This window comes from Microbulbifer variabilis (genome assembly GCF_020524905.1).
In the GTDB taxonomy this organism is placed as follows: Bacteria; Pseudomonadota; Gammaproteobacteria; order Pseudomonadales; family Cellvibrionaceae; genus Microbulbifer; species Microbulbifer variabilis_A.
This window is the reverse complement of sequence record NZ_JAIVKI010000002.1, coordinates 1-57671: the sequence shown is the minus strand read 5'-3', so window position 1 is coordinate 57671 and position 57671 is coordinate 1. Positions and strand designations below refer to the sequence as shown.

At 50.9% G+C, this 57671-nt stretch carries 42 protein-coding genes (1 of these 42 running past the window's edge); 34 read left to right on the top strand and 8 right to left on the bottom strand.

What is annotated here, in order from left to right; all coding sequences use genetic code 11:
- The 13 genes from LC073_RS03215 to LC073_RS03155 all read left to right on the top strand — a co-directional run.
- Positions 1–942 carry the 3' portion of an NAD(P)H-hydrate dehydratase gene (locus tag LC073_RS03215; RefSeq protein ID WP_226643422.1) on the top strand. 540 nt of this gene lie to the left of the window's left edge, so the window shows 942 of its 1482 coding nt (coding positions 541–1482); its start codon lies beyond the left edge, outside the window; it ends in the stop codon at positions 940–942.
- A gap of 2 nt (positions 943–944) precedes the next feature.
- Positions 945–1433, top strand: coding sequence for a tRNA (adenosine(37)-N6)-threonylcarbamoyltransferase complex ATPase subunit type 1 TsaE (tsaE, locus tag LC073_RS03210; RefSeq protein WP_226643420.1), 489 nt, complete (start codon positions 945–947; stop codon positions 1431–1433).
- A 57-nt stretch (positions 1434–1490) separates the two neighbouring features.
- Positions 1491–2801 (top strand): N-acetylmuramoyl-L-alanine amidase, encoded by a 1311-nt coding sequence (locus LC073_RS03205; protein WP_226643411.1) that lies wholly within the window; start codon positions 1491–1493, stop codon positions 2799–2801.
- Positions 2802–2856: 55 nt separating this feature from the next.
- Entirely contained in the window at positions 2857–4746 is a 1890-nt protein-coding gene (gene mutL, locus LC073_RS03200) for a DNA mismatch repair endonuclease MutL (RefSeq protein ID WP_226643410.1), read from the top strand.
- Between the two features lie 70 nt (positions 4747–4816).
- A complete protein-coding gene (miaA, locus tag LC073_RS03195) occupies positions 4817–5740 on the top strand; it encodes a tRNA (adenosine(37)-N6)-dimethylallyltransferase MiaA (protein ID WP_226644375.1) in 924 nt (307 codons plus the stop codon).
- A gap of 190 nt (positions 5741–5930) precedes the next feature.
- The gene (hfq, locus tag LC073_RS03190; RefSeq protein ID WP_020413623.1) at positions 5931–6215 is read left to right on the top strand and encodes an RNA chaperone Hfq; all 285 of its coding nucleotides are present in this window, start codon (positions 5931–5933) and stop codon (positions 6213–6215) included.
- Positions 6216–6351: 136 nt separating this feature from the next.
- Positions 6352–7677: a ribosome rescue GTPase HflX gene (hflX, locus tag LC073_RS03185; RefSeq protein WP_226643408.1), complete on the top strand. Its 1326-nt coding sequence runs from the start codon at positions 6352–6354 to the stop codon at positions 7675–7677.
- A 162-nt stretch (positions 7678–7839) separates the two neighbouring features.
- On the top strand, positions 7840–8982 hold the full coding sequence (gene hflK / locus LC073_RS03180; protein WP_226643406.1) for an FtsH protease activity modulator HflK: 1143 nt from the start codon (positions 7840–7842) through the stop codon (positions 8980–8982).
- An 11-nt stretch (positions 8983–8993) separates the two neighbouring features.
- Positions 8994–9866 carry a protease modulator HflC gene (gene hflC, locus LC073_RS03175; protein WP_226643404.1) on the top strand — a complete coding sequence of 291 codons (873 nt, stop codon included), beginning with the start codon at positions 8994–8996 and terminating at the stop codon, positions 9864–9866.
- 188 nt (positions 9867–10054) lie between these two features.
- On the top strand, positions 10055–11248 hold the full coding sequence (locus tag LC073_RS03170; RefSeq protein WP_226643401.1) for an ATP phosphoribosyltransferase regulatory subunit: 1194 nt from the start codon (positions 10055–10057) through the stop codon (positions 11246–11248).
- Between the two features lie 127 nt (positions 11249–11375).
- Entirely contained in the window at positions 11376–12698 is a 1323-nt protein-coding gene (locus LC073_RS03165; RefSeq protein WP_226643398.1) for an adenylosuccinate synthase, read from the top strand.
- A 143-nt stretch (positions 12699–12841) separates the two neighbouring features.
- Positions 12842–13495, top strand: coding sequence for a PAQR family membrane homeostasis protein TrhA (trhA, locus tag LC073_RS03160; RefSeq protein ID WP_226643396.1), 654 nt, complete (start codon positions 12842–12844; stop codon positions 13493–13495).
- Between the two features lie 170 nt (positions 13496–13665).
- Positions 13666–14886 carry a lytic murein transglycosylase gene (locus LC073_RS03155; RefSeq protein ID WP_226643394.1) on the top strand — a complete coding sequence of 407 codons (1221 nt, stop codon included), beginning with the start codon at positions 13666–13668 and terminating at the stop codon, positions 14884–14886.
- Between the two features lie 7 nt (positions 14887–14893).
- Here LC073_RS03155 and LC073_RS03150 read toward each other — a convergent pair whose 3' ends face one another.
- The 3 genes from LC073_RS03150 to LC073_RS03140 all read right to left on the bottom strand — a co-directional run bounded on the left by LC073_RS03150 (position 14894) and on the right by LC073_RS03140 (position 19966).
- Entirely contained in the window at positions 14894–15916 is a 1023-nt protein-coding gene (locus tag LC073_RS03150; RefSeq protein ID WP_226643392.1) for a succinylglutamate desuccinylase/aspartoacylase family protein, read from the bottom strand.
- A gap of 82 nt (positions 15917–15998) precedes the next feature.
- Complete coding sequence (locus LC073_RS03145) at positions 15999–19079, bottom strand: DUF6531 domain-containing protein (protein WP_226643390.1); 3081 nt, start codon at positions 19077–19079, stop codon at positions 15999–16001.
- Positions 19080–19102: 23 nt separating this feature from the next.
- Positions 19103–19966, bottom strand: a complete 864-nt coding sequence (locus tag LC073_RS03140; RefSeq protein ID WP_226643388.1) for a Stp1/IreP family PP2C-type Ser/Thr phosphatase — start codon at positions 19964–19966, stop codon at positions 19103–19105.
- A gap of 190 nt (positions 19967–20156) precedes the next feature.
- Here LC073_RS03140 and LC073_RS03135 point away from each other — a divergent pair, with 190 nt between their 5' ends.
- From LC073_RS03135 to tssH, 18 genes are all read left to right on the top strand, one after another.
- Entirely contained in the window at positions 20157–20876 is a 720-nt protein-coding gene (locus tag LC073_RS03135; protein ID WP_226643386.1) for a transposase, read from the top strand.
- Between the two features lie 70 nt (positions 20877–20946).
- Entirely contained in the window at positions 20947–22446 is a 1500-nt protein-coding gene (locus LC073_RS03130) for a type VI secretion system contractile sheath domain-containing protein (protein WP_226643384.1), read from the top strand.
- A gap of 149 nt (positions 22447–22595) precedes the next feature.
- Positions 22596–24374 (top strand): type VI secretion system-associated FHA domain protein TagH, encoded by a 1779-nt coding sequence (tagH, locus tag LC073_RS03125; protein WP_226643382.1) that lies wholly within the window; start codon positions 22596–22598, stop codon positions 24372–24374.
- Positions 24375–24397: 23 nt separating this feature from the next.
- Positions 24398–25015 carry a type VI secretion system lipoprotein TssJ gene (gene tssJ / locus LC073_RS03120; protein ID WP_226643380.1) on the top strand — a complete coding sequence of 206 codons (618 nt, stop codon included), beginning with the start codon at positions 24398–24400 and terminating at the stop codon, positions 25013–25015.
- A gap of 66 nt (positions 25016–25081) precedes the next feature.
- Positions 25082–26419, top strand: coding sequence for a type VI secretion system baseplate subunit TssK (gene tssK / locus LC073_RS03115; protein ID WP_226643378.1), 1338 nt, complete (start codon positions 25082–25084; stop codon positions 26417–26419).
- Between the two features lies 1 nt (position 26420).
- Positions 26421–27287 carry a type IVB secretion system protein IcmH/DotU gene (gene icmH / locus LC073_RS03110; RefSeq protein WP_226643376.1) on the top strand — a complete coding sequence of 289 codons (867 nt, stop codon included), beginning with the start codon at positions 26421–26423 and terminating at the stop codon, positions 27285–27287.
- A 53-nt stretch (positions 27288–27340) separates the two neighbouring features.
- A complete protein-coding gene (gene tssM, locus LC073_RS03105; protein WP_226643375.1) occupies positions 27341–30880 on the top strand; it encodes a type VI secretion system membrane subunit TssM in 3540 nt (1179 codons plus the stop codon).
- A gap of 15 nt (positions 30881–30895) precedes the next feature.
- Positions 30896–31567, top strand: a complete 672-nt coding sequence (gene tagF / locus LC073_RS03100; protein ID WP_226643373.1) for a type VI secretion system-associated protein TagF — start codon at positions 30896–30898, stop codon at positions 31565–31567.
- Between the two features lie 24 nt (positions 31568–31591).
- On the top strand, positions 31592–32317 hold the full coding sequence (locus tag LC073_RS03095) for a SapC family protein (protein ID WP_226643371.1): 726 nt from the start codon (positions 31592–31594) through the stop codon (positions 32315–32317).
- 570 nt (positions 32318–32887) lie between these two features.
- Positions 32888–33313 (top strand): hypothetical protein, encoded by a 426-nt coding sequence (locus tag LC073_RS03090; protein ID WP_226643369.1) that lies wholly within the window; start codon positions 32888–32890, stop codon positions 33311–33313.
- Positions 33314–33500: 187 nt separating this feature from the next.
- Positions 33501–34793, top strand: a complete 1293-nt coding sequence (tssA, locus tag LC073_RS03085) for a type VI secretion system protein TssA (RefSeq protein WP_226643367.1) — start codon at positions 33501–33503, stop codon at positions 34791–34793.
- Between the two features lie 44 nt (positions 34794–34837).
- Complete coding sequence (gene tssB, locus LC073_RS03080) at positions 34838–35359, top strand: type VI secretion system contractile sheath small subunit (RefSeq protein WP_226643364.1); 522 nt, start codon at positions 34838–34840, stop codon at positions 35357–35359.
- The gene (gene tssC, locus LC073_RS03075) at positions 35356–36843 is read left to right on the top strand and encodes a type VI secretion system contractile sheath large subunit (protein ID WP_226643362.1); all 1488 of its coding nucleotides are present in this window, start codon (positions 35356–35358) and stop codon (positions 36841–36843) included. The genes tssB and tssC (LC073_RS03075) overlap by 4 nt, the downstream gene beginning before the upstream one ends.
- Positions 36844–36951: 108 nt before the next feature.
- The gene (gene tssC, locus LC073_RS03070) at positions 36952–38466 is read left to right on the top strand and encodes a type VI secretion system contractile sheath large subunit (protein WP_226643360.1); all 1515 of its coding nucleotides are present in this window, start codon (positions 36952–36954) and stop codon (positions 38464–38466) included.
- A gap of 4 nt (positions 38467–38470) precedes the next feature.
- Entirely contained in the window at positions 38471–38944 is a 474-nt protein-coding gene (gene tssE / locus LC073_RS03065; protein ID WP_226643358.1) for a type VI secretion system baseplate subunit TssE, read from the top strand.
- Positions 38944–40773 (top strand): type VI secretion system baseplate subunit TssF, encoded by a 1830-nt coding sequence (tssF, locus tag LC073_RS03060; protein ID WP_226643356.1) that lies wholly within the window; start codon positions 38944–38946, stop codon positions 40771–40773. Before tssE ends, tssF begins: the two co-directional genes overlap by 1 nt.
- Complete coding sequence (tssG, locus tag LC073_RS03055; protein WP_226643354.1) at positions 40737–41867, top strand: type VI secretion system baseplate subunit TssG; 1131 nt, start codon at positions 40737–40739, stop codon at positions 41865–41867. Before tssF ends, tssG begins: the two co-directional genes overlap by 37 nt.
- A 39-nt stretch (positions 41868–41906) precedes the next feature.
- Positions 41907–44570 (top strand): type VI secretion system ATPase TssH, encoded by a 2664-nt coding sequence (gene tssH, locus LC073_RS03050; RefSeq protein ID WP_226643352.1) that lies wholly within the window; start codon positions 41907–41909, stop codon positions 44568–44570.
- Between the two features lie 150 nt (positions 44571–44720).
- On the opposite strand, the gene LC073_RS03045 is transcribed toward tssH, so the two are convergent.
- The 5 genes from LC073_RS03045 to LC073_RS03025 form a co-directional block, all read right to left on the bottom strand.
- The gene (locus LC073_RS03045; protein ID WP_226643350.1) at positions 44721–45602 is read right to left on the bottom strand and encodes a M91 family zinc metallopeptidase; all 882 of its coding nucleotides are present in this window, start codon (positions 45600–45602) and stop codon (positions 44721–44723) included.
- A gap of 398 nt (positions 45603–46000) precedes the next feature.
- The gene (locus tag LC073_RS03040) at positions 46001–46294 is read right to left on the bottom strand and encodes a PAAR domain-containing protein (RefSeq protein WP_152450772.1); all 294 of its coding nucleotides are present in this window, start codon (positions 46292–46294) and stop codon (positions 46001–46003) included.
- A gap of 3 nt (positions 46295–46297) precedes the next feature.
- On the bottom strand, positions 46298–46876 hold the full coding sequence (locus LC073_RS03035; protein ID WP_226643348.1) for a DUF6931 family protein: 579 nt from the start codon (positions 46874–46876) through the stop codon (positions 46298–46300).
- 16 nt (positions 46877–46892) lie between these two features.
- On the bottom strand, positions 46893–48800 hold the full coding sequence (locus LC073_RS03030) for a type VI secretion system Vgr family protein (RefSeq protein WP_226643346.1): 1908 nt from the start codon (positions 48798–48800) through the stop codon (positions 46893–46895).
- A gap of 158 nt (positions 48801–48958) precedes the next feature.
- On the bottom strand, positions 48959–49447 hold the full coding sequence (locus LC073_RS03025) for an Hcp family type VI secretion system effector (RefSeq protein WP_226643344.1): 489 nt from the start codon (positions 49445–49447) through the stop codon (positions 48959–48961).
- Positions 49448–50036: 589 nt separating this feature from the next.
- On the opposite strand from LC073_RS03025, the gene LC073_RS03020 reads away from it, so the two are divergent.
- The 3 genes from LC073_RS03020 to LC073_RS03010 form a co-directional block, all read left to right on the top strand.
- On the top strand, positions 50037–52655 hold the full coding sequence (locus tag LC073_RS03020) for a bifunctional serine/threonine-protein kinase/formylglycine-generating enzyme family protein (RefSeq protein ID WP_226643342.1): 2619 nt from the start codon (positions 50037–50039) through the stop codon (positions 52653–52655).
- Between the two features lie 70 nt (positions 52656–52725).
- On the top strand, positions 52726–54696 hold the full coding sequence (locus LC073_RS03015) for a ShlB/FhaC/HecB family hemolysin secretion/activation protein (RefSeq protein ID WP_226643339.1): 1971 nt from the start codon (positions 52726–52728) through the stop codon (positions 54694–54696).
- A gap of 55 nt (positions 54697–54751) precedes the next feature.
- Positions 54752–57671 (top strand): filamentous hemagglutinin N-terminal domain-containing protein (locus LC073_RS03010; protein ID WP_226643337.1); only part of this gene is annotated, 2920 nt, incomplete at its 3' end.

Genomic DNA, 57671 nt, shown 5'->3' with positions numbered 1-57671 from the left:
ACCGTGACGTTTATCGGACGCAAGCTGGGTCTTTACTGTGGGCGTGGTCCGGCACTTTGTGGCGAGGTGATCTTTGCCGATCTCGGCGCCCCCGCACAGGCGTACCAGGCGGTTCATCCTCTGGCGCAACGGTTTGAAGGCTCCAGCTTAAAGCGCCTGCCTGCGCGCGCCGCGGATAGCTTCAAGAATATGTTCGGCCATATTCTGGTGGTTGGTGGCGATAGCGGCTTCGGCGGTGCAGCGCTGATGGCGGCGCAGTCCTCTGCGCGCAGTGGTGCAGGCTTAATCTCCCTGGCAACCCGCCCCGAGCACCTCACCGCCGCTTTGACCCGTTGCCCAGAGGTCATGGCTCATCCGGTTATTTCTGGCCAGGAACTGGAACCACTTTTAGAGGGACCCGATGTCATCGCCGTAGGCCCGGGTCTTGGTCGCTCTCCCTGGAGCGAACAGCTGCTGGCCCGCGCCGGCCGCGCTCAGGTGCCGCTGGTGGTGGATGCGGATGCACTGAATATCCTCGCCGCCGGGCGGGTACTCGCAGGTGTAAAACGCCATGATTGGGTGCTGACTCCCCATGTCGGCGAGGCTGCGCGCCTGCTCGGCTGCGATACCGCCGAGGTACTTGCGGACCCGCGCGCGGCGGCGGTGGCAGTTCAGCAGAAATTCAGTGGTGTGGTGATACTAAAAGGCGCCGGCACTTTAATCGCCCATGAGGGCGGTGTCGATCTGATCAACAGCGGCAATCCGGGTATGGCCTCCGGTGGCATGGGAGATCTGCTCACCGGGATAGTGGCGGCCTTGATCGGTCAGCACCTGCCTTTGGTGGAGGCGGCGCGCCTGGCAGTTTGGCTACATGGAGAAGCCGGTAACCGTGCCGCGGAGGATGGTCAGCGCGGCTTACTGGCCACAGATTTATTGCCCTGGATTCGACGGTTGGTGGATTGATAGTGAGTGAACTGAAATTGCATTTAGCGGACGAAGAGGCAACGGTGGCCTGCGGTGAAGCGCTGGGCCGCGCCTGCTTGGCTAGTGGCCTACAGCAGGGGATTACCTTGTACTTGAATGGCCAGCTGGGCGCCGGCAAGACCACTTTTTGTCGCGGAGTATTGAGAGCCTTTGGGCATCATGGAGCGGTGAAGAGCCCCACCTACACCCTGGTCGAGCCCTACGAACTCGGCCCCCAGCGGGTATATCACTTCGATCTCTACCGCCTGGGAGAGGCCGAAGAATTGGAGTTTATGGGGGTGCGGGACTATTTCGCCCCGCACAGCCTGAGTCTGGTGGAATGGCCGGAACGCGGCGTGGGCATTTTGCCCGAACCAGATTTGGAGCTGACCCTGCAAGTTCCGGACAGCGGCCGCCAGATGTTGTTGACCGCGCACTCCAGACAGGGCGACGCAGTACTCGATACTCTGGCAAAGATGCTACATAAATAGGAATTGGCCTGAATTCCGGGATGTGTATAAAACAATAAGTGAAAGGGTTGAGAAGTAATGAGTAGGATGTGGCGCTCGCTGGTGGCCCTGAGTATCGGGCTGACAATCTCACTGCCGCTGACGGCGGCAGAAGTCGAAGGTGTGCGCCTGTGGCGAGCGCCGGACCACACGCGCCTGGTCTTTGACTTGAGTGGGCCGGCAGAACATAAGCTGTTTACCCTGAGCGGGCCACACCGGGTGGTGGTAGATATTGCCGATACGGAGTTACAGGCGCAGCTGGAAGCACTGGACCTGACCGATACCCCTATCGAGCAGGTACGCTATGCCCGTCAAAACAAAAAAGACTTGCGTGTGGTCTTCGACCTAAAACAGCAAATCAATCCGCGCAGTTTTGCCCTGCGTCGCCACGAGCAGTTGCCGGATCGCCTCGTGATCGATCTTTATGATCAGGTCAAAAGCGAGGTGAAGACCCTGCAGGAGGTTGGAGGTGAGCGGGATATTGTGATTGCCATCGACGCCGGACACGGTGGTGAGGACCCCGGTGCCCTGGGGCCGGGCAGACTGCGGGAAAAAGATGTGGTGCTGGCTATTGCCAAGCAGCTCAGTGAGCAGATCAACCTTAAATCGGGTTTTAGCGCCAAGCTGGTGCGCTCCGGGGATTATTACGTTGCGCACCGTGACCGGGTGAATTTTGGCCGCAAGATACGCGCAGATCTCTTTGTCTCAATCCATGCCGACGCTTTTACTCGTAAAGATGCCCGCGGTGCCGGTGTCTATGCGGTATCAACTCGCGGAGCTACCAGTGAAACCGCCCGTTTCCTGGCCCAGCGGGAAAACGAATCAGATCTGATCGGCGGCGCCGGTAGCCTCAATCTCGGCGATAAGGACGACACCCTCGCCGGTGTCTTGCTGGATCTATCCATGACCGCCACTATGAATGCCAGCCTGGATATCGGTGCCAGTGTGCTGTCCCAGCTGGGAACAGTGACACACCTGCACAAAAAGCGCGTGGAGCAGGCCAACTTCGCCGTGTTGCGCTCCCCGGATGTTCCCTCAATTTTGGTGGAGACTGGTTTTATTACCAACCCTCAAGAGTCAAAGCGTTTGCGTGACCCAAAATTCCAACGCAGGCTGGCACAAAAACTCAGTGAAGGTATAGTGGCCCACTTCGAGAACCGCCCCCCGGCGGGCACTTGGGTTGCCGCCAGCCGCAGTGCTGAAGCACGCCGCCATGTGATCGCCCGCGGCGAGACACTGTCTGGAATCGCCGCGCGCTATCGGATTTCCGTGGCGTCCCTGAAGAAAGCTAACGGTATTAACAGCTCGGTGATCCGTGTCGGCCAGACACTGAGTATCCCTTCCGGTTAATCAATTCTCACGAGTCAGCGCCCCGCGGCCGCAGCAGCAATAACAGGCCAGAGTTATGCACGAACGTATCCAGCAACTATCTCCGCGTCTCGCTAACCAGATCGCTGCCGGTGAGGTGGTGGAACGTCCCGCCTCCGTAATTAAGGAGCTGCTGGAAAACAGCTTAGATGCCGGCGCCACTCGGTTGGAAGTGGATATCGACAACGGCGGTATCAAGCGTATGAAAGTGCGCGATAACGGCAAGGGCATAGAGCGAGAAGATTTGCCTATGGCGCTGGAGCGTCATGCCACGTCAAAAATTTACGTGTTGGAAGACCTGGAAGCTGTGGCCACCTTGGGATTTCGCGGCGAGGCGCTCGCCAGTATTTCCTCGGTGGCGCGCCTGAACTTGACCAGTAGTCGCGATGAGAGTGGCAAGGGCTGGCAGGTGAGTGCCGAGGGCCGAGATATGCAGGCTCAACTGGCACCTGCGGCCCACCCTCGCGGCACCACCGTGGATGTGCGCGACCTGTTTTTCAATACGCCGGCAAGACGCAAATTCCTGCGCACCGAGAAGACTGAATTTAACCGTATCGACGACACCATCAAGCGCCTGGCGCTGTCACGCTTCGATGTGTCTATCAGTCTGCGCCACAATGGTAAGGGCGTGCATAACCTTCGCGCCGGCAGCGGCCGTGTGGAGATGGAGCGCCGTGTGGCCCAGGTGTGTGGTCCGGCGTTTATGCAAAATGCCCTGCATATCGATGTGGAACGCAGTGGTCTGCGCCTATGGGGTTGGGTGGCAGAGCCGGCTTTTTCCCGCTCTCAGGCCGATCTGCAATTCTTCTACGTCAATGGCCGTGCTATTCGCGATAAGGTGGTGAGCCACGCGGTACGCCGCGCCTTTGCCGATGTGCTCTATCACGGCCGCCACCCAGCGTTTGTGCTCTATCTGGAACTGGACCCGGCATCGGTGGATGTGAATGTGCACCCCACCAAGCACGAAGTGCGCTTTCGCGATGGTCGTCTGGTGCACGACTTCCTGTTTGGCAGTTTGCACAGAGCCCTGGCCGATGTGCGGCCGGGGCAGCGGGATGATCATGCCGAAGAGGCTGAGGTGCAAGAGAGTGGGGTTGTTGAAAAAGTCAGTGGTATTCAAGCGGGAGAATTCTCCGGCCAGCAAAAAATGCCGCTTTCCAATCGTCCCTCACCGTCGAGTTTGCAGCAGCAAATGAATGCCTATGGCGCCCTGCATGAACCTTACCGGGAGCCTGCGGGTGTTGCCGAGTCCGCAACCTCGGCCGCGTTCCAGCCTAGTGTTGCAGTTGCGCCTATGGCTGTGCAGATGCCAACGGCCGACGACAATGCCAGTGGGGAAGAGATCCCGCCCTTGGGCTTTGCCATTGCTCAGCTGCACGGCATTTATATTCTCGCGCAGAACGAACAGGGCATGATCGTGGTGGACATGCACGCTGCTCACGAGCGTATTGTCTACGAACAGATGAAACTGGCTCACGCCGCCGGCGGCATTCAGGCGCAGCCATTGCTGGTACCGGTGAGTCTGGCAGTGAGTCAGCGCGAAGCGGATTGCTTTGAGGAGCGCAGCGAGGTTTTCACTTCTCTCGGCTTTGTGCTGCAGCGCGCGGGACCGGAAACCTTGCTAGTACGCCAGGTGCCCACCATGTTGCACGGCGCCCAAGTGGAGCAATTGGTGCGCGATGTACTGTCGGATTTACTCGGGCAGGGCGACAGTGAGCGTATTGGCGAGCGAATTAACGAAGTGCTCGCAACTATGGCCTGCCATGGCTCTGTGCGTGCCAACCGCCGCCTGACGGTGCCGGAAATGAATGCGTTGTTGCGGGATATGGAGCGCACCGAGCGCAGCGGCCAGTGCAATCACGGCCGCCCGACCTGGACCCAGGTTAAACTGGCGGATATGGATAAGTGGTTTATGCGCGGCCAATAACCGCGTTTGGGAAGTAGGTGTTGATTTGAGCGAGCGCACTTTGGGCGACAAACCCCGCGCAATTTTCCTGATGGGCCCCACCGCATCGGGCAAGACGGATTTGGCTATGGCCCTGGCCGATCACCTGCCGGTGGAATTAATTAGCGTGGATTCGGCCCTGGTTTATCGGGGGCTAGATCTTGGCTCGGCCAAACCCAGTGCAGAGGAGTTGGCCCGCTATCCCCATCGCTTGATCGATATCTGCGACCCCAGCGAGTCCTATTCCGCCGGTCGTTTTCGCAAAGATGCTCTCGAAGCTATGGACGAAATCAGCACAGCCGGTAAGATCCCTTTACTGGTTGGCGGAACTATGTTGTATTTCCGTGCTCTCCTAGAGGGAATGGCAAAATTGCCAGAGGCCGACCCGCAACTGCGTGCCGAAATTGAAGCGCGTGCCGAGCGCGAGGGCTGGCCCGCTTTACACGCGGAGCTGGCTCAAGTCGATCCTCAGTTGGCGGCGGAATTGCACCCCAATCACTCGGTGCGTATCGAGCGGGGACTGGAGGTTTATCGGTTGACCGGTGTGCCTCTGTCCCAGTTGCGTCGCGAGCAGGCTGGAGGCGGTGTGCAGGAACGCTACCGGTTGAGTCAATTGGCGATAATGCCACGCGACAGGTCGCTGCTTCATCAGCGTATCGAACTGCGTTTTCGGCGGATGCTTGAAGCCGGATTTGTGCGGGAGGTGCGCGGTTTGTATGAGCGCGGTGACCTGCACGAGGATCTTCCGGCGATTCGAGCAGTGGGCTATCGTCAAGTGTGGCAGTACCTGGATGGGCGCTGCGATTACGATGAGATGGTTGCTGCGGGAATTGCCGCTACCCGCCAGTTGGCCAAGCGTCAGCTGACCTGGTTGCGACGCTGGCCTGAGCTGGAAACTTTGTCCACTCAGGACAGTGAGGGCGGGGTGCGTGAGAATGATGAAATATTGGCCGAAGCCTTGAAATTTCTCGCTTAAGCATCCATAACGTGGTTGGGCTATAAAACGACAAGCTCAGTCAGTCAGTTTTCACGGGGCCGGCCTTTTCCGGCTCGCTACTACACTACTTATACGCGTATTCAACCTCAGTCGTTTTTTGATCCGCGCACTTCGCGGATGCGATTGCGGCCTGCATACCGCATTCAGCTTTTTGACAAGGAGAAAAAAGATGTCAAAAGGGCACAGCTTACAAGACCCTTACCTCAACGTACTGCGCAAAGAGCGTATACCGGTTTCTATCTATCTGGTGAACGGCATCAAGCTCCAAGGGCAAATTGAATCTTTCGACCAGTTTGTGGTGTTGCTGAAAAACACTGTCAGCCAAATGGTTTACAAGCACGCTATTTCCACTGTCGTACCGTCCCGCGCTGTGCGCGTTCCGCTGTTGAATCCAGCCGCACAACACGGCGGAGAGGGCAATGGTGAAGGCGGTGAGCGCGAATCTTTCAGCTGATTGCGTTGCGCGTTATCGAGACTCGCGCCCCGTTGCCGGGGCGCTAGCAGCCGAGTGAATCTGAAATTGGATTTTCGGCTGCCACTTCAATCTGGGAGCCGGGTAGGCGCCCACTTCCTCATACAGAGATTTCCCATTGTTTTTCGATCGACCGGAATCCGGTGAACTGGCAGTACTGGTACACCTCGAACTCTCCGCTATAGACAGCCCAGATGACCCTCGAGAATTTGAGGAGCTTGCCCTCTCCGCCGGAGCAGACCCGGTCAGTTTTATCTTTGGACAGCGGGCCACTCCAGACCCTAAGACTTTTGTCGGACGGGGCAAGCTGGAAGAAATTCGTCAGGTGGTGAAAGAGCAGGGCGCTGAATTGGTGATCTTTGATCACACTCTCTCCCCCAGCCAGGAGCGCAATGTCGAGCGCGAACTCAAGTGCCGGGTGTTGGATCGCACTGGCCTGATTTTGGATATTTTCGCACAACGTGCACGCACCCACGAAGGTAAATTACAGGTGGAATTGGCGCAGTTGCGCCATATGTCCACCCGCCTAGTGCGTGGCTGGACCCACTTGGAACGGCAGAAAGGTGGTATTGGCTTGCGTGGCCCGGGTGAGACCCAGCTGGAAACCGACCGTCGCCTATTGCGCGCGCGAATCGATTCTATTGAGAAGCGCCTTGAGAAAGTCCGACGCCAGCGGGAGCAGGGCCGACGCGCACGTTCCCGCGCCGAGGTGGCCACGGTTTCCCTTGTGGGTTACACCAACGCCGGTAAGTCGACTTTGTTCAATCGGCTTACCGATGCCGATGTGTATGTTCGCGATCAATTATTCGCGACTCTCGACCCGACCATGCGCCGGGTTGAATTACCCAATGTTGGCGCCATGATCCTTGCAGATACTGTAGGTTTTGTTTCGCACCTGCCTCACAAATTGGTTGAGGCATTTCGCGCGACTCTGGAAGAGGCCGCGCAGGCAACACTGCTACTGCACGTAGTGGATGCCGCTGCAGACGATCGACTGCACCTGATGGAAGAGGTACAGACCGTACTTGAGGAAATCGGTGCATCGGATCTTCCACAGCTACTGGTGTACAACAAAATCGATCTGATCGCCGACAGTGAGCCCCGCATTGATCGCGATGAACAGGGTGTGCCGCGCGCAGTTTGGCTGTCCGCAGTGACTGGCGCAGGCTGTGATCTTTTGGTCGAGGCAATTGCGGAGCGCCTGGGTGAGCAAATGGTGCAGGGCCTGTTGGTAGTGAGACCCCAACAATCCCGCTTGCGTGCCCAGCTCTATCAGATCAATGCGGTGCAGAGCGAGCAATACCGGGATAATGGCGACTGCGAATTGCAGTTACTGTTGCCGCGCAGTGATTTTCAGCGTTTGTTGGCCCCATTTTTAAATGCCGGTGAAGAGCCGGAGTGGTTGCCGCAAGGAGATATTAGTGGCGATATCGAAGCGCAGTAGCCTTAGCGTCAGCTTCTTGTGAGTGAGTCGTTATGTGGGCGAGGCGGCCTCGATTGCGACTAAATTGCCTATAGCTGAGGTTTGGCGGCAATATTTTGCCGGCGGGGAATGCTAGAATCCGCCGGAGTAAAAGCTTAAATGATCAGAGTTGGAGTAATTTAGATGGCCTGGAATGAACCGGGTGGTAACAACGGCAAAGACCCTTGGGGTGGTGGCGGTGGTAACCGCAATAACGATGGCCCACCGGATCTCGACGAGCTGTTCCGCAAAGTCCAGCAGAAACTCGGTGGATTGTTTGGCGGTAGCCCAAGCACCGGAACGGGTAATTTTCCGTGGATGCTGGTGATTGTTGTTGCGGTATTGATTTATGCAGGGCTTGGCATTTACCAGGTCAACGCCAACGAACAGGCGGTAGTACTGCGCCTGGGTAAATACCACTCGACCGAATCCGCCGGTCTGCACTGGAATCCACCGCTGATCGATCATGTCACCAAGGTCAATATGACTGAGGTGCGCACCGAGCGTACCACCGGACAGATGTTGACCGAAGATGCCAACATCGTTGAAGTGGTATTGACTGTGCAGTGGCAGGTGAGTGATGCGGAATCCTATGTGTTGCGTGTGCGTGAGCCGGTGAAGAGTCTGCAGGAAGCCACCGACAGTGCCCTGCGCCATGTGGTGGGCTCTCTAACCCTGAATGGTGTGATCTCGCAGAACCGGACCCAAGTTTCCACCGACACTCAGCAGCGCCTGCAGGAATATCTGGACCTTTACCAGACGGGTATTCGCGTCGATGTAGTGAACCTGACGGATGCCAAGGCGCCTCGCGAAGTGCAAGATGCATTTGACGATGTGACCAAGGCCCGCGAGGACGAAGTACGTCTGCAAAATGAGGCCCAGGCCTACGCCAACCAGGTGATCCCGGTGGCCCGCGGTCAAGCCCAGCGCATTATCGAAGAAGCGGAGGGTTACAAGGCCCGTGTGGTAGAGAGTGCCCGCGGTGAGGCGGTGCGCTTCGAGAAGCTGCTAACAGAGTACGAGCGTGCGCCGGAAGTGACCCGCGAGCGCCTGTATCTGGATGCGGTGCAGGATGTCATGTCCAACACCTCCAAGGTGATGGTGGATGTTAAGGGTGGCAACAATATGATGTACCTGCCGCTGGATAAGCTGACGCAGGAGAGCACAATTCAGGCAGCCCAGCGCAAAGACTCTTCGCCGATCATGGTCGAGGAAATCTATCAGCGTATTGTCGAGCGCCTACGTCAGGATGCTGCCAGCAGCCGCCGCAGCCAGACTGTTCGCTAGGAGGTGATGGAATGAACAACAAAACTCTGGGAATTATCGTCGTACTATTACTCGGTATCCTGTTGGTTTCCTCCAGCGCCTTTGTGGTGAAGGAAACCGAAAAGGCCGTATTGTTGCGTTTCGGTGAGCTGGTGCGCACCTATACCGAGCCGGGCCTCTACTTCAAGGTCCCGTTTGCGGAAAAGCTGCGCAAGTTTGACGCACGAATCCAAACTGTGGATTCCAGCCCGGTGCGTATGCTTAACAGCGAAAACAAGTTCATGATGGTGGACTCCTACGCTAAGTATCGTATCTCCGATGTGAGCAAGTTCTATATCGCCACCCGCGGTGACGAGCGCAATGCGGTGCGCCTGCTATCGGAGCAGATCAACGACCGTCTGCGTAACCAGTTTGGTGTACGCGATCTGCACGAGGTGGTCAGTGGTGAGCGCGACGAGCTAATGTCTGAAATCACTAAGAATTTGAACCAGATAGCGCAAAAGAACCTCGGTATGGAAGTAATTGATGTGCGCGTCAAGCGTATCGACCTGCCGCCGGAAGTCTCCGAGTCCGTGTTCCAGCGTATGCGCGCAGGTCGTGAGCTGGAAGCGCGGGATCACCGTGCCAAGGGCCAGGAAGCCAGTGAGCGTATCAAGGCCAATGCCGATCGTCAGAAGGTGGTGATCGAGTCCGAGGCTTACCGTCAGGCCGAAGAACTGCGTGGTGCCGGCGATGCGGAGGCGGCAGCTATTTACGCCACTGCGTATACCAAGAACCCCGAGTTCTACCGCTTTACCCGCAGCTTGCAGGCCTACAGGGAATCTTTCCGCAGCAAATCCGATATGATGCTAGTGGACCCGGATAGTGAGTTTTTCCGCTATTTGAAGGATCCTAAAGGGCAATAAACCAGCCCGCCGGGCAAATGGCAGCGGATTATCCCTAGCCGCCAGCCGTTTACCCGAGGTCGTGGCTGTCCTTGCGACAGCCCTACCTTCCTGCCGGCAGTTGGTGCTAAAATCACGCAAACCGGGCCTCGCCCGGTTTTTTTGTGGAAGCCGACGTGCCTCATTAACTCTGAAAAGCCCGTTTCACCATGACTCAAGCCGATCGTTGGATGCTGCCGGATGGCATCGCGGAGATTTTGCCCGCGGGTGCTGTTCAAGTTGAAACCCTGCGCCGCCGACTGTTGGACCTCTACCATTGCTGGGGGTATGAGTTGGTGATACCGCCAATGCTGGAATTCACTGAATCGCTGCTGATTGGTATGGGACGTGATCTCGATTTGAGTACCTTTAAGGTCACAGATCAGATCTCTGGGCGCACACTGGGTATCCGCGCTGATATTACCCCGCAGACCGCGCGCATCGATGCGCACAGTTTCCCGCGCGCGGGGGCCAACCGCTTATGTTACGCGGGCCAGGTCCTCCACACCCGGCCGCGTACCGCGATGGGCTCGCGCGCGCCCATCCAGATAGGCGCGGAACTGTTTGGTGTGGACAGCCTCGGTGGGGATATCGAGGTAATCTCCCTGATGCTGGAGAGTCTGCAGATTGCCGGGGTGGAAGATATTTATTTGGACCTCGGTCATGTCGCCATCTACCGAAGCCTCGCCGAGGCAGCCGGGCTCGGCGACAGTGAGCGCGAAGAGTTGTCGGCTCTACTGCAGAATAAGGCCAGTACCGATGTTCACAGCTGGGTGTCAGAGAATATTAGCAACTCACAGGTAGCGGCCTGGTTGCAGGCTCTACCCGGTCTCGCCGGTGGCCTCGATTGCCTGGAGCGGGCCGCCACGCAGCTGACGGGGGCACCGCAGCCGCTGCTGGATGCATTGTCTGACCTGCAGCAGGTCGCCGAGGCTCTGGGGCAGCGCTACCCGGCGGTGACACTCTTTTTCGATTTGAGTGAAGTGCGCGGCTACGACTATGAGACCGGCTTGGTATTCGCCGCTTATACGCCGGGCCACGGGCAGGCGCTCGCCAACGGGGGCCGCTACAACGGCATAGGCGCAGTGTTTGGTCGGGATCGCCCGGCAACGGGATTTAGTAGTGATTTAGTGGCTCTCAATACCCTGGGTATAAGCGCAACACCCAGAGAAGGAGCCATACTCGCGCCGGAAGTGAGTGGCCAGCAAGGCGCCGAGCTCTGGCGCACGGTTGACGAGCTGCGCAAGCGAGGCGAGGTGGTGATCGCCACCCTTTCCGATAGCGCAGAGAGTGATGTTTATTCGCGCTGTGATCGCGAACTGGTATTGGAAGGCAATTCCTGGGTGGTGAAGCCCCGGGATTGAGCACAGGCGGGCGCAGTGGATGTGCCGATAATGTGCCTATATTGGTGCGGTGAACTCCGCAAGATCCATTGATGTAGGGGCCTCTAGGCCTCCCGCAGAACGAAACCTGAGTTAGAGATTGATACAGATGGGCAAGAATGTAGTAGTGCTGGGTACCCAGTGGGGCGATGAAGGCAAGGGTAAGATTGTCGATTTGCTGACAGAGCAGGTCTCCCTGGTGGTGCGCTTTCAGGGCGGACACAACGCCGGCCACACCCTGGTGATCGACGGTGAAAAAACCGTACTGCACCTGATCCCCTCCGGTATCCTGCGCCCCAGCGTAACCTGCCTGATCGGCAATGGTGTTGTGTTGTCACCGGAAGCACTGCTTAAGGAGATGGCGGAGCTGGAAGAGCGCGGCGTCCCCGTGCGTGAACGCCTGCGCCTGTCACCGGCCTGCCCGCTGATTCTGCCGGTGCATGTGGCTTTGGACCAGGCTCGTGAAAAAGCCCGCGGCGTCAATGCTATCGGTACCACCGGCCGCGGTATCGGTCCTGCCTATGAAGACAAGGTTGCCCGTCGCGGCCTGCGCCTCGGTGATCTGTGCAATTGGGACAACTTCTGCAATCAGCTCAAGGAGCTGATCGACTATCACAACTTCGCCCTGACCCAATACTACAAAGTCGATCCGGTAAGCTACGAGGATACCCTGGAGCAGGCCAAAGTCTGGCGCGAACAGCTGGTACCGATGATCATTGATGTGGCCGACCAGCTGCACAAGGCTCGCGAGCAGGGCGAGCACATCCTGTTCGAGGGTGCCCAGGGTTCCCTGTTGGATATCGACCACGGCACCTATCCGTTTGTAACCTCCTCCAATACCACTGCTGGCGGCACTGCTACCGGTTCCGGTTTTGGTCCCCTGTACCTGGATTACGTGCTGGGTATCACCAAGGCCTACACCACCCGCGTTGGCAGTGGCCCATTCCCCACCGAGCTCGATTGTGAAGTAGGGCGTCATCTGGGGGAAAAAGGGCATGAATTCGGTGCCACCACCGGACGCAAGCGTCGCACTGGCTGGTTCGATGCGGTTGCTGTTCGTCACGCGATTCGCATCAACAGTATCTCCGGACTGTGTCTGACTAAGTTGGATGTGCTCGATGGCCTCGAAGAAGTGAAGATCTGTGTGGGCTACCGCAACAGCGCCGGTGAAGAAGTGCCGGTACCTTTTGACGCCGCCGGTTGGGAGGGTGTAGAGCCCGTTTACGAGAGTATGCCTGGTTGGACAGAGAATACTTTTGGTGTGCGCCGCGAGGCGGACCTACCCGCCAATGCCAAGGCCTATATCGCTCGCATTGAGGAACTGGTGGGCGCACCGGTAGACATTATTTCTACAGGACCCGATCGTAACGAAACAATCGTTCGCGCCTCTTCCGCTCTGTGCGAAATGGGAATCCACAACGCTAGCGTATAAGTCCTAGTGGCCCGGTTGTGAATCGCCGGTCTGATCCTGGCCTTGCTATTTTTAGTGAGGCCTTTGATCATTAGACCTGATTCCAGTGATCGGTCGAGTGGTTATTGGAGCCACTCAGTACCAGAATTCAATCGGGCCAATCTATGACCTCATCCGTTTCCGTTGCCAGCCGCTATAGCTTTGCTGAAGAAATTGCCAATAGCGTAACTCACGGTGTCGGAGCCGTGCTGGCTATCGCCGGTCTCGGTGTTCTCATTGGTTTTGCCGCGTTGCGCGGGGATGCCTGGCACATCGTCAGTTCCAGCGTCTATGCCTCTACCCTGATTCTCTGTTTCCTCGCCTCTACCCTGTATCACGCTGTAAGCCATATAGGCGCCAAGTCGATTCTACGTACCCTCGACCACACTTCGATATTTCTCCTGATTGCAGGTACCTATACCCCGTTTACCCTGGTAACTCTGCGCGGGCCATGGGGCTGGTGGTTGTTTGGCATTATCTGGGGGTTGGCCCTGTTGGGACTGATTATCCAATTTACCCCATTAAAAAAGATCCGCGCCCTGTCGATCACTCTCAGCGCTTTGATGGGGTGGGTGGTTATCGCCGCAATCAAGCCTCTCGCGAATAGCCTTGAAACCGGTGGCCTGTGGTTGTTGGTACTGGGTGGTCTCTGCTACACCGGTGGTATCGCCTTTTATTTATGGCGCAGCCTGCGTTTTCATCACGCGATTTGGCATTTGTTTGTGCTGGCTGGCGGTATCTTGCACTTCTTCGCCGTACTCTTTTACGTGATTCCCTGATTTTGTGGCCCTGGTCACAGGGCCTGGCAATCCTCAGAACTTCCCTTTGACTCCACTGTCCCCATTAATGACTGATCAGGCGGGTGACACCATTGGAGAAATCCGCCTTTCGGAAGAGAGAGGCTCGTTCTAACCTTGTGCGAGCGAAATGTCGTGTCAAAGGTACTCCCATGCCCAGATTGCACCGGTTCCCCGCGCTGTTCTATGTTTTCACCCTTTGTTTAACTTTTTTGACTCAGAGCGTCCAGGCTGCAGATAAGCCGGACCCGGCATTCGAAAAGTGGGTTAAGGAGTTCCGCCAAACCGCCATTAAAAATGGGATTTCCCCCCAGGTTTACGACCAGGCCTTTAAGGGCATTACCTCTCCGGACCAATGGGTGCTTGATAGAGCCAGCTACCAACCGGAGTTCAAGGCGCCGGTATGGCAGTACTTCGACAATCGGGTGCAAAAGCGCGCTATTGAGCGGGGCAAGCGTGAGAAAGAGAAGATGAAGCCCTGGCTCAGCAAGATTGAGAAGCGCTTTGGTGTGGACCCCAATATCCTCCTGGCGATCTGGTCGGTGGAGTCGAGCTTTGGCGGCATCCTTGGCAACGAGACGGTGATGCGTAGTGTAATCCGCTCCCTCGCTACCTTGGCTTACGCAGACCCCCAGCGCAAGAAATTCGGGCGGCAACAACTGTTGGCAGCGCTGAAAATTCTACAGGCCGGTGATATTGAAGGAGAGCACCTGCTGGGTTCCTGGGCTGGGGCTATGGGGCATACGCAGTTTATTCCCACCAGTTACCAGGCCTACGCGGTGGATATTGATGGCGATGGCAAGCGCGATATTTGGAACTCAGTGCCGGATGCCTTGGCCACCGCTGCTAATCTGCTGTCCAGCAATGGCTGGCAGCGCGGCAAGCCATGGGGTTATGAGGTCTCCATTCCCGCAAACAAAATGCCAGGCGGCAAGCTGACCGTGGCGGAGTGGGAAAAGCTCGGGGTCAAGCGTGCCAATGGCGAGTCCTTCCCGAGCGAGAAGGCAGTAGCGGAACTGAAGTTGCCGGATGGGCGTAACGGCCCGGCTTTTCTGGTGTTTAAGAATTTCTTCGTGATCAAGCGTTACAACAACTCCGATCGCTATGCCACCGCTATCGGCCTACTGGCGGATCGCATCGGCGGAGGCCCTCCTCTGGTGAAGGACTGGAACCGACCCTTTACCCCTCTCGACAGCAGCCAGGTTGAGCAACTACAGAAATTACTGAAACAGAAGGGCTTTTATGACGGTGAGATTGATGGCAAAGCCGGTGCGGGAACCCGCAAAGCCATCAAAGCATTCGAGAAGAGCGCCGGCGTAGAGGAGAAAGGCTTCCCCAGCAATGAGGTGCTGGAGTTACTCCAAAAACAATAGGGCGCCCTTAGAAGTTTTCATCCGGCAGCAGGCTGTCCTGCAGCAATTCTAAGTTCTCAACCACCTCCTGGGGTTCGTGGAAATAGGCGATGTGGTACATCGCCTCGCCCTCCTGCACCAGGGGGATATTCTGCTTGCCGATTATGATCCCCTCGCCATTACTGCGCACCTGGTCGAGTTCGTTGCCGTAAGGGTCGGCAATCGTGGCGAGTAGATCCCCCTCATAGACTTGATCTCCCAGCGCCTTCAGATGGGTGGCAATACCGCTGTCGCCGGCGCGCAACCAGCCGCTGCTGCGGGCGATAAACGGTTCTATCAGACTGCGCCTGCGCCTTGCCGGCAGCATGCCCAGATGCCTGAGGACGTTGGTTACCCCCTTCAGGCCAGCGCGGATGCACAGCTCATCGAAGCGCAGAGCCTCACCGGCCTCATACAGTAGGATTCTCACACCTCGATCTGCGGCGGCCTGACGTAGGGAGCCATCGCGAATCGATGCATTGAGCAGTACCGGTACACCGAAAGCCTTGGCCATGGCGCGGGTTATGTCATCGTCGAGATTGGCACGCACCTGGGGCAGGTTGCTGCGGTGGGCGGCTCCAGTATGCAGGTCGATGCCGTAATCGCATTTGGCTACTATTTCACGCAGAAAAACATGGGCCATACGCGCTGCCAGGGAGCCTTTGGGAGAACCGGGAAAGCTGCGGTTGAGATCGCGGCGATCGGGTAAGTAGCGGGTATGCTGGAGTACCCCGTAGACATTGACCATGGGTACGGCGATCAGCGTGCCGCGCAGAGACTTTAAGCTGCGGCTTTGAATCAGGCGACTGATGATTTCGATGCCATTCAGCTCATCACCGTGTACTGCTGCACAGACAAATATGGTGGGGCCCTCCCGCTTACCGCGCTGTACATAGACGGGTATTGCCATCTCAGTGTTGGTGTAGAGGCTGACCACGGGCAGGTCGATATGGCGGGATTCCCCCTTGGCCACTGCGATTCCGCCGATTTCAAAATCCGGGGATGCTTGCATAATTTTTCTACGCAATTGATTGATACGGTGTAGGGATAGGTACAGGCCCGGAGGGCCCCGGTTCGGGGCGCCGATGAGGGGTTCAGAGCCTGGTCAGTGGAACATCGGGCGTGATGTGAGTAAAAATCCTCGGGCCATTTAGCCACATGTGTAGGGCAGGATTCCAATACCTGGAAGGTGTGTACCAAAGACCGGTCTCGATATCGGCAATTAAGTTAATCCCACGCCAGGGACCGGGAGTCTGCCCGAAACCTCTGCCATCAACTTCTTCAGTATCCTTTCCCTGAGACCATTGCACTGTACCCTGAGCATCGAATATGGCCAGGGGTTTTCCCTGTGGGTCTGCATGGTAGTGCTTACAGTGGCCGGAACTCCAGTGACATAGTACGGACCCGTGCAAAGGATGTGTAATCCAGTGGCCGATGCCCCGTGATTTCCCATCGACCTGATGTGCCTCTGCCCAGATGCCCAGGCCGCTCCAGCTGGTGGTGACCCGGCGTTGGCGTGACGATTTGCGGTGAGTACAGGTTTTACTCAGCCGGCGCCCAAATGGATCATAGCGGAAATAAGTTTTGAAATCGCCACACTCCGCTGTGCTCATCAACCCCCAACCATCATACTGGTATTGGTAATCCCTGCGCCCGGGAATTTGCCGCTCGGCGATCACATTGCCGCGCTTGTCCCTGTCGATCTGCGCCTGGGTAAATCCTGACTGGCGCATTGGGGTTGTGAGCTGTAACGGAGGCTGTTTATCAAATTGCCAGGCGAGGGCGAGGCTACTTTCCAGGCTTACGGGGCGACCAAACAGGTGTTTGAAAGTGCTGCGCACTTCTCCCTGTACATGGATTGAATTCTGCCCCTTGAGCTCGGTGCGCAACACCGGTTCGCCATTGGCGTCTACACCGTATAACGCGCCACAAGGTGTGAGGGTATAGGCCAGATCGAGGTTGTCTGAGCTGGCGCTTTTCAGCCAGCCGCGCGAGTCATATTGGTATCTCAGGCTGAAATCACGCACGTCATTGCTATCGTGATTCTCGGCGATCACCCGGCCGTGCCGGTTGTATTTGAAGCGGACTGAGGAATGTAAATTATTGGCCTGGATCAGGCGCATATGTTCGTCGTAGTGGAACTCGCTGATTTGGCCGCTGTTATTGCGTATGCTGGCGAGGCTGCCATCGTCGTTATAGTGGAGGTACCAGCGGCAATCGTTATCGCTGTATTCACTGAGGCTGCCGTCAATGTTGTAGTTCCAGTTGAGATAGCGTTTGTCCGGGGTGTGATGATTGGTTAACTGGCCGAGCCCATCGTATTGCCACAGATAATCACCGGTTGGAGTTTGCAGCTGGGTCAATTGTCCCTGGCCATTACTGTGCAGTGCCCACTGGTTACCATCGGCAAAATATATCTGGCAAATACGACCGCAATGATCGTAATCCCATTGAAGACTCTGGCTGTTGCTGGCATGGATGGCGTGGGGTTGGCCGCGTTCGCAGTAATCGATGCCGTATTGATAACTACCAATGTGGGACTCACGCAATTCGCCGGCGGGGCCATAGCGCCATTCGCGCCAGGTTTCCCCGTTTACGACCAAGGTGGTTAAACGCTGCCAGTGGTCGTATTCGAAACCCCACAGTTTTTCTCCGCGGCGAACGGTTTGTAATTGCCCCTGGCTATCCCAGGAAAATTCTACATAGCCGCCCTCTGGGTCGGTGATTTGAGAGAGAAGCCCGCGTTCGTTGTAACGGAATTTCCACTCCTGTTGTTCCGGGTCGATAATGGCCTGCGGCCGTCCCTTATCGTTAAAGCGGAAGATCCACGACAAATCTTCGTTGAGTAGAACTGCCTGGGGATAACCATTCTCACCGAATAGATAACGTTTGCTGTTGGCCCCCTTGGTACTGCGCCGCAGGCGTCCGAACTCATCGTAGCGGAAAAAGGTGCGCCGCCCATCACCGTTAATGTGTTGGCACAAGTTTCCGTAGCAATCATAAAGCCAACTTTCTTCTCGTTGACCCTGCCGTTCTTTGGTGAGCTGGCCGAATTGATTGAAGTGCAGCTGTTGTGGGGTTAGATCCGTATCTTCCACCTGACAATTTCCACGGCTGTGCTGCCAGGTTAGCAAGGTCTCGGATTCCTCCTGTATCAGCCTGTGGCAATGTCCCTGCAGATCGTATTCAAATTGACGCTTGCCAGTTACTCCGCTGTGCGCTTGCACAAGGAACAAATCGTGATATTGGTAGCGTTCCCGATCGTGGTTGCTGTTAACTTCAGTCAGTATTCCGCCCTGATACTCATAGAAGCACAGTGTGCGCTGATCATCTGGGGCGTGGCTGTTGAGTAGTTTTACTATGCGGCCGCCGTGGGTTTCGAAGTCCAGTACCCGTCCCCAGGAGCTGACGATTTTCCTGGGCAGCCCCTCGCTATAGTCAATGGTCAGTGCGTTGCCGAATTGGTCGCGAATTTCGGTGAGTGGAAGGGCGCTGTTAACACCGTCTGCACGAAAAATTTTATCGGGCTCGTTAACAGACGAGAGCCGGTAGCTGTGCAGGCTCTGCCGAAATAGCAGTAAGCGCTCGAAACGGTTGTAGCAGCTGTGACCAATCGCGGGTAATTGGAACTGCACTTTGCGCCCTTCGGCGGTATACAACTCAATCTGGTTATCTTGCACCACTAGTTGTTCGCTCAGTGAGTGGCGCCAGCCCGCCCCAATTCCACAATCCTCACTAATACTAGAGCGATAGTAACGCTTCCAAACAAATGGCAGGGGTCCCGGGATTGTGAGGTCTGCTCGCTCGAAGTTCAGCTCACCAGTTGCGGCGATTACCAGCTCCCTTACCAAGTGACAGTGTTTAAGTGACGGAACCTGGGTGCCCTGCGGATTGGTCCCCGGGACATTCACAAATTGAACTGGGCCCTCTCCGATTCCGGGCAACAGCTCGATTTCCGGCGCAGAGGCGATTGAGTAGGTATTGACCTCGACTGCTGGTGGCTCTGGCCAAAGAGGCAGGCTGTGGTCGCATGGAACCTGGGCCTCAGGTAACTGTTCAATAGCCTCCAGCCAGCGGCACGCCGCCGCAGGGTCTCCCTGGACGAAGGAAGCTGTGGAGGGGCTGAGGATCTTGAGCAGGTTGGGGACCAGCTGGGTGAGACGTTCCGGTGTCATTCTTCAGCTTCCGGCAAACGGGTTTAACGTTGCGCTTTTCGGATGGTTACATCGGGTGATTTTGGTCTTTGGGTTGCGCTTTGTTCTTGCGCGAGTAATTGCGCTGCGGGTTGGGAGGAGTATTCGAGAATCCCCGCGCTGATATTGTCGCGCCCCCCCATTCTGTTGGCATCGTCGATAAAGCGGTAGACACACTCCAGGGCGGGGCGGTGGGTGGCCAGTACACGCTCGATCGCGTAATCATCCAGATATTCGGTCAGGCCATCTGTGCAGAGTAATAACAGGGCGTTTTCTGTTAATTTCCAACTGTTAATTTCTGCTTCTACGCTATTGGAAACACCCAATGCGCGAGTAATATGATTTCGCACACTGGAGTGTTGCGCCTGTTCCTCAGTTATTTGGCCGCTGTCTATCATTTCCTGTACAACGCTGTGATCCCGCGTAAGGCGCTGTAATCCGAAGTTATTCCAAAGATAAGCACGTGAATCACCGATATGAGCAACGATCAGAAAATCGTGCCACATGACTGCAACAACAATCGTAGTTCCCATTTTTGCGAAGTGGGGATTGGTATTTTTGGTGTTCAGGAGGGCGTTGTTGGCACTGTTGATAGCGTCGATTAGAGTCGCGCGTAAAATTAATTGTTGCTGCTCTGGGGTGCAGGAGAGAAAGGTGTGTTTTAAGAGGTCTTCTAGGTGGAATTGAACTGTTTCTGCCGCTATTTTGCTAGCTGTGGCACCACCTGTGTATCCCCCCATACCATCCGCTATTACGATATAAGCGAAAGGTTGGTCGGCGCTGGCATACCAGCGAATACTATCCTCGTTTTCCTCGCGAACTTGACCAATGTCAGTGCGTCCGTTGACCGCCAGACTTATCTGATCCATGTCTGGTGCAACTCCCCTTTATTTAAATAGCAACAAAATGCAGCGTAACATGATTACAACCACTAACCAGGGTTCATGTTAACTTGGCATCAGATGAAGTTTGAAATTTTTTTCCCTGATTTGCGATAATAAAACCTTTAATCATCACTAGAAAGGCATCGCGCCTTATAAATAAGGATTTGCTGGCAAAATGCCTCGTCTGCCCAGGCTCAATCTAATAGATATCCCCCAGCATATTGTGCAGGTCGGTCACAACAATTTGCCGTGCTTCTTTGATGAAGAGGATTATCAATATTATTTGATTAGCTTGCGAAATGCTGCTGATCAGTACCGTGTGGATGTACATGCATACGTGTTATTGCCCAATATGATTCAAATCATTGCCACTCCGAGAGTTCCGGATGGCATTCCTTCAATGATGCAATCTTTGGGTCGCCGCTATGTCCAATTTGTCAATCACCGCTACAAGCGTTCAGGCACAATTTGGCGCGGGCGCTACAAATCCAGCCTGATCGACTCTGATGCTTACCTGTTGACCTGTTACCGCTATGTGGAGCTGCGCCCGCTCTATCTGGGGCTTGCGGACTCTCTGGGTAATTACCGTTGGTCAAGTTTCAATCATCATGTGAACACTGAGCATGATCACTTGATTAAGGATCATCGCCTATATACCGGCTTGGGTGAGAATGCGGCTCAGCGCGCTCAGGCTTATCGAAAGCTCTTTCGCTATAGCTTCGATAGCCGTCTGCTCGATTACATCGCTGAAACCATCAAGCTGGGACATGTTCTCGGCGGTGACGCCTTTAAAGATAAGATCGAACAAATCGCCAATCAAAGGGTCCGTCCGCTCAAAAGAGGACGTCCGAGAAAGTCAAAAAAAATCGAAAAACAATTGGTGGAAACCAATTAGATAAAAACGCATGATGAGTACAGGTGGTTTCGCCGTGCTGCGTATTTTTTTTACCTGTGGATAATTGACCGTGAGTAGAGCCACTATAACTGCCGGATTTCAAATCCACGGCGATAACAATAAGAAGGAAGAGAGCATGGACCTTGGCAGTGATAGCCTGAAAGTCGCAATTCTTGGTGATTTTAGTGGCCGCTCCAGCCGTCGCCAGTGTGAGCCGGAGACCATCGCCCAGCGCCGGGTGTATGTACTGAATCGCGATACCTTTGAAGGAGTATTCAGCGACTTGGGGGTGAGCCTGCAGTTGCCGGTGATGGATGAGCTCCTGCAATTACCCTATTTCGACGATTTACATCCAGATTATCTCTACAGTCGCCTGCCACTTTTTAAACAATTTATAGCGCTCGGCCAACGCTTGCGTGATCCTGGGCAATTCCAGCAAGCCGCCGAGGAAATTCGCCAGTGGAAACCGGAGCTGGCTGAAACCGCGCGAGAAACTTCGGGTTATTCTGCTGAGCAGTCCCTTCTCGATGAAATCCTCGCAGCGGGGCGCGAGCGCCTTGCCAGGGAGAGCGGTAGTGCTTTCCAAGTGGATCAGCTGATCAGGGATATCGTAGCGCCCTATGTGCAAAAAAGTGCGGACCCCATGCAGGGGGAGTATTTAAATGCTCTGGTCGAGGCGACCTCGGACACTATGCGCAAGGTGATGCACCACAGTGATTTCCGGCAACTGGAGGCGAGTTGGCTCAGTCTGCACTTTTTAATGAGACGGCTAGAAGAGCACCCCAATTTGCAGCTGCACTTGATTGATGTCAGCAAGGAGGAGTTGCTTGCCGACTTCGCCAGTGCCGAGAGCGACCTGGAAAAGTCACAGGTTTTTAAATTACTGGTTGAGCGTGAAACAGTTGCCGGTGATCGCCCCTATAACCTTGTTCTGGGCGATTTTTTTATCACCGATGAGGAGCGGGATCTGCATCTATTGATTGATCTCTCCACAATTGCAGAAGCGGCTGGTAGTGCACTGCTTCTCGGTGGTGATACAAAGCTGGCCGGTTGCCCCAACTTAGCCGGTTCGGTCGATCCGGATGACTGGTATTACCCCTTGAGCGAGCGCTTTGCCGAGAGTTGGCAGGCGGTGCGGGATTACTCCGCGAGTGAATATGTTGCTCTGGCCGCGCCCCGCTTTATGCTACGTCTGCCGTTTGGTCGCGAGACTTCCACCACTGAACATTTTGAATTTGAAGAGCTGACACCTGAACAGGGACATCAGTATTACCAGTGGGGTAACAGCGCCTATCTGCTTGCCTTAGCAATCTGTCAGGGTTTTTCCACGACCGGCAGGCTCCAAGTTCCCGCCTCGGCGACTTATGAAAGTTTACCTCTGCATCTGCGCAAACTGCCCCAGGGGCAGTGGATTACACCCTGTGCTGAAGCGCTTCTCACTGACCGGGCAGCCGCAGAGTTTGATCGAGCCGGTCTCAGCACCATGCGCTCGGTACAGGGCCGTGATCAAATTGTTCTGCCCAGTTTGAGATCTCTTGCTGGTGGAGCTTTAAAGGGGCCCTGGAGCTGAAAAAAGTATTATCCGGCACATCAGTCTCTGCTTGCCGGGTTTGAATTTGTTTTGTGAAAGGCCTGTGTGCCCGGATCATTTCGTACTGATCTCTGTAATTTGCATCCGGCGAAAGTGCGAAGTACATCAACTGTGTGAGTCAGGAAGACATGGATCTAATTCTCTCAGTGTTGGCCGATCCCGCAGGGGCCAATATGCTCAAGCACACCAAACTGTTCACTAAAGAGGGGGGCAGCCTGGGTCGCTCCGCCGATAACTATTGGGTGCTGCCCGATCCCGAGCGCGTTGTCTCATCTCAACACGCGCAAATTTCTTTCAGTGATGGACAGTTTTTCCTGACTGATACCAGCACTAACGGTACCTATCACAACGATGGGGATAATCCGCTGGGCAAAGGGAATAAACTCCCATTGAATGAGGGGGATATCATTAATGTGGGGGATTATCGCCTCAAGGTGACATTGCGCCAACCGCAGACCGACGGCGACCTGCCGAAAGGGCTGGGCAGTGCCGACTTCCTCGATACTTCCGACCGCACTACCTTCAATGCCAGCGCTATGGCCAAGATGCAGAGTCAGGCGGAGGCTAAGCAGCTGGATAATTGGCTGGAGCCAGGTGGTAGCAGCGATATTTCCCAGTCCGGCGAATGGGGGTATATCCCCCAGAGTAACCAGAACTCTCCCGCTCAGGATAATTTACTGGGCGCAGACTCGGGCCCCCTGGACCCTATGTCGGCCTTTGAACAGCCCCAATCTTTCGGTGTCTCGGATGCGCAGGGTTTCGGTTCTTTTGGCACTGGGTCACAAGGACAGGCCGCTCCAGGGCAATGGTCTGATGATGAGTGGTGGAAAGATGGCAGTGACCAGGATCATGTACCTGCAGATCAACACGCTGTGTATATTTCACCGCAGGCTCCAGTACAGCAGTCGACTGAGCCTCCTTCCAGCGTACCGACTCAGGCACCTCAAGCTCAATCTTTCCAGGCGCCTCCCCCGCAGCCCCAGGTAGTTCCGCAACCACCGGTTGCTCCCCCTCAGCAGCAAGTTGCCCCGCAGCAACCCGCGTTTGCTCCATCTCAAGCTCCAGTAACACCGCCGCCGGCTCAATTACAGCCACAAGCACTGGTCCCACAGAGCCAGCAGGATAACCCTTTTGCGGGTTCTTTTGCGGCGATGCAGGGGCAACAAGTGGCCGGCGCGCCGGGCTTTGATACCGGACAGGCGGCCCCTGTCAGTCCCATGGATTTTGCCGCTCAAGGGCAGAGTTTTTCCCAATTGCAACAGCCGTCTCCTGTCCAGCAGACCCCGGCCCCAGAAGCACCGATACCGCCGGTGCAGGCTCCCCCGGCTCCCCCTGTATCCAGTGTGCTGGCGGCGACGCTGAGCCTGAATATGAATCTCGCTCAGCAACAAATAGCGGATCAACAGGCTGCGGAGATCGTTCGCGAAACCGTCGCTCGCCTCATTGACCTCCTGCGTGCGCGCAGCAGTATCAAAAATGAGCTGCGGGTACAGCGCACCATGATCCAGACAGAGGCGAATAATCCGCTGAAATTTAGCGCCACGGAGAGGGATGCACTGGAGGCGATGTTTGCCGGCAACGGTGCTTTTTTACAGCCTAAAGAGGCGGTGCGAGACAGCTTTGATGATCTCTCCGATCATCAGGTCGCCGTACTGGCGGGAATGCGCGCTGGCTACAGCGCGATGTTGAAGTATTTCAGTCCGGATAATATCGAGCGTCGCCTGGGCAACACCTCCGGTGTGTTCGGCAATAAGAATGCAAAAAAATGGGAGGGCTTCAGCGCGATGTACAGAGAATTAGTGGGTGATCCAGATGCCTGTTACCGCAAGCTCTTCGGTGATGAATTTGCAGTGACTTATGAAAACCAGTTGTCTGAGCTGAAGAATGCCAGACAGCTGAAAAATTAATAAATCGAAAGAGGGAATTGGTCGTGACGATATCAAAGCTACTGAAATTCACCCTACTCGGAGTACTGGTGGTTAGTTTGGCGGCCTGCCAGACTACCAGACGCACCCTGAACCTGGACACCAGTGTCGAGCTGTCGGTGGATATCCGCAAGGACGTTAACCCGGATGATGACGGTCGTGCATCGCCGGTTGTGGTGCGTGTGTTTATGCTGGCAGACGATCGCCAGTTTGCCCGCGAAGACTTTCTCAACCTGTATGAAAATGCGGAATCCCGTCTCGGTAATGATCTTCTCGATACCGTTATCTTGAAAGAATTCGCCCCCGGTGAGCAGCGTGTGGAAGAGCTGCCTTTGACACCGGAAGTGAAATATATCGGTCTGCTGGCGGAATTTGTCCAGTATCAAAAAGCAGATGCCTTGATGGTGCTGCCGATTACCGACCATAAGAAAAATGCTTATCAGGTCGCTCTAGCGGATACCCGCATCGGCACACCGGAGAATATTGCCAAGCGGCGTCGGAGTATCGTTTCGCCTCTGTCGCGCAATGATGATAGCGGGAAGAAAGACGATAAGGTAACACTCTCCAGTGAAGATTATGAATTGATGAAAAAGCGCCTTCAGGAAGCGGAGCAATCCAAGTAGAGCGTCGTTCAGGCCAGTTTTAATTAAGCTCAATTTAAATTGGATTGGGCTTTGCAAGGAAGACATATGTCGGTTAACAACAAGGTGATCTGGAGCGAGGGCATGTTCTTGCGTCCTCAGCACTTCCAGCAACAGGATCGCTATCTCGAGCAGTTGGTCGAAGCGCGCACCGCTTCGCTGGGACCCTACACCTGGGGCGTGCTGGAGCTGGCGATTGATAGTGAACCGCTCTCTATGGGCAAAATATCACTATCCCGCGTGAGAGCGATATTTCCCGACGGTACGCCTATCTTGGCTCCGGAAAATGAAATTCTGCCGGATGTCCTGGATGTACCGGTTAACACCCGCGATGAGATCGTCTACCTGTGTGTACCGATGAAGCGCCCCGGCAGCCAGGAATCGATCCGCGATCAGGAAGATTTCCCCCAGGCGCGCTACCAGACGGCAAACTTCGATGCGCGTAATAGTGCTGCAGCCTCTGGTGAATCCGCCCGTATCCAGGTGGGTAAACTGCGCGTTTGTCTCAAACTGGAGAGCGACGACCTCAGCGGTTATGCGGCTATTGGCATCGCCAGAATACGGGAACGCCAGCCTGAAAAGCCGGTTGAACTGGATTCGGACTATATTCCACCGCTTTTGAATGCCGAAACTTCGGCGGTAATCAAAGCCTATATTGAAGAAGTTAAGGGGTTGTTGGATCACCGCGGCTCCGCTCTGGGGCATCGCTTGAGTGACAGTGGCCGCAGTGGCTCCGCAGAAATTGCCGATTACCTGCTATTGCAGGTTATTAACCGTTTTGAACCTTTGTTGAAACAGATTACTGCCCAGCCACGCCTGCACCCACACAGTTTATTCGTGGAGCTGCTGCAACTGGCTGGTGAATTGTCGACATTTACCTCATCGACCAAGCGCCCGCCGCAAATTCCCAATTACTCGCACGAAAACCTGCAACTCAGTTTCTCCGGGTTGTTTTCCGCCTTGCGTCAGTCCCTCTCCACGGTTTTGGAGCAAACCGCTATTGCCATGGAGTTGGTGCAGAGAAAATTTGGTATCTATGTGGCTCCGGTTTCCGACCCGTCGCTGCTCAAGACAGCGAGTTTCGTGATGGCCGCCAAAGCGGATATGCCCGGAGACCTGTTGCGCAGCCGCTTCCCTACGCAAGCCAAGGTGGCTCCGGTGGAGGCTATCCGCGAGTTGATCTCCGCCCAGTTGCCTGGGTTGTCATTGCGCCCCTTGCCTGTGGCACCGAGACAAATTCCCTATCACGCAGGCTTTACCTATTTCGAAATGGAGCGCAGCGGTGAGTTGTGGCAGGCCATGCAGAGATCTGGTGGTTTTGCTGTGCACCTCGGAGCGGAATTTCCAGGGCTGACCATGGAGCTCTGGGCCATAAGGAATAACTGATATGAGCAATGACAGCTTCAGCCCCCCGCCGGCACCTAACGCGGGTGACAGGACAGTAATGATTCCTACTCCAGGCGCCGCAGCGCCGGCCCAACCCGGTTCGGCTGCGCCGCAGCAGTTCTTCGCCAATCCCGGCAGTTCTGCGGATATGCAGATTCGCAACAGTTTGAACCCGCTGGTCTCCGCTGCCTCCAAACTGTTGGGGGTGGTTATCAAGCTGCGCACCACCATGAACCACTCCAATGTCCCGGACCTACACAAACGCCTGACCAAGGAAATCCAGGCATTTGAGCGGGAGTCCAAACAGTTGGGCTTGGCCCCGGAAACGGTGCTTACGGCCCGCTACCTGCTCTGTACCGTAGTGGATGAAGTCGTGTTAACCACCCCTTGGGGAACGGCGAGCGGCTGGAGTCAACACTCTCTGCTCAGCCTGTTTCACAAAGAGACATTTGGTGGTGAGAAATGCTTTGCCATTCTGCAGCGCATGCTGGAGACCCCGGCTTCACACCTCGAGCTGTTAGAACTCTTCTACCTCTGTCTCAGCCTCGGCTTCCAGGGTAAATATCGCCTGGTACAGCGGGGCCACGAGCAGATTGAACAGATTCGGGATGAGCTGTACCGCACTATTGAGCAACATAAAGCGGCGATGGACCGGGACCTCTCCCCTCACTGGCAAGGCTGTGTCGAGCGTAAGTCCGGCCTGATTCACTATGTGCCTCTATGGGTGATTGTGAGTGTCGCGCTGGGATTGTTGGTTGCCACTTATAGTGGCTATCGCTGGTGGCTTTACGAAACAACCACGCCTGTTGCTGACCGTGTGGTGGAACTTACTGGCAGTGACAGCGAGCCCCCGCAAGGGGAAGAGTGACACTCGGACCGAATTGATCCGGTGCTGCTTGAGCCCGGGAGATGGAGCTATTCATGAAACGCTTGCGCGACTTTTTTACCAACAAATGGGTGCTTGGCATTATCGGCCTCGCAGCCCTGTCGGTTCTTATCTGGTTTGGGGCGGACTACATTAAGTTTGGCAGTGACAACGCCACACTCTCCCACACGGTTCGCATTACCATCATTGTATTTATTTTTGCCATCTGGTTGGTGTGGAACCTGAGCCAGTGGCTGGTGGAGCGGCGCCAAAACCAGGCACTAATCAAGGGCATTGAAGAGTCCCAGGAGGATGCGCAGGACCCGGATGAAGAGCACTCCCGTGAAGAGCTCGAGGCCCTGTCGGGACGATTCCGTGAGGCCATGGATGTATTGCGCAATGCCCGCTTTAAATCGGAGAAGGGCAAGGTTTCCCTGTACCAGCTGCCCTGGTACGTCATTATCGGTCCGCCTGGCTGTGGTAAAACCACTGCGTTGGTCAATTCAGGACTGGAATTTCCCCTGGCGCAAAGCCACGGTAAAGAGGCTCTCGGAGGTGTTGGCGGTACACGCAATTGCGATTGGTGGTTTACCAATGACGCTGTGCTGATCGATACAGCCGGCCGCTATACCACCCAGGATAGCCACCGTGTTTACGACAACAGCGCCTGGCGAGCATTCCTCGGGCTGCTTAAACGCTATCGCCGTCGCCGGCCGATTAATGGTGCACTGGTTGCAATCAGCTTGCAGGACCTGATGGTACAGACAGATGAGCAGCGCCAGCATCAAGCCAAGACAATCCGCCAGCGGGTAAATGAACTCCAGCAGGAGCTGGGAATTCGTTTCCCAATCTATCTCACCTTTACCAAGTGTGACTTGGTAGCGGGCTTTAGCGAATTTTTCGATAACCTGTCGCAGGCTGAACGCGAACAGGTTTGGGGTATGAGTTTCCCTCGCGAAGCGAACGCAACTGTTGGTGCACCACTGGATAATTTCAGGGCCGAATTCAATCAGCTGATTGAACGCTTGAATCAGAGAGTGTTATGGCGGGTGCATCAGGAGCGCAATGTCGAGAAGCGTGCTTTGCTGCAGGGCTTTCCCGCCCGCATGGAGAGCCTATCGGAGATTTTGGCCGACTTTGTCAAGCAAACTTTCGAGCCAAACCGTTATGAAACCGTCCCTATGGTCCGCGGTATTTACTTTACCAGTGGCACTCAGGAGGGCAGTCCGGTAGACCGCATGATGGCCTCGGTAACGGCAGATTTTGGACTCGAACGCAGTGTCGGGCCCAAGTTCCAAGGCGTGGGAAAGAGTTTCTTTCTGCACCGTCTGCTTAAAGATGTGGTATTCCCCGAGGCTGAGCTGGTCGGGGTCAATCGCAGGGTAGAAAGTGCTAATCTGTGGCTGCGCAGAGGGGTATATGCCACCTTAGCTGCGGCATTTGTGGGGTCGATCTTTCTTTGGAGTGGCAGCCTCGCTTCTAACAAACTGTCCATGGGCGAGGTCGATGACAATCTGGCGGCTTATCAACAGGCCGAGGAAAAGCTCAAGGGTAAGCGGCCCACACCCGCTGATGTTTTGCAAATGCTTGAACCACTGCGGCAGGCCACTTCGGTATATGACCGCGAGGAACACCCGTGGATTTCCAACCTGGGATTGTATGACACCCGTATAGACCAGGCATTGGATAACCTCTATCAGCAAAAGCTCGAGGCAGTTTTCCTACCTGCGCTACTGCGGGATATTGAGAGTAACCTCAGTCGCTTGGGCAGCGATGATCCGGCACTGGTGAGTACTCTCAAAACCTATCTGATGTTCTTCAACCCGGATAAATTGGATATTGCCACTGTTGAGAGTTATTACAGCGGCCGCTGGGAGCGTCAGTTACCAGGCGAGGCCCAAGAGCAGGATAAACTGCGTTTTCACCTGGGCCAGGTGTTAGCCCGCCCAATCCCCGCCAGTATTCAGCAAAATGAGCGTGTAGTGGCCCGCGCCCGTCAACAATTGCGACGCATCCCTGTGCCGCAAAGGCTCTTTGCGCAATTGCAAGGTAGCGATCTGGGGCAGACCACCGTGGATCTGTATCAGGAGATCGGCGGTGATACTCAACAGGTATTTGGCGTGAGCGCCGATGATTCGCGTTTCAATATTCCCTTCCTGTACACCAAGGCAGGCTATAAGGAGATGGACTTTGGTGCCGACTCCCAACTGATGACCAACATGGCGGAAGAGCGCTGGATCTACGGTGGTGACCTCAGTGGCGAGGACTTTACCGAGGCTGACCGCGAGAAGCTGGGTGAGGATGTAAAGCGTATTTATCTGGGGGAATACCTACAACAGTGGCAATCCTTCCTCGGTGGTTTCAGTATTCGCAGATTCAACAGCACCTCCCAGGCGCTTGAGGTTCTCTCGACCCTGTCAGACCCTATTTATTCACCACTATTAGCGATCACAGAAATCACCTCGGATAACACGCGCCTGACACCACGGCCGGAGCTGTCTGTGGATGCCAAAGGTGTACCGTTACCGGTGTCCAGCACAACGCGTCGCTTGGGTGGTGCGGCATTGGATAGCGCTGCAGGGGCCCTCAAGGATCATTACAAACCCAATATTGTCGATGTGCGCTTCGAGGAGATACAACGAATCACTCAAAGTGAGAAGGGAAGGCCCGCAAGGGTTCAGGAGTATCTCCTGACCATCAATAAGATTCAGGAGTATTTGACTGAAATTGACAGCGCCCCGGATTCCAATGAGGCTGCATTCGCCAGCGCTAAAGCACGTTTTGCCGGAAGCGGTGATGCGATTAAACAACTGAGAGTTAAAGCGGCCAATGCGCCGGCACCTTTTGACCAGTGGCTGACAGATATTGCCGATAGCACTTGGGCGCTAGTGATGACTAAGGCTAAGAGTCATCTCAACCGAGTGTGGCGCGAGCAGGTTTATCAAAGCTATGCCAATAGTCTGGCCAACCGTTACCCACTGCGCAGTGATCGTGACCAGGAGATTCCGGTTATTGAATTCAATCAATACTTTAAGCCCGGCGGAATCGAGCAAAAATTTGTCAACGAGTACTTGAGACCCTTTGTGGATACAAGAACCTGGCAAGTGAAGTATGTCGAAGGGCAGGGTATGAGCCTTTCCAAAGAGTCGTTATCGCAGTTGCGTAGGGCAGAGAAAATCCGCAAGACTTTCTTTAAGTCGGGTGAAAGTGCCTCTTATTCTTTCCGCATTGAGCCAACCAAGCTGGATTCCAGTGTGCGCCTGTTTGAACTTGAGCTGGGAGATCAGCGTGTCCCCTATTCACATGGGCCCAAGACCAGCAAAAAACTTACCTGGCGCGGTGGTGAGAGCAATAGAGTGCGGATAATTTTTGAAGACCTCAATGAAACCGTACACCGCAAGCACTTTGAAGGTGACTGGGCATGGTATCGACTGCTCGCAAGTTCAGACCTTGAAATAGGCCAAAGCAATGCGGAGCGCCTGGTAACCTTCTCGGAAGAGGGGCGCAAAGCGCAGTTCAAGTTGGTTGCCTCGAATGTTAACAACCCATTCGATCGCAGCTTGCTGCGTGGTTACCAATGTCCAGAAACTCTGTAGTAGGGAGTGAGTGAGTTGCAAAGCACTATTGGTATCTTTGGTAAGCTCCCTGGACATGGGGATTTCATCCAGCGCCAGCTTCCCGCTAGCTTTGTTAGAGTTTGGGACGAATGGTTGCAGCGGGCAGTGCATGGATCCCGTGAAATAATGGGGGACAGCTGGCTCGACTATTACTTGACCAGTCCAGTTTGGCGTTTTGCCCACAGCAAAGGGGTCATTGATGAAAACCCCTGGGTTGGGGTTCTAGTCCCGAGTGTGGATAGCGTTGGGCGCTATTTCCCACTGACAATAGCCTCACCGTTGCCAACTTCGGTAGACATTATCTCTTTTATGTCTGAGGCCGGTGGTTGGTATAGGGAGCTTACAGAGCTGGCTGTTAGTGCATTACAAAATATGTTGCATGCTGATCAGCTGTTTGAGGCCTTCGGTGATGTACCTGTAGAGCTGGGGCGACAGTTGAGCGCGCCAACACAGAATGACTTCTTTGTAGCCAGTAATGATGTTACAGGTAATGAAAAACGTTATGCGGGATTACTCGGACAGGTATGCCGCAAGCAATTTGCCAGTTTTAGTCTCTGGTCTTGTGAAGGGTCACAACACCTGGCTCCAACCAGTGTGCTTTGCCCCACATTACCCGGCCCTGAGTTCTACTGCTCGATGCTCGGTGCCAGTCAGCAGAGACAGTGAAAAAATAGGCAAAGGATAGCTTGTGTGAATCAAATAGTTGCATTAGATAGAAATAAACATCGCAAATATAACGTATTGACTGGTGATATTTCGCACAGTGAAACCCGGCATGTTTGTCAGATATATCTATCAGAGTTCTCGGCGTTAGCTGGGGAATGTCCGATTGTATTTTTGAAATCTAAGGACGAGGATTCCCTGGATAGTTGCGCACTACTGGGTATTAAACCGGGACAGAATCTCTTTTGGCAGCAGGGAAAGTGGCAGGGGAACTATATCCCAGCAAACATGAGGGCTTACCCTTTTTACTTACTCTATAAAGATATGGCTACCACAGGTCCTGTTGTCTGTGTTGATTCCTCCTCGCTTTCCTTAGGTAATTTTGATGGTGATGGAAAGAGGCTATTCGACGACGAAGGCGAAGCGACCAAAGCCCTGTCGGAAGTCAAAAACCTACTGAGTGGAATTCATCAGCAGAAAATAAAAAGCAAGGAATTTATCCACTGCTTAACCGAGATGGGGCTTGTTCAAGAGCAGGTGGTGGTGGTCGATCTACCGGGTAATACTAAGCATCGTTTAACAGGTGTTTTCTGTGTGACCGTCGAGCGGTTAAATGCATTGAGTGACAGCGACTTTCTAAGGTTAAAAGAGCGTGGCTACTTAGCGGCTATATACGCTCATATAATTTCTTTACAGCAGTCGGCGAACTTGAGCCGATTATTTAAAAGATATCATGCGAAGTTACTTCACTAGAGATTATGTATAAAGAGATAGTTCAAGTTCGGCTATAGCTCTGTACCTGCGCTGTGAAGTATCGGCAGATACACTTGCCTGTTCAGTACCTCACAGTTAGTAAAGTAATTAAATAAAGAGACATCTAAGGTAAAAACCGCCTATTGGCAGGGCGCTCAGGTTGCTCCCAATGGAGCAAACCTATCAATCACTGCAGGAAGCAAGGGTTAGGGTATGTCGTATATAGTGGTATTTACGGGAGAAATCCGCACACATTTTGAGCGACGCAAGGCAATAGCCGCGCTGGGAAATGAGTTTGGGTTTAGTTTTACTCAAATAAAGGCACTTCTGGCCAGTAGCCGCTCCCAGCTCAAAAAAACCGTTGATAGAACCGAAGCCTGTCGGTTCATACAAAAATTATGGGGCGCAGGTTGGCACTCCAGGTTGTACCTGGATTCTGAGCTTATACATTGCACCAAGGAGTCGGTAGAGGATGGTGGCTCCCCATTACCCCTGGTCATGGGGAAACTTCACTGTGGAGACCCCCAGCTTTTATTGTACGCGCCAAGTAACTGGGTACCCTGTGATCATTTGAACCCCAATGCTGAAATTCAGGCCGGTAACACTGAATTAAATCGCTATTTGATCGTTTTGGGGCAGAAGCGATCTGAGCTCCCTGTAACGCTTAGTTTGACGGATTATGCCCATGCTCAGATGCAACAGTGTTTGGCTAAGGTATCCGATGGGCGGCTAGTAAGTGGGCCTCAAGCCTTGGAACGTGATTGGCAAACGGGCATATTGTATGAAATGTGTGCGAATATAGGTAACGATTCAGTTCAATATATGGTTGCTTTTTTCCAAGGGAAAATGAGTTTCTATACCTTGTTCCTGTGGACGTCTTTGCAAAGCTTTGCACAAGCAAAAACAGAATTTATTCAAATAGTGGCGGCTTTTCAGGCCCAGGATGAAGATGTTACTACTACAGAAAATAAGGCCTCAGCTGTAATTGCGGTGTAATAGGCCCATTAGGATCAAGAAAATATAAAAAAACAACAAAAGTTATTCGTTTAATATTGTGAAGTTTGCACTTTTTTTTGGCTATTGCGGATACATTGTGTCATTTGCCTTGATTAGATCTTTACAACGTGTACTCTTCTCGGAATTCTTATTGAAGGAATTGATTGGGTAGAAGGGACTTTTTTTCATGGCATTCCCAAATACAATAAATATCGAAGAACTCACAGCTCCTGTTTCCGCAGAGAGCCCTGTCGGTGAGGATATTCGAGAGGATCGATCACCGACTTCTGATTACTACTCCATCAAAGATGCGCGAAACAGTGCTAGGGCCGCAGAACGTTCGGCCATGTTTGATGATACGGATTCTGATTTGCTCGCGCCCTGGCGCGATGTGGCAAAGGCTGCAGAAAAGATTCTCAGTAAGAAGAGTAAAGATCTGGAAGTTGCCAGCTGGTACACAGAGGCTCTTATTCGTCTTCAGGGATTTAGTGGCTTAAGAGATGGTTTTCTCTTAATAGAACAGCTGGTTACCAATTTTTGGGATGATCTCTATCCACTCCCTGATGAGGATGGTATTGAGACAAAAGTTGCACCTCTGACAGGTCTCAATGGTGATGGCGGTGATGGCACCTTAATGATGCCGATCCGTAGCGCGCCAATAACCCCGGAAGGGGATTATGGAGATTTTTCATTTTTTCAGCACCAGCAAGCCAGAGATGCAGATCGCATCGCTGATGAAGATGCTAAAGCTGCTCGCATTGAAACATTGGGTTATAGCCTAGAGGATGTGAATCAATGCGTGAACGGTGCAAGTAATGATTGGGCCAATAATCTCATTGAGACGATAGAAGCTACTATCAGTAGTTATAGAAATATCAATGATGCCTTGCGCTCTAGTTGTGGTCACGATGCCCCGCCATCAACAAATATTTCCTCACTGCTTGATGAAGTTTTGCGTACGGCAAGGTTTATCTATAAGAGCCAATTGGATGCGATAGCCCAGAGTGAGGCCCCTGTAGCCCCCGCAGAGGAGCAGGGTGCATCTGCTACAGACGAATCTGTGCCTAATGTGGCAGCAACAATCCTTGCTAATGCCATTGCTGCACCCACCGGACCGGTGAGTTCTCGAGAAGATGCTCTTAAACTGCTAGAACAAGCCGCTAAATATTTCCGAACTTACGAGCCTCATACTCCCCTGGCACCAGGGTTGGAGAGACTGATTGGTTGGGGCCGCATGACAGTCTCTGAGTTGATGACCGAGTTACTGCCTGATGAGCAATCCCGTGCACTTTACTCCCAGCTTACTGGTGTCCGACTCGATGGTACAGATACCCAGCGCTATGTTGCACCGCCAGCTATGAGTAACACCCCCTCACCAGCTCCAGCTGTATCTGAGCCACCTTCAAGCCCCACTGAATCTGCGCCTGTAGCTGAGGATGCCTGGGGTGGTCAAGCACAAGAAGACGGCACGGGTTGGTAATTAATTAAGAATAGCAGTCCCTAAATCTAGGAAGGAGACCAGAGATGTCTGAGAGTATTCACAATAAACTTAAGCGTGTGCGCAAACCACGTGTACATATTACCTACGATGTTGAAACCAATGGCGCGGAAGTTAAAAAAGAACTTCCCTTTGTTGCTGGTGTTATGGGTGACTATTCAGGGGATAACGCTGAGAACCGCAAAGCACTGAAAGATCGTAAGTTTGTACAGATCGATCGCGACAACTTCAATGACGTAATGGCAAAGGTAAATCCAAAGCTGAACTTGCAAGTGGAAAATACCTTGTCCGGTGATGGCAGTAAGATTGGTATTGATCTTGATTTCAAACACATGGACGACTTCTCACCGGAAAAAATTGTCGATCAGGTTGAGCCACTGAAACAACTCCTGGAAGCTCGTAGCAAATTACGCGATCTTCTCAGTAAGGCTGACCGCTCTGAAGAGCTGGAAAAAGTATTAGAAGATATCCTGAAGAGCACGGAAAACGTCGGTGCTATTTCCGAGCAACTGGGGTTGAACAAGGATAAAGGAGAGGACTCAGAATGAGCACAGAAGTAGAAAATGTTGCGGAAGGTGAAGCTGAGGAACAATCGGTTAATCTTCTGGAGCAGGCAATTGCCGCAACCAAGCAGACAGAACCGCAGGAAGCGCAGGACCTGATTGCAAACCTGACCGAGCAGGTTTTAAAAGGCACAGTTTCCTGGGACCGCAACCTCACCCAGACGATCAAGAAAGCGGTTAGTGCCATTGACCAGGCTATGTCCAAACAAATGGCCGCTATAATGCACGATGAGAAATTCCAGAAGCTTGAAGGCTCCTGGCGTGGTCTTAATCACCTGGTGATGAATTCTGAAACCGGTGCAACCATGAAAATTCGTATGCTCAATTTGAGTAAGCGCGAGTTGTTCCGTGACCTGGACAAGGCTGTTGAATTTGACCAGAGCCAGACCTTCAAGAAAATTTATGAAGAAGAGTTTGGTATTGCTGGTGGCGAACCTTACGGCTGCATGATTGGCGATTTTGAGTTCACCAGCCACCCTGAAGATATAGAGTTGCTGAGCAAAATGTCCAATGTTGCCGCAGCGGGCTTCTGTCCGTTTATTGCAGCGGCTGGTGCAGGCATGTTTGGTTTTGATGACTTTACTGAGCTATCAAAACCTCGCGACCTCGGCGGAATTTTTGAATCTGCGGAATATATTAAATGGCGTAGCTTCCGTGATAGCGAAGATTCTCGTTTCGTTACCTTGGTTATGCCGCGTACGCTGGCCAGAACGCCTTATGGAGCAAACACTAAACCGATCGAAGCTTTTGACTTTGAGGAGTTTGAAGTTGATGAGTCCGGAGCATCGCGTCCTGCCGATCACGATCAATACTGCTGGATGAATGCTTCTTATGTAATGGGTACAACCATGACCAGAGCATTCGCTGAGAACTCTTGGTGTACTGCCATTCGCGGTGCCGAGGGTGGTGGTAAAGTGGAAGGTCTGCCCTCACATGTGTTCAAGAGTGATGACGGTGATATGGACCAGAAGTGTCCGACTGAGATCGGCATTACTGATCGCCGTGAAGCCGAATTGAGCGCTCAGGGTTTCCTACCGCTGTGTCACTATAAAAATACCGATTACTCGGTATTTTTTGGTTCTCAAAGTGCACAGAAACCAAAGGCTTATGATGACCCGGATGCAACCGCCAATGCGGCTATTTCCGCGCGTCTGCCCTATTTGATGGCCACCTCCAGAATTGCTCATTACCTAAAAGTAATGGCACGGGACAAAGTGGGCTCTTTTATGGAGGCGAGTGACTGTGAGCGCTGGTTGAATAAGTGGATTACCCAGTACACTAACTCTAACCCGGATGCTAGCCCTGAAATGAAAGCAAAATATCCGCTTTCTGAGGCCCGTGTTGAAGTTAAGGAAATTCCGGGCCAACCTGGCTGCTACAGTGCTGTTGCCTACCTGAAACCATGGTTACAAATGGAAGAATTGACCACTTCTATGCGTATGGTTGCCAATATCCCATCTGCTGGATAATACCTGATGCCCGCCTCGTATTAGAGGCGGGCGACTTTTTTTGAAAGGTCTTATTCAAGACCTGATTATGATTCAATTTCTCAAGAAAATGCTAATGGGAGTTTTCCGGTGCCCGGCGCAATAAAAAATGAATTTACGGAAGATTATTTAGATATTTTGCCGGAAAAATTAGCGAGCGAAAATCAAGTTGAACTACAAAGGTTCTTACGCGAACCAGATGAACTATTTTCTTTTGAGTACTGGCTGACTGAAATATGTCCATGTCCTAAAAAAGAAAATTTTTCTGTTCGACAATACTTAAGTCGCATTATTGTTGAGCTTGATGAACTCATTTGCGATCAGGTTAACCGAATTCTCCATAACCCCCGCTTTCAACGTCTAGAAGCAAGTTGGCGTGGACTTGCTATGCTTGTTTTTGATACACCACACTCGGAAAATATCAAGATAAAACTGCTGGACGCCAACTGGAAAGATTTAAGTAAAGATATTGAAAGAGCTCCAGACTTCGACCAATCTGGACTTTTTCATTTAGTTTATAACGAAGAATTTGGCACCGCGGGTGGAGAGCCTTTTGGTTTATTAATGGGGGATTACTATATCTCCCATAGACCCCTTCCAGACCATCCCTATGATGATATTTTTACATTACAGGGTATAGCCCATACCGCGGCAGCTGCATTCGCACCATTTGTTTGTGCCGCAACTCCTCAGCTATTCGGTGTCGATCATTTTGATGACTTAGCCAAACCAATTCGGTTTTCGGAGGTTTTTCGTCAGAAGGAATATATACGTTGGAACAGTTTACGGGATTTAGAAGATAGTCGTTTCCTGGCCATAACTTTGCCCCAAGTACTGATGCGTGAGCCCTACAATCTAAGTTTTTCAGAATATCAAGGGCTGAGATTTTCAGAGCAGGTTACGGGATCTCATAACCGGCGTTATCTTTGGGGTAATGCTTGTTTTGCAATGGGTGCTGTGCTTTTACGTGAATTTAGTGAAGTTGGTTGGTTTTCCCATATCCGTGGTGTTGCTCGTGATCACTTTGGTGGCGGATTGGTTACGCAATTGCCAGTTTTGCCCTATAGGCCGGACAGCCGCCCAGGTATGGTAAAAATGTCTACTTCTATTCTGGTTACAGATTTTGTGGAACGGGATCTTTCCGAGTTGGGGTTTGCCTGTCTGAGTCACTGTTACGATACGCCATATAGTGCTTTTAACAGCGTGCCTTCTTTACAAAAAGCAAAACAATATAGTTCCAAAGCGGCTACAGCGAATGCCCGTATTAGCTCAATGTTACAGCAAATTCTTTGTGCATCGCGTTTCGCACATTATATCAAGGTGATGATCAGGGATAAGGTGGGCGCCTACATGAACGCTGCAGATTGTGAACGTCAGCTGCAACATTGGTTGGACCAATATACAACTGGTCGAGATGACCTGTCTTGGGAAATGCTGGCACGTTATCCTCTGCGTGAAGCGCGTGTACGAGTGGCCGATGAGCCGGGTAAAGTTGGCAGTTATCAAAGTGTCATTCATCTAAAAAGCCACTATACAGTAGATCATTTAGTATCTGAACTCAAACTCACTACTGCATTGGCAACGATTGGTGTTGGGGCTTCATAGAATTATGGCAAGAGAAAAAAGGCTGTTGGCTCCAGTGCTAGATCGATTACTAGAATCATCTAGCAAAATAAATGTGCACCAGTCCCATCAGATTTTGCGCCAGTTACGCGAAGGGGTACGGCGCGATCTAGAGTATTTGTTTAATACTCGCTATCGATGTATTTCTCCACCTGCTGCTTTGAGACATCTTGAAGAGTCGAATATTAATTATGGTCTGCCGGATTTATCTACTATCAATTTATCCTCGTTAGAAAGTAGAAAACAATTTTGCAGGGATATTGAAAAGACAATTCTTCATTTTGAACCACGGATTCGCTCCGTAAAAGTTACCACTCAGGATAAAGTAGATGTGGAGGATCCCAGTATACGATTCCGTGTAGAGGCGGTGCTGCATGTAAACCCTGCGGCAGAAGTCATAGTTTTTGACTCTGCTTTGAACCCGGTAACGCAAATGGTAGACGTTTCTGAGATTATGTAATGAGCGAAAAATTAATAGATCTCTATGAGCGTGAACTCGCTTTTATTCAGCAAACTTCTGCTGAGTTTGCACGTATGCATCCTGCAGCTGCATCACGTTTACAGTTGGATGCAGATACTGTAGATGACCCACTTGTGGGCCGTTTGTTGTCTGGTTTTGCTTATATGAATGCCAGAGTTCAACAAAAACTTAGCGATGACTTTCCTGAGTTGACAGATGCAATGCTGGAAACATTGTATCCACATTATTTACGCCCAATTCCCTCTTGTGCGATTGTGCAATTCGAGCCGGACTCAGACCTGGATGCAATCACTCCGGTTGAAGCTAAGACATTATTAGAAAGTGATAGCTTTCAGGGTCAAACTTGTAGGTTTACCACCTGTTATCCAGTGGAAATTAATCCCTTTCAACCTGTCAGCGCTAGCTTGATGCCACGTCCGTTTATTGCACCCGGCTGTAATGAGGTTCAAGGAGCAAACGCCGTTCTCAAACTGTCTCTTAAGGCATTAAGCCCTGATCTTAGTTTTGCAGAAATGAAGCCAGAAAAAGTTCGCTTTTTTTTGCGAGGTCAGGCAACTCATGTTTATAGCCTGTATGATTTGCTCTTAACTAAGTGTGTAAAATTGGTTGTAGCAAATGGAGAGAGTGACCCCAAACCTACATTCCTGTCACCAGAAGATATTCGTCAAGTGGGGATGGAGGCAGAGGAAGGTTTGCTGCCATACCCTGACACGGCTTTTATAGGCTATAGGTTACTTACTGAATATTTTGCTTTTCCTGAAAAATTCCTATTTTTGGATATTGTCAATTTACAGGAAGCTTTGAATGATAGTTTTTCTGATACATTAAATCTGTATTTTTATCTTTCCGAGACTCACGAGGAGCTGGAAAAACAACTTGTGCCAAGTATGTTTGCCCTTGGTTGTACGCCAGCTATCAATTTATTCAAACAGAGTGCGGATCCTATTCCACTGACGCATACTCAATACGAATATCATATTGTTGCCGATGCGCGTCGCAGTGATGGTCTAGAAATCTATTCTATTGATGAAGTTGCCGCAACAGATGGCGATGGTGAGACAACCAAATATAGGCCTTTCTATGGCATTAAACATAGTCAACATCATGCAGAACAATCTGCGTTCTGGTTCAGTCGACGCCGTGAAGTTATTGAAGGTGAGCACCGCAATGAGCAGGCTTCTGAAGTTGATATAAGTCTTGTGGATTTAGATTTTAATCCGCATAGAATTAATGATCAGACACTCGATATCAAATTGACTTGCTGTAATCGGAATCTGCCAAAAAAATTGCCCAGTGGTAATTCCCAACCCTATCTCGAAGTCGTTGATGGTGATGTTCCGGCGTGCCGTATCAGTTGTGTTGTTGCGCCAACGGCAACTTTAAGGCCCCCGAGAAGAGAGAGGGGATATTGGAAATTAATTTCTCACCTTAACTTGAATCATCTCTCTCTGTCTGGAAGTCAAGGGTGTGACGCTCTCAAGGAAATATTCAGGCTTTATGATTTTAGGGATTCTGCGAGCACTCGAAATTTGATCGAGTCTTTATTAAAACTGAACACCAAACCTGTTACGGCACCTATTCAGATTGACCAAAGTGTTGTTCTTTGTCGAGGAACCGAAGTAGAAATTGAACTTGACTCAATGATGCTTACTGGAACCAGTCCACTACTGTTTGCCAGTATTATTGAGCGATTTCTCGGTCTATATTGTTCTATTAATTCATTTACTAAGTTAATTGCTACCATGAGTGGTAGAGATGGAGAGCTGAAAAGATGGCCACCTCGCGCCGGCGAAAAAGCTTTACTGTAATAGAGCGGCTGCGTCGAGAGCCCTATCACTTCGATTTCTATCAGGCCGTTCGCATCTTGGAGCGGGCTGTATCTATGGCTGATGGCGAATTTTGTGAAGAGCCTATAGCCAGTGCGGCCCCTCCGGCTAAAGAAATGGTTCGTTTTAGTGCCCAGTCTGGATTGTCCTTTATTGGATCCGATGTTTTACGCTTAGAAAAAAAATTAAGTAACAATACCGAAATCCAAGATAAAGAAATTAGCCAGTGGCATATGGAGGTCGGTTTTACTGGTCTAATCGGCAGTCAGGGCGTTATGCCCTACTATCTGACAGAGTTAGTTCAAAAAGAATTGAAAGAGAATAATACTGCTTTGCGGGATTTTCTCGACATGTTCAATCATCGTCATACTTCTCTACTTTATAAAGCCTGGCATAAATACCAGTTGCCTGTAAATTATGAGCGCCAGCGCTTGCGCAATGAAAGAGTCCCTGACATTTTCACCCAGGCAATTGCATCTCTAGCAGGGCTAGGCACTAGTGAGATGCGCTATCGAATGCCTATTCCCGATGAGGCACTTCTGGGGATGGCGGGGCACTTGGGACAGGGGCGCTGCTCAGCAGCGGCACTGACCAGTATGATTCAACATTTCTTTGGCTTGACTGTTTCCATTGAGCAGTTTCAGGGACAATGGGATGAATTACCGGAAGATATTCTCTGTCGTTTGCCTTGTGAGGAAGCTCCTAGTGGGGTTAATAACTGCCTCGGAACTAGTACAATTTTAGGGACACATTGTTTTCAGGCTCAGAACAAATTTCGGATAGTTATCGAGCCAATGGCTTATGAACAATTCATGACTATTGCTCCGGGAACACAGAAATTAGAGTCCCTGAAAGCATTCATCAAACTTAGTGCAGGAATTGAACTGGATTTTGAGTTGTCAGTCTCGTTACCTGCCCAGCAAGTTTCTCCTGTGCAATTAAACCGCAAGTCTGATCACGACCCTCTGTTAGGGTGGAATACCCACATGGCCAGTGAGCAGGAGCCTGCAGAGCTCATACAAATTACATTAAGTGCTGACAATATGTCGCCAGATGAAGCGTTACCAGCAGCATAATTATTCGTTAACAATAATTTTTAAAAGGATCTTTACACTGTGATAAATATCGATTTGAAGCGGCTTGTAGATACCATGACACCGCATATGCGTGATTCCCTTGAGGGCGCTGCCGGCCTCTGTCTATCACAAAATCAATATAACGTTGAGCTTGAGCACTGGCTGCTGAAGTTATTGGACCAATCGGATACCGATCTCTATCATCTGCTTGAAAAGCATGATTGTAATCCTGCAAACTTTGCAAAACAGCTTGCATCCGCTATTGCTGGATTCCGCTCAGGTAGCAGTCGTCCACCAGCGTTATCTCCGACCATTGTAGAAGCAGCTAAGAATTCCTGGATGTTGGCTTCTATTGACTATGGTCACCGTGCTATCAGCTCTGGGCATTTTCTCGCAGCTTTGTTATTAGAAGAAACGTCACGCCGCCAAATTCTGGAGTCTTGCCCAGAGCTCAAAAATATAGCTCCGGAATCCATTCGTGAAACAGCTAGAGCTATGTTCGGTCAAAGTGCCGAGTCTAGCCATATTGGAGCCGCAAGTACTACGGATGATGGGGCCGCTGCAGTAGCCGCTGCTGCTAGCAAGGCTCCAGCTCTTGATAAGTACACGGTCAACCTCACTGAAAGAGCTAAGAAAGGGGAAATTGATCCTGTTCTTGGGCGAGATGAAGAGATCCGGCAGTGTATTGATATTCTGACCCGACGCAGACAAAACAACCCGATTCTTACTGGCGAGGCGGGAGTAGGTAAGACTGCAGTGGTTGAGGGCTTTGCTTTACGTATTGCCAGTGGCGATGTGCCTGAACCCTTGCGTGGTGTTGCCGTGAGGACTCTGGACCTGGGCTTACTCCAGGCGGGTGCCAGTGTAAAAGGGGAGTTCGAAAATCGTCTCAAATCTGTCATTGAAGAGGTTAAATCCTCGCCAACACCTATCATTTTATTCATTGATGAGGCCCACACCATGATTGGTGCTGGGGGTAAAGAAGGCCAGGGCGATGCAGCTAACTTGCTCAAGCCAGCGTTAGCACGGGGTGAGTTAAGGACCCTGGCTGCAACAACCTGGGCTGAGTATAAAAAGTACTTTGAACGTGATCCCGCCCTTACCCGACGTTTCCAGGTTGTAAAGGTCGAAGAGCCCTCTGAGACAGATGCAATAGATATGATGCGCGGTATTGCTGCTACTCTTGAGGAGCACCACAAAGTGCGAATTCTGGACGAAGCAGTTATTGCCTCAGTAAAGCTATCTCATCGCTATATCCCTGGTCGCCAGTTACCCGATAAGTCTGTGAGTCTGTTGGATACAGCTTGTGCACGTGTAGCACTTAGCCAATCGGCTACCCCTGGAGCAATTGAAGATGCTCGAATCAATATTGATCGAACGAATACTACACTGGCCAAGCTGGAGCGTGAAAACGCAGCTATGGGTGAGCATGAAGAGCAGCTAACTGAATTGAGGGCGTTCAAGCTAGCCGAAGAACAGCGTTTAGCTACTTTGGAACAACAGCTTGTTAAAGAAAATGAGTTAATTGAGCAGATTCAAAAAATTCGCGATCAAATTGACTCTGAATTCATGAAAGGAAAGGGCGATCAACAGGAGCCTGATCCCGCTTTATTAGCTGACTATCAACAGCAGTTAAAAAGTCTCTCTGTAGAACTTGAGTCCATACAGGGTGACACTCCATTAATGCAACCGGCCGTTGACGAACAGGCTATTGCTGCAGTGGTCGCCAACTGGACGGGCATACCTGTTGGAAAAATGGTAAGCGATGAAATCATTGCGGTTAAAACACTGGCAGAGCGACTCAATAAGCGCGTGATTGGGCAACCTCATGCAATTGAGGCTGTTGCCCAAGCAATTCGCACCTCGCGTGCTGGTCTAACCGACCCGCGTAAGCCCGTAGGTGTATTTATGTTCTGCGGAACCAGTGGTGTAGGTAAAACTGAAACGGCTTTGGCATTAGCCGATGAATTATTCGGTGGCGAACAAAATATCACCACGATCAATATGGCCGAATTTAAAGAAGAGCACAAAGTATCTATGTTGTTGGGATCGCCTCCCGGATATGTTGGCTACGGGGAGGGAGGAGTTCTTACAGAGGCTGCAAGGCGTAAACCTTATTCTGTGATTCTGTTGGACGAAATGGAGAAAGCCCATCCCGGTGTTCAGGATATTTTCTATAACCTATTTGATAAGGGCTCCATTAAAGATGGTGAAGGGCGTGATATCGACTTCAAGAATACCGTTATCATTATGACCTCCAATGCCGGTGAGGATGCTATTAGAGCTATATTCAGCCAGGTAGAAGAAAAACCAGAGCCGGATGTACTTCTCGATAATATTCGTCCCCATCTGTTACAGAAATTCAAGCCGGCATTCCTTGGTCGTGCCAATGTGGTTGCTTACTATCCCCTGGATGATGAGAATCTGGTGGAAATCTGTAAGATCAATATGCGTAAGATTGAGAAGCGTGTACGAGAGCACTATGGTGCTTCCTTCTCATATGATGAAGACGTACTCATCAATATTGTGGCACGTTGTCACGAAGCCGATACTGGGGCTCGCAATATTGAGGTGATCTTAAATAAGACTCTATTGCCAGAATTGGCTAGTGAATGCTTGGATAAAATGGCGAAGGGTGAAGAGGTTAAAGCAATTAAAGTATCTGCGACTGAAGAGGGTGATTTTGCCTATATTTTAGAATAGATAGAAAAATAGCCCAGCAGTGATTGACTCCTGGGCTATTCATGATATATCCAATGCCTTAATTAAAAACCTCCAAGTAAAGTTCCTTTAGCATGTTTTTCTCTATGCTTAGAGGGGCGCCTAAAACTATTTGTTTCACTGACCGATAAATTAATTAATTTGCCCGATTCTGCCATACTTTCTACGTCTAGCTATACCATGTTCAACACGGATAGTATTTTCTGAAATTGTTAGGGGGTCATTAGGGAGGACATTGTTGTCATCGCTTAGGCCTCCTACGTTAGCTAGCTCTTCAAGTAGAATTCTTTCAGTCGTTACCCAAATCCAGCCTTGGGTTCTCGTAGTAATAACATTGTTTGGATTGTTGATGGTTCTATTTAGGTCTGGAATTATAATGTTTGCCCCGCCAGCATTTACACGAGCCCTAAAGAAACGTGTTGGTTGAGTTACTTGAACATTATGTAACATATTTTGACGTTCATCTACTAAGCAAGTAATTTCAGTTCCACCACTTAAATATGCTCCACGATTAATTCGATCGGCATGACCGAGTTCGTGCGCCAACGTGATAAAATTAGGGCAAGCACCGCCATCAGTCACTGTGCCATTTTGATTTAGATTTGTGGTAGTCTGAACAGCGTTATTCCAGTGGACACAGGCGCTAGCTCCTGTGCTCATTACTTTTCCCATGAAACCTTGATCGTGTTTAACAAGTGGGACGTAATACTTAAAATTACTCCATACCCTATCTTTTAACCACTTATCTGGAACTGCAGCTAAGCCTGTACTTTCAGTTATTCTTGTGTCATGTGGGCTGGCAATGATCCGAGAAACAAGAGTTGCACTTTGGGGTAGCTGTAAGAGTGCATTGGTCATGCCGACACCCCGTGTAATTCGGATAATCGTACGAGCACCGGTATGATATTTTTCTGAGGAATATGTTAGAGCGTTTGCCTGCCCAAGAAGTGTAGTTAAAGCGTTTCTAACTTGATTGATAAATGCTAGATTAGTTGAATCAATACATAGTCCCATAAAGTCCTCCTTTTATGGTTGTTGTCTTTTATATGGCCATGACTCTTATTTACATCAAGAAGAAAATTTATTGGCTGTTTTTAAATTTCTATTTTTGGGCATGAATGTATTTATTTACAATTAATGATACAGTCCTTTAAGAAGTAAAAGTATTGGGGATCTGAAAAAATCAACTGATATATTTATGGGTTTTAATTTTTGGATGGGTTGGGCGCAAAAGGCCTCATTCAAAATTTGGGTATGTTAAAATTTTGAATTTTCGTTATTTTTGTTAAGTATTTTTTATATTTATATTGATAAATAATTATTGTTTGAGGTCAGAGTTAATGGATAAATCTACTGCCCTAAAAGGTCTTTCTCCTGCTCACAATTAAGCTAAATAGAGACCACTGTAACGGTTAACCACCAATCAATACTGTGGGGCATCCAATAACAATCTTGCCCCCATGGCCAGTTGTATCTCCCATTCGGGCAGCAGGCTTTTTTTGCAGCATGACCGTTGTACTACCCATAGCGACTGTATCGGGAGGTCCTACACAAGTGCAAGTGCTACCGACAGTGGCGGATGGCATACCACCGATAATTACTGTCGGAGCACCAGGGCTGAGAATCGGGCCTCCGACATGAGGTACTGTGCCAGTCACCATTGGACAGACATGCATATCGGTGATACGAGAAGCTGGCTTGCCCATGATTTATTCCTTTACTTTTCCATTGCCGCCGCGGGCCAAATCAAGCCCCTGCTTCATATAGCGGTCAAAGCGTTTCGCTGGGTCTACCGGGTCAGATAAGACAGCAGCTAATGTGATACTGCCGGCTACTGCGTGTGCATAAAGATGCTCGGGTGGTTCTACGACCGGCTCGCCCTCGGCAGCTAAACTGCCATGACACCAACTGGCTGCGGTAGCCGCCCAGCTTGCTGGAGTCTTGTGTTTGGTTTTATCGCCCAGAGCTTTACACTTTAAGCGTGACTCTTCGCTGGGTTTTTTAGCCCAGGTCTCTGCTGCGATCAGTGCACTGACATTGTCTTCGTCAGTTTCAGGACTTTGTATATCACGTGCTGCGAGGCAGGCCCACCATACTGCTTCACGCTTAGGCAGACCATGGGCCAGTAATTTTATGGCATCCGGGTAGAGGCCAGCTTCCACAAGCTGATTAATACTCACCTCAGGCGCTGTATCAGGCACCAGGTGTTCTTCTGCTTCCTCGCTGACCTCAAAATTCTTTAGAAGATCAGCTGCAGTTAGCGCTTGGACTTTGATCAGATCGGTCATCTATTGTTAAACCCCATCAATTGATCATGGTAACGCCACCTTTCAAGGTGAGCATACCACCGCCTTTAACTTCCGCAGTTGCGTCCCCTTTACAGGAAAGCATTGTTCCCTTGATGGTGATACCTGCTGGTGTTAGCTTGATGCTACTGCCACCAACCTTCAACTCGATAGAAGCTTTAGAGGTTATCTTAATTGCCCCCATGGCATCGGTTGTCTGGGTGCCTTTACTGACCTTAAGGGTATGATTACCTGAGCCGATAGTGACCACTTGATTGCCCTTATTGACATTCAGCTTTTGGTCACCCTTGGCAATGGTGACAATCTCACTGCCGTCAGTAACGGTAATACTCCGGTCTTGTTTGATTTCTAATGTCTGCTGGTTTTCTATTTTACCGGTTTGGTCATTGTGGATCACAAAGTTATGATCCTTCCCGGCTTCCATATAAATTTCTTCGTTGCCACTCTTGTCATCAAATCTGAGCTCATTGAAGGTGCTGCCTTCATACTCGGTTTTCCAGCCACTTTGTGTAGCTGTGTAGTTGGGCCCAGGGTTATCTCCGTTATAAACGGCTCCGGTAATCAATGGTCGATCTGGGTCACCATTGATATAAGTGACAACCACCTCTTGGTTAACTCTGGGGACAAAATTGGCCCCCCAATTTTTTCCGGCAAAAGACTGCATAACTCTTACCCAGCAGCTGTTCTGTTGGGAGTTCCAGGGAAACTTAACTTTGAGCTGTGTATAGGGATCCTGAGAACTATCTGAAGCAGTGGCTTTTACTTCTAAAACACGTGCAACTTGTGGTGAATGGATCTTCTTTGCGCATACATTGGGCTGAGGGCGGGGCATTACACTAGAAGGTATACAGCTAAAGGTATTGTGGAAGTGGGTTTGTATACCATTCCCATCCGCGGCAGAGATATGCACGGAGGTAATAAGATATTTTCCTTTTTCGGAGGATAGCGAGTGATCGAAGTTAAAGCGCCCGCCCGCGGTAAAGGATGGGCAGTCACTACGGCCATGGCTCACATCGAAGAGCGCTTCCTGTGCTTCCATCGCTCGCTCTGCAAGGGCCTTGTGATAACTGTCAGTAAATTTATGCTTATGCTCACCATCGGCCTGGAAATGGTTTAAGCCATAGAGGCCGCGCATATAGGTTGCAACATCATTCAGCTGGCTGGTAGTTTTTACCTGCTGTTTGTTATCCTTGGTTGCGGTGTACTCGCTATAATCTTTTAGTTCAAACCCACCACCATGATAATTGAAGTTTCTTCTCCAGCTACTTACTGTATTTTTGGTGGGATGGCTGCCTCCACCATCATACTCGATGTTTTCACTTTCACAGTCATAGAAGTCCTGTGGATCATCACATAGCACAAGCTCATGTTGTCCCGAAGAGTGCTTAAAATAGTAAGAGATGCCTTCTTCAGCCATAAGGCGATTAACAAATTCAAAATCACTCTCATCAAACTGCACGCAATATTCACGAGTTATATACTCTGCGTTTAGCTTTAAAGTGAGCTTTATAACGCGGCTGTACTCTCCGAGAACTTCTTCCAAGATTTGCTTGGCTGATTTGTTTTCAAATACTCTGTTACTTCCCGCCAAGCTGGTAAACCACAGGCCAGGTTGCAAAATAGCGCTATAGCTGCGTACGCCCTCAGCATTGACATCATGCAGAGAAAACTGAGTAACATATCCATTGATATGACGCGGTGTTTCAGAGTGATGAATGGATACAGTCATCGGTTTGCCGACAATATCCTTTTGCTCGATAGCATGGTCATCAGAAAGCAATTGCACTTCATAGCGGAAAAGCTTAGATACATGCTCTTCGCCTTGCAGGGTCGTAGCAATTAGCGCATCTGTGCCAACCGGGCTATCGACCGTAATCATTCTTTTATCTTGATTGAGTGTAGCCATGGGCAGCCCCAACTATCCCTACGGTGCCTGAAAGAAATGAGAACTAGCAGATTTGCAGATCTTTAGCTGAAAACTCAATAAGCACTCAGCTAAAGACCTGTAGATAGCCCGCAGAATTCTGCAGGCCATCTTTCTCCCAAAAAGGGGGGGTAGACCTATTACAGCGGGGTAGCAGTAGTGAGGTCGTATCCAACACGCATGTTTTTGGGGTTCTTATTGGATTTGTCTGCATGGTTGAGGTCAGCCTCAATTTTGGCAAAGCTCAGTGAGATAGCCTCTTGAGGAGCGCCACCAGCAGAAGCACCAATGCTGTAGGAAGAAATCAGTACGTTTTCCAGCTTGTAAACTGCATACTTTTCTACAGAGTTAGCACCAGTTTGTACAACGTGGATTTCAACAGGCACACCTTCGTCACCAGTAACAGAAGCTTTGAACAAGCCGCCTGAGGATGCGTCAATGCGCTTAGTGAAGGTAACTTCGCTCAGGCTTGGGCGAGAGGCTTCGCGGTTGGAGGTAGCACCGGCTTCCATGGTGATACCGCGACCAACACCAAAGTTGAAGCTGTCAACTTCGATCCAGTCTTCATAACCTTTGGCGGTAACATTACCTTTGGTGGCTAGTTTGTTGAAGTTCATGTAAATAGCCATGGGAAATCCCTCTTTGTTGGCTTGAGAAGTAGTTGATTAATTCCTCACTACCACACTAGTGCAGCAGCTCAGGTGGTGTCGCAATGACAACTGAGGTGATTTAAACAGAGGGAAATACAAAAAAAAACCGAATTTTTAGCTTATTAAATCGACTCTGGCACTAATTAGTTAGGGGATAGAGTTGATTGTTGGGGGTATGCCGTCTGCGCTTATTCGACTCTGACACTAATTAATTTTCTAACGGCTAGAAGGATCTATGGCCTAGAAGGCAAGCTGGGTTCTTGAAAAATTAAGAATTGTTAATGGTATTCACATAGTTGAATATTTTAGAATTAGGTTTCTGGCCCGCCATCTCTGGCTGTAAGGCAGTGTAATGACTTGTGCTGGATATTTGGTTCTCCGCACACCCTGTATTTGTTGAGTGGTTTGTTCAAAACGGTTTATAGCCGATCTTATTCGCTTATCCCTTCATTGTTGCCTATAGGGCTGTTCTATATACTTTGTCCCCTATTTAGCTTGACAACCGGTCTGTAGCATTTTGTTGTTACAGTCTATAGGTGTGTCGAAAAGCTTTCCCATGGAGGCGGAATTGAACGATAAGACACGTGTTGTTCGGCCGAACGGCAATCTGCCCGGTCCGGATAAATCTAAGAAGGGACTGACAGATGATGGCGATGTAACGGTCGTTGTCCATCAGGACTCCACAGGGAAAAATGATCATCCACCAGTACGTGGAGCCCAGGCAGTACTGCCTTCCGCTGCAGCTGGCTTCAATGCGGACGCTACAGTCTTTAGTCCCGCGCCGCGAAAGAATACTGGAAAAAAGAGAGAGACCGGCCAACTCTCTGGTGGAATCCCTGCAAACCCCATTGACCCCCCAGACTCTTTTGAGCCTCTGTCTTCTGGTGCTGTTACCAAAACGGTTATCAAAGGGCGTTTTGAGCTGGATAAACTCCTCGGCGTTGGCGGGATGGGAGCTGTTTATAAGGCTCTGGATCGCCGTAAGCTGGAAGCCAATGACAGTGAGCCCTACGTGGCGATTAAACTGTTAAATGATGACTTCCAAAAACATCCCGATGCTTTTATTTCTCTGCAGCGTGAAGCACGTAAGTCACAGACACTGGCTCACCCTAATATCGTAACCGTCTACGATTTCGACCGTGATGGTGACCGGGTCTTTATGACGATGGAGTTCCTTGAGGGTGCTCCGCTTGACAAGCTCTTGCGAGAGCACGCTGATGTCGGTCTGGGGCCGGAAAAGGCCCGATCTGTCTTTTCTGATATTTCCCAGGCCCTGATCTACGCCCATTCGCATAAGATTGTCCATTCAGACTTTAAGCCCGGCAATATCTTTGTCACCAGTAAGAAGGGCGCAAAGGTTTTTGACTTTGGTATTGCCAGGGCGGTCTCTGAAGGGGGGATCGCCAACAAAACCGGTGAAACTACGGTCTTTGATGCTGGAAGCCTGGGAGCACTGACCCCGGCTTATGCTAGTTATGAGATGCTCAAAGGGGGAGAGCCTGCCCCTTCTGATGATGTCTATGCCCTAGGTTGTGTAGCCTACGAGCTGTTTTGTGGTAGGCATCCCTATGACAAGGTTCCCGCCGATAAAGCATTGGAGAAGAAGCTGCGGCCCAAGCGTATCAAGGGCTTAAACCGACGGGAATGGCGTGCCCTCGAAGCCGCTTTGCAGCTTACACGGGAAGAGCGCACAGATTCTGTAGAGAAATTCGTCCAGGCATTTTTTGTCAGCACTACCTGGAAATGGGTACTGGGTGGTGCCTTTGCCATGGTACTTGTAGGGGCCGGTGTGGGTTATAGCCACTTGGAGCAGCAAAATACGGCTGAACAGGCAAGGGTAAAAGTCGAATTGGAGAAAAAGCTCCAGGAGGAGCTGTTGCAGCGGCGAATTAGCGACAAGAAAGAAGCGATAAATCGCCTGGTCTCTCTGAGTATCCTCACTCCTGCTTGGGAAAAGGATCTCCGTATCGAACTGCATGAGTACTCGGAGCTTAATTCTAGTGACGAAGAGTTTCTCGATAATAAACGTCGTGAGATTTCAGAACTCTTCCTTGCCGCTGCTACAGGTCAGTTAAACCTGGGTAACCTGGATCAAGCGGACTCCATGTTGGAAAGCGCCGCGAGCTGGTATGGCGTATCCAGTCAGGCTGTGGCGATTAAATCCCAGTTAGCTACTGATCGAGAGAATCTTCGAGCTCGTCTGGAGGCCGAACGTCTGGAGGTTGAACGTGAGGCAGAGCGCACCCGACTTGCAGAAGAACGGGCTGAACGCCGTCGGCTGGATGCCATAAAAAATAAACAAATTGATACTGTGCTGACCAATATGGAAGCCGCTCTCACCTGTGGTTTTGATATGAATGTCGTTGCGGTGGGAGCCCAGTTATCACAGTTAGCAAAGCTGGACAGCGTTAAAGCCAGGCAGATTCGCCCGGTTGTTGGTGGCGAGCTCAGTAACTGCGTCACTAAACTGGCTGTAGAAGACCCGCTAAGAACACAGACACTGGTCGATGAATTTAGGGCGCTTCTGCCGGGTTATCAGCCTCTCAAAGAATTCAAGCTGGATTTTTGCGGTCACCTGGTGCCAGGTAGTGGTGGTAGAGGGGCGCGTTACAGCTGCCGTGATCGCCTTGCCGATGGCACCAAAGGACCGGCAATGGTGGTTGTCAGAGGGGTGAGTGGTCGACCCCTGGCTGTGAGTAAGTATGAAGTAAGCAATCGTGACCTGAGTTACTACTGCAGTGCAACCAAGCAGTGTGGAGCTTTAGATATCGCTGTGGGCGATTTGCCAGCCAATAACTTAACTCTTCAAGACGCAGAAGCCTATCTCAGCTGGTTATCCGAGGAGACCGGATACCATTATCGTCTTCCCACTGAGCAGGAATGGTTTGCCGCAGCCAGTGCCAATGGCCAGGAAGAAGTAGCAGATCGCAATTGTCACTTAAAATACGGTGGTATCGAGAAAGGTGTCGAGTTGGTGCCCGCTCAGGACGGTTCGATAAACAGGTTTGGCCTGGTAAATGCTGTGGGTAATGTCCAGGAGTGGGCCAGAGGCACCGAAGGGGAGTTACTCGCACTCGGAGGTAATCGACAAGATCCTATGAGCCGCTGTCTCGCTACAACCAAAAGGCTTCACGCTGGTCTTGCGGATGAATTAACAGGCTTTCGCATCGTCAGGGATGTGAATTAATAAGAAATACGTCGTCACCTCCCTTTTAGACTGGGGACGACTTTATAAAAATGAGTATTTTGGGGGAGTTATGCTTGGGCTTGGAAAAAGTAAGCTGGCGCTGTTTGTGGGTGCAGGTTTTCTGTTATCAAATTTGCCAGTTTATGCTCAAGACGAGGGGTCCAACTTTCGTAGTCGCGTAAGGCAGGCCTTCGATCAGGATACACCCACCGTTAATGAGGCGGATGTCACCAAGGATTTCCTACAACGCAACTATGAAGCCGAGGATCCAAATCTCAATACCGAGATTCCCGAGATATCCCAGCGTAATCAAGGCCCTAGAATTACAGTTAAAAAATTTAGATTCCACCGGCTGGAGGAGTATCCAGACTTTGGTATCGAGCGTGAAGTTGTCGAAGAAATGGCAGAGAGACTTCGCGTTAAATATATGAAAGAGGATAAAATCCTCGCTAGCGGTTATACAGTAGATAACCTCGAGGAATTGGCAATTTTATTGGGCAATATGAAAGCCCAATTTAGCCCAGGTGGCTTGGGCCCGGCAGAGCTCAAAAAACTTGTCAGTGTTATCGAAAAACAAAATAAAGAGCGTGGATTAAGCTATGCCGATCTTGAAGAGATTGCTGCGGAGCTGACTAACTTCTACCGTCGTCAGGGACTTTTTCTGGCTCAGGTACAAATACCTGCACAAGATGTCGAAGATGGTGTAGTTACGTTCACTATTCAGGAGGGGCTGTTGGGGCAAGTAGTTGCTGAAGATAATAAGCGTTATGCACTGGAGCAACTTGCAGAGCCTTTCGAAAATCAAAAAGGGAAATTGGTTAATCATGAAAGTATTGAAGAGGGTTTATACCTCCTCAATGATTTACCAGGTCTAAATGTTACTGGTTATTTCAGTGCGGGAGATAATCCTGGTGAAACCAAGCTTAATTTGAAGGCGCGTGAATCAAGCTCCTTTAAAGCCTCATTTAGGCTGGATAACCATGGCTCTCTTTATACTGGCAATCAAAGAGCATACACAATGGTTGACTGGCTTAACCCGTTAGGAATTGGCGATGCGTTAACACTGAATTATCTGAAGTCTAATCTCGAGTCCAGTGACTCCTCCGGATCAAAGTTAGGGCAAATACGATATAGCTTTCCATTTTGGGGGTCTAGAAATAGGCTTGAAATATCGGCCGATTACAATGAATTTGAATTATATGATGAAAAAAATAAGGATGATCCTAAAAGCATAATTAACGCCTTAAATATATCAGGTGTTAATAAGAGCTATGCGCTATCCATTGATCGTAAATTTAGAAGATCTCGTGATTTTAATTTAACAGGATCCTTTAGCTTGACTGAAAAGGAGTCTGAGGTTGAGGGTAATATTGAATTTACAAATGATCATGTTTATGGCGGTGAGGTTGGTATTTATTTAGATAGCCTATCTAATGGCTTAATTTCCATGTTGAATGTAATGAATGTAAATCTTCAATATGGTGAGCATCAGAATGATGTGGAACCCGGGCGGGGGGATGAATTTAATAAAGTAGCGATCAATACCAGCTCACTGCTTTTCCTTCCTATGCCTTTTGTTGATGAGCAATCAAGGCTTATCTTAAAAGGAAGGGCGCAATATAGTGAAAGTAATTTACCTGGATTTGAACAGATGTCACTAGGTGGGGCAAATGGAGTGCGCGCATTTGCGGTAAGAGATTTCTCTGCAGATAAAGGTGCTGTTTTGTCTGCAGAGTGGTATATGAATTTTCCCGAAGTGATCAATCCGGTGCTATTCGGTCAGCGTCTAAACGATATTGTGCAAGTTGCCTTGATAGCTGATGTGGGTTATGGCTTTGTTAATAACTATGAAAAGACACTGGATGATGATTGGGCCAGATTCTCAGGGGCGGGTGTGCTTTTCAAATTCAATTGGGACGACAGGTTCTCAAGTAAAGTCTCCATGGCATGGCCAATCATGTCGAGCACATCAATAACCAATATTGCTGTTGGTGAGGATGAACCAACGATTTATGCCGATTTTTCAGTTTTTTATAACTGATTAAGAATTTTTGAATCGCTAACGATAACAAAGTACCTCTTTGTAGGGTTCTGGTATGAAAGCCAAAAAGAAAATGCTTGAAGTAAGAAAATTAGTAACTGCAATAAAATTATCAAGCCTTGCTTATGCTGGAGTGTTCACGGGACTTTTGAGTCCGGTAGCTTATGCCGGCCCTGAGGGTGGTGTGGTGACTGGAGGTAAAGGTACGATTGACGTGAATGGTAAAACCACAACGATCGATCAGACTACCGATTTGTTATCGATTGATTGGGACTCATTTAACTTAAGTCCGGAAGAGTTGGTTAAGTTTTTACAGCCCGATTCCTCATCCATAGTGCTCAACCGTATTTTGGGGCAGGACCCGAGTACAATTCATGGTTCGATTGAGGCGAATGGGCATGTAATCCTGGTTAATCCCCGAGGAGTACTTTTCACTGAAACCGCGACAGTGAATGTCGGCGCTATCACAGCTTCTGGACTCGATATGAGCCCGGAAGACTTTATGAATGGCGATTTCATTTTTAAGGGTGAGGATGGTTCATCAGGCATTGTTGTAAACCGGGGAGTAATCAACGCATCTAGTGCGCTATTGGTTGGAAAGCAGGTTACCAATGCGTCTTCCGGATTAATCAGTGCAGAGCTGGTTAGTCTGGCTGCGGCTGATGAAGCAATACTCACTTTCGACGCGGATGGGCTTATTGGCCTCAAAGTTACCAAAGAGGTAATGGAAAATGAGCTTGGCGTAGATAGTGCAGTTCTAAATAAAGGAGCTATCGAAGGCGCCCAAGTATTAATGGAGGCTAGTGTCTCTGGTGATCTATTTACAGCCGCGGTGAATAATGAAGGCACTGTAAAGGCGCAAGGTATTGATACCAGTGGTGGAAAAATCCGCTTATTTGGTTCTGGCGGAAGTGTTGTCAATAGCGGAACTTTGGATGCATCAGGAAAAGTAGGTGGCGAAGTTGTATTAGAGGGCGATTCTACTGAGCACACCGGAAAAATAATTGTAAAAGGTAACTCCGGGCATGGTGGCTATGCTGCGGTGCTAGGGAATGAGGTCTTTGTTGCCGGGAATATTGATGCTCGTGGTGTCGAATCCGGTGGTGAAGTCCTTATCGGGGGGGACTACCAGGGGGTTAACCCAGAAATCCGTAATGCCGAATTTACGACTGTCACAGAAGAGGCAAATATTAATGCTAGTGGTATTGGAAATGCCGATGGTGGCAAGGTTGTCGTATGGGCTGATAATACTACAGAGTTTGCCGGGACGATTCTTGCAGAGTCAGGGGCTGCTGGCGGTGATGGTGGCTTTGTAGAAACTTCAGGCAAACAATATCTTCAGCTCGACGAGGAAGATATGTTTGTTTCCACACTTAGCCATGGTGATGGGAAAACAGGTGACTGGCTACTGGATCCAGGCTGGATGGAGATTTCCGCTTCATGCACTGTGAATTGTATCTCTGTGACAGCGGTACAAGATGCCTTGGTGAATAATAATGTGGAAATCAGTGTTACTAATGCCAATACCGCTTCAGGGCCAGATGGAGCCGTGACTCCATCTGGTGATGATTTTTCAAATGGGATTCTTGTTGCTGATTCTATTGCATGGAATCAAAACACCACTCTCACTCTGACTTCATTTAATGGTGTCCAAATTGATACTGGAGTTACAGTTACAGGAGTCGGTGGTCTGACGATTGATGCGGGAGGCTCCTTTACCAATTTGGGTACTATTAATGTTTCTGATTTCTTCCTCTCAGTAGGCATTAACCCTTTTGACAGTGATCAGATTACCAACACAAATAACTTATTGGGAAATATCCAGGTTTCCAATTCTGGTACCGTTATTGGTGGCAGTGGAACCGACACTTTTACACTCTCTGACAATACTGATTTAGTAACAGTAACCGGAATTAATGCGTTTTCGGTTGATACAATCTCCTTTACAGGAGTAGAAGGCGTTAATTTAGGTGATGGCCTTGATAGCGTAATCGGTGCTGATGGTGCCGACTGGACCTTAACCGGTACGAACAATGAAGCCATCAACAGCGGTATTACTTTCTCCGAAGTGGAGTCCCTCACTGCCGTCAATGCCAACCTATTAGGTACCAGTGGCACGGATGCGTTTGTGCTGCAATCCGATGGGGATGTTGAGGTTTATAACCTGAGCATTAGCGGTATGTCCGCCGTGGACGGCAATGGCGGTGACGACAGCCTGGACGCCAGTGCCTACAGCGATGGCCTGGCCCTGACCGGCACCAATAACCAAGTCAGCGCGGGCTCCCTGACCTTCGATGGCATTGTCAGTGCCATCACCGCAGCGCTGACCGGTACCAGTGGCGATGACGCCTTCGTCATTACTGGGAGCAACGCACTGGATGTTGCAGACATTAGCTTTAGTGGGCTGAGTAGCGTCGATGCAGGCACCGGTACGGATAGCGTAACCGGTGCCGATGGCGCCGACTGGACTTTAACTGGTAACAGTAAAGAAGCCAGCAACAGCGGTATTACTTTCTACGAGGTAGAATCCCTCACCGCCGTCAACGCCAATCTACTGGGTACCAGTGGCACGGATGCGTTTGTGCTGCAATCCGGTGGGGAGGTTGAGGCTTATGACCTGAGTATTAGCGGCATGTCCGCCGTGGATGGCAATGGCGGTGACGACAGCCTGGACGCCAGCGCCTACAGCGATGGCCTGGCCCTGACCGGCACCAATAACCAAGTCAGCGCGGGCTCGCTGACCTTCGATGGCATTGTCAGTGCCATCACCGCAGCGCTGACCGGTACCAGTGGCGATGAAGCCTTCGTCATTACTGGGAGCAACGCACTGGATGTTGCAGACATTAGCTTTAGTGGGCTGAGTAGCGTCGATGCAGGCACCGGTACGGATAGCGTAACCGGTGCCGATGGCGCCGACTGGACTTTAACTGGTAACAGTAAAGAAGCCAGCAACAGCGGTATTACTTTCTACGAGG

Excerpts from the sequence above, each read along its gene's own strand:
- LC073_RS03205 (WP_226643411.1), top strand. The coding sequence starts at position 1,491 with ATGAGTAGGATGTGGCGCTCGCTGGTGGCCCTGAGTATCGGGCTGACA.
- LC073_RS03140 (WP_226643388.1), bottom strand. The coding sequence starts at position 19,966 with ATGGATCAGATAAGTCTGGCGGTCAACGGACGCACTGACATTGGTCAA.
- LC073_RS03135 (WP_226643386.1), top strand. The coding sequence starts at position 20,157 with ATGCCTCGTCTGCCCAGGCTCAATCTAATAGATATCCCCCAGCATATT.
- LC073_RS03150 (WP_226643392.1), bottom strand. The coding sequence starts at position 15,916 with ATGCAAGCATCCCCGGATTTTGAAATCGGCGGAATCGCAGTGGCCAAG.
- miaA (WP_226644375.1), top strand. The coding sequence starts at position 4,817 with ATGGGCCCCACCGCATCGGGCAAGACGGATTTGGCTATGGCCCTGGCC.
- trhA (WP_226643396.1), top strand. The coding sequence starts at position 12,842 with ATGACCTCATCCGTTTCCGTTGCCAGCCGCTATAGCTTTGCTGAAGAA.
- tssG (WP_226643354.1), top strand. The coding sequence starts at position 40,737 with ATGGCCACCTCGCGCCGGCGAAAAAGCTTTACTGTAATAGAGCGGCTG.
- LC073_RS03025 (WP_226643344.1), bottom strand. The coding sequence starts at position 49,447 with ATGGCTATTTACATGAACTTCAACAAACTAGCCACCAAAGGTAATGTT.
- LC073_RS03045 (WP_226643350.1), bottom strand. The coding sequence starts at position 45,602 with ATGGGACTATGTATTGATTCAACTAATCTAGCATTTATCAATCAAGTT.
- tssE (WP_226643358.1), top strand. The coding sequence starts at position 38,471 with ATGGCAAGAGAAAAAAGGCTGTTGGCTCCAGTGCTAGATCGATTACTA.
- tssB (WP_226643364.1), top strand. The coding sequence starts at position 34,838 with ATGTCTGAGAGTATTCACAATAAACTTAAGCGTGTGCGCAAACCACGT.
- LC073_RS03030 (WP_226643346.1), bottom strand. The coding sequence starts at position 48,800 with ATGGCTACACTCAATCAAGATAAAAGAATGATTACGGTCGATAGCCCG.
- tssF (WP_226643356.1), top strand. The coding sequence starts at position 38,944 with ATGAGCGAAAAATTAATAGATCTCTATGAGCGTGAACTCGCTTTTATT.
- LC073_RS03165 (WP_226643398.1), top strand. The coding sequence starts at position 11,376 with ATGGGCAAGAATGTAGTAGTGCTGGGTACCCAGTGGGGCGATGAAGGC.
- tssC (WP_226643362.1), top strand. The coding sequence starts at position 35,356 with ATGAGCACAGAAGTAGAAAATGTTGCGGAAGGTGAAGCTGAGGAACAA.
- LC073_RS03015 (WP_226643339.1), top strand. The coding sequence starts at position 52,726 with ATGCTTGGGCTTGGAAAAAGTAAGCTGGCGCTGTTTGTGGGTGCAGGT.
- LC073_RS03170 (WP_226643401.1), top strand. The coding sequence starts at position 10,055 with ATGACTCAAGCCGATCGTTGGATGCTGCCGGATGGCATCGCGGAGATT.
- tagH (WP_226643382.1), top strand. The coding sequence starts at position 22,596 with ATGGATCTAATTCTCTCAGTGTTGGCCGATCCCGCAGGGGCCAATATG.
- LC073_RS03035 (WP_226643348.1), bottom strand. The coding sequence starts at position 46,876 with ATGACCGATCTGATCAAAGTCCAAGCGCTAACTGCAGCTGATCTTCTA.
- hflK (WP_226643406.1), top strand. The coding sequence starts at position 7,840 with ATGGCCTGGAATGAACCGGGTGGTAACAACGGCAAAGACCCTTGGGGT.
- mutL (WP_226643410.1), top strand. The coding sequence starts at position 2,857 with ATGCACGAACGTATCCAGCAACTATCTCCGCGTCTCGCTAACCAGATC.
- LC073_RS03145 (WP_226643390.1), bottom strand. The coding sequence starts at position 19,079 with ATGACACCGGAACGTCTCACCCAGCTGGTCCCCAACCTGCTCAAGATC.
- icmH (WP_226643376.1), top strand. The coding sequence starts at position 26,421 with ATGAGCAATGACAGCTTCAGCCCCCCGCCGGCACCTAACGCGGGTGAC.
- hfq (WP_020413623.1), top strand. The coding sequence starts at position 5,931 with ATGTCAAAAGGGCACAGCTTACAAGACCCTTACCTCAACGTACTGCGC.
- LC073_RS03040 (WP_152450772.1), bottom strand. The coding sequence starts at position 46,294 with ATGGGCAAGCCAGCTTCTCGTATCACCGATATGCATGTCTGTCCAATG.
- tssK (WP_226643378.1), top strand. The coding sequence starts at position 25,082 with ATGTCGGTTAACAACAAGGTGATCTGGAGCGAGGGCATGTTCTTGCGT.
- LC073_RS03155 (WP_226643394.1), top strand. The coding sequence starts at position 13,666 with ATGCCCAGATTGCACCGGTTCCCCGCGCTGTTCTATGTTTTCACCCTT.
- hflC (WP_226643404.1), top strand. The coding sequence starts at position 8,994 with ATGAACAACAAAACTCTGGGAATTATCGTCGTACTATTACTCGGTATC.
- tssA (WP_226643367.1), top strand. The coding sequence starts at position 33,501 with ATGGCATTCCCAAATACAATAAATATCGAAGAACTCACAGCTCCTGTT.
- tssM (WP_226643375.1), top strand. The coding sequence starts at position 27,341 with ATGAAACGCTTGCGCGACTTTTTTACCAACAAATGGGTGCTTGGCATT.